Raw genomic sequence first — 45,287 nt, forward strand, 5'->3', positions numbered from 1 at the left:
CGGGCGTTGATTTGTGCGTTGATCTTGGCCGAGCGGGTGATGATGTCGAAGCGTTCGACGTTGCTGGCGTTCAAGCCCTGGCCGTCGATGGTCACGGCGCCGCCATCCACTTCATAGCGCTGCAATTGACCGCTTGCGTCGAGCACCGGTTTGCCGGTGGTGAGGGTGACGTTGGGGGTGTTGATAAAGCCGCAACCGCTGCACGTCACGCCGTACGGGTTGGCCACGATGACCTTGGCCGACTGCCCCGCCACTTCGGTGTAGCCGCGCAACTGGCTGGGGCTGCCGCCGTTGACTTCGTTGAGGATGACGTTCGCCGCGCCGCCCTTGAGGTTGGGGTTGCCGACAATGATCCCGCCCAGTTGGGTGTTGACCATCGCGCCGTTGCCATTGTTGAGAATCACGCCGTTGGGGCCGACGTTGTAGTCCTTGAACTGGTTATGGGACAAGCCCGCGCCATTGGGGGTGGCGATGTTCACCACCGGCACGCCATTGCCCGCCGCGCCCACGGTGGTGCCCGGCGCACTGACCACAATGCCCTCGGCCTGGGCCAGCAGCGGCTGCCAGAACAATGCGTTGGCAAGGATCAACGCCAGCCCGCGCTTGGGCAGGCCGAAGAACGCGTCCCGGCGCTTCAGGGCGGCAGAAGGTTGGCGGGCCAGGAAGGCGAATTGGCGAACATCCATTGTCAGGCTCTCATGCAGCGGGGCGTTGAATTACAGGAAAAAATCCATGCGGAAGTAGATCGGCGCTTCGCGCTCGGTGACTACACCGGGTCTTTCTAACGAATGAGCAAAGGTCACGCTGGTGCTGACGTGTTTGCCACGGGCGAACAGCTCCAGGGAGTTGCTGGACACCCGGCCATGAACGTTGTCGTTATAGCGGTCGTTGCGGATCACGCCCTGGTCGTAGCCGACGCTGGCGCCGTATTCGAAGAAGGCCGGGCGCATCCAGTCGAGGGTCACCGGGCGTGCCCAGCGCACTTCGTTGCGCCAGTAGCCGCCGCTGTCGCCGGTCAGCAATTGGTCCTTGAAACCGCGCACCGAGGCCGAGCCGCCGAGGCTCATACGCTGCGGCGAAAACAGCGGGTCTTCACTGCGCTGCCCGGTGGCCAGGCTGCTGAAGCTGAACGACTCGCCCCACAGGCTGAACGGTTGCAGGTAGCTGACCGTGGCGGTGTATTTGCGGTAGCGCGAGTTCGGTTGGCGACGGCCCGCAGGGTCACGCTCGTCTTGGGCCTGGGCGTCGAGCAGGCCGATGCCGCTTTGCATGCCCAGGTCCAGGTTGACGAAGGCACTGCCGATGCGCCGCCCGTGGTTGACGCCCAGTTGCAGTTCGCTGAGGCGGTTGCTGCTGGGCGCGGTGCGCACGTCGAGGATGTAGTTGTTGGTGCGCAGGTGCGCCAGGCCGACGTTGACCGAGGTCTTGCTGACGTCATCGCGGTGGATCACACGCTCGGCGCGCAGTTGGTGGTTCTGGTTGTCGCCGTCCTGCTTGTATTTGAAGCCGTCGGCGATGCCGTAGGTGCGGTAGTCGCTCTCGCTGTAGGTGTAGCTGAAGTTCCACCAGCCCCATGGCACGTTGTAGTAGAGCATGGTGTTTTTCGAGGTTTTCTGGTGGTCGCTGATGGCGTCGTGGCCGCCGCGCAGCATCAGTTGGTCGCCCAGGCCGAGTGGGCTGTCCCACTCCAGGCCGGCGCCCCATTGCTGTTCGCCGGTGCTTTTCTGCCCGTCGTTGTTGCGCGACAGGCTGGCGCGCCAGGGCTTTTGCGCGGTGTTCTTGACCACCACGTCGCTACCGCCGATCTGCTTGCCGGGGGTGAGCTCCATCTGTGCTTGTTTGGACGGCAGGCGGTTGAGCTGGTCCACCAATTGCTCGATTTCACGCAGGTTCAGCGCTTCACCGACCTTGCCGGGAAAGGCCATGGCCAGTTCGCGGTCGGTCACTGTGCTGCCTTCGGCGCTGCGCAAGGCTTCGAGTTTGCCTTCCACCACCAGCACTTGCAGGTGGCCGGTGGAAAGGTCCTGTTGCGGCAGGTAGGCACGGCTGGTAACGCGGCCTTTGCCGAGGTAGTAGTCGGTGATGGTTTTGAGCAAATCGTTAAGCTGCGACACGCCCAGGCATTGGCCGATGTAGGGCTTGAGCAGGCGCTCGCGCTCGGGCGCCGGCAGGCTGTCAGCACCTTTGAGTTCGATGGTTTTGATCGGGAAGCACCGAGTGTCGGCAGGGCTTGCCGGGGCTTGGGGCTTTTCCGCTTTGCCGGGCAGGTCCTGGAGTTCCTGCAGACGCCGCTGTTGCTCTTCGAGCAGGCGATTCTGCCGGTCGCGGATCAAGTCCTGATCGCCAGGCGTGGGGGCGGCGGATGCACTGTTCAGGCTCAGGCAGGTGAGCAGGAACGTGCAGAGAAGAAACCGAGTCCGTGGCAATAACGAAGACATGTTCGATCCATCGAAAATCAAGGGCCGCGAAACTAACATCGAACTTCCAGCTAGCCTAGAAACGGGCGAAGTTGGGCCGTTCGCTGAAATAGTCTTCAAGCTATTGATTAATAAATATAAATTTTCATCAAAAGGGCCAAGCCTTTTCACCGGAAGTGATTATTCCGACAAGTGGCAGCGATTTTGATGGCAATTCGACGAAGGGTTTTTTGATTGCCATTATTTAGCCATCAAGTTTCGTCGAGTTAGGTTAGTACCGAGGAAAGGAGAAAAGTTCGCGGGGGTTTTGTGAATTGGATCCCATTTATCGGAATTCCAAGGAGAGGGTTGGACCACTGCAATCTAAACGGTGGGAAATAACCAATGTGGGAGGGGGCTTGCTCCCGATAGCGGTGTGTCAGTCATATATCTGGTGACTGACACTCTGCTATCGGGAGCAAGCCCCCTCCCACATTGTGTACTCGCAGCATTGAGGATGTCAGCCAATGCCCTTGTCTTTGTCGGCCTCGGGCACCAGGGTCAGACCGGGGCGCTCGACGTCGCGGGAGACATGGGACTTCACGTCTTCCACTCCGCCCTCCTCGTCGTTGTGGATCACCAGCACGCCGGGTTTGCGAAACTGCTCCAGGTGGCCATCGCCCAGGTTGAAGCTTTCACTCAGGTGCTTGTCGCTCAGGGCATTGGCCTCTGCGCGGCGCTGGGCAAACTGGCGGCCGCGGCGCTGTTGATAGCGCGCCCAGCCGATCAGGATCAACGCGTTGAACAAGGCGATCCACAGGTAGATCTGCAAGGTGTTGAGCGCGGCAAAGATCGGCGCCTCGATGCGTGGGCCGCCATGGGTCTCGAGCATGGCGCCGATGCCACGTGCCAGCAGCCAGACCAGCCCGCCCCAGGCCAGCAGGGTCAGCAACACATCGATGATCCACATCACAGGGCTCTGGCGAGTTCTGACCAGTTTCATAGTCACGCCTCCTCTTGGGCAGGTTTGATACCACGGTCCGGGCTGACCCAGCGTGCGCGTTTTTGATGCTGGTTGAACAACACCTTGGGAAAGCTGACCAGGGTGGTAAACAGGCTCACCAGCCAGAACACCATCGGGTACCACACGGTCCAGAACAGGGTTTTCCACAGGTCTTTTTCGTAGCGCCGGTCAATCAGGATGCTGACCGCAAACTGCAGCAGGCACACCATCGCCAGCACCAGGCCGGTAAACGCGGGTGGCACCAACGAGTCCACGGTAATCGCCGCCGGCAGCGTGACGAATTTACCCACGGCCCAGAAGATCACCGACAGCAGGAAGGTGAAGGCCCAACCGGTGGACAGGCAGTATTCGAACAGCAGCGGCCACAGGTAGCGATGGCGCCATTGCCAGATGCCGCGAATATTCTTGAACAGCACTTCGGCGCCGCCCTGGGCCCAGCGCAGGCGCTGTTTCCACAGGCCGCCGACGGTCTCGGGCATGAGAATCCAGCACAGGGCACGCGGCTCGTAGAAGATCGACCAATGATCCAGTTGCAGCTTCCAACTGACATCGATGTCTTCGGTGATCATGTCGGTGCTCCAGTAGTCGATGCGGTCCAGCGCCTTCTTGCGAAACGCCACCACTACACCCGAGACCGTGAAGATCCGTCCGAACACCCGCTGGGTGCGCTTGATCAAGCCGATGATCGAGGAGAACTCGCCGACCTGCACGCGGCCGATCAGGGTCGAACGCGTACGAATGCGCGGGTTGCCGGTGACGGCGCCCAGGCGCGGGTTGTCGAGCATCGGTGCCACCATGTAGGCCGCCGCGTTCTTGTCGAGCAACGCATCGCCGTCGATGCACACCAGGTATTCGCTGCGGGCGGCCACGGCGCCCATGCGCAGGGCTACGGCCTTGCCCTGGTTCTGCGCCAGGTGCAGCACGCGCAGGCGTGGGTGTTGCAGTGCCAGGGCATCGAGTACCGCAGCGGTGTTGTCGCTGGAGCCGTCGTTGACCGCGATCACTTCGAGGTTCGAGTACACCTGACCAAGTGCCGCGGCAATCGTGTCGGCGACGTTATCGCCTTCGTTGTAGCAAGGGATGATGATCGAAATCAGCGGCTCGCCGGCCAGGATCGGCGCCGGGGTGTCTTCCTCCCAGGGCCAATGGCGCTCCCAGTGCAGCCAGAAGTACAAGCCGCCGGCGATCCACAGCGCCGACATGAACAGCGGGTAGAAGAACACGAAGTCCATCAGAAACTGCCCGGTGATCAGGAAGATCAGGCCCAGAGGCAAGCCCAATACCAGCGCCAACACGAATAGAGCCAGGATTCTGTCGAACATGATCAAGGATTCCATTGGTTGGAGAGGGCCGGACGTATCGTCTTCAAGTCCGGGGAGTTTTCCAGGAAGTTGTCCGGGTAGTAGCCGAAACTGGTGACGCCCTGGCGTTTAAGTACACCCATCCACTCTGCCAATTGCTCAGCGCTGATATCCGGCGCGGCCTGGGTGCGCCAGTCTTTGGCTTGCAGTTCGAAGACGGTCTTTTCCAGTGCGCCGGGGCGTGCCTTGACCGTGGCCACCAGCTTTTCCAGCCAGGCATTGGAGTCTTTCAGCGACTGGCCTTCCATCAGCGGCATGGCCATGGGCGCCGTCCAGTCGTAGGTCTTGAGGAAATCATCGAGGTTCTGCGCAAACCAGGCTTCGCTGCCGGGGTTGAGCATCGGCTCGGCGAAGATATTGCGAGCGGTGAGGATCTGCGGGCCGCGAATGGCGCGCACCTTCACGGTCAGCTCGTTGGTGAAATCGGTCAGGTAGCGGCTCTTGAAGCGAGTCCAACGCTGCATCACTGCAGGGTCGGCACGCAGCGCAGCGATATTGTCCGGCAAGCCCTGGGCAGCATAGGCCTTGAGTGCGGCGGGGCTGGCGTCTTCAAAGTCGCTTAGCAGCGCATCGTCGTGATACAGCACGCCGTCGATGGCACTGTTGCTGGTACGCGCCAGGTCTTCGTAGATCTCGCCGATGAGCTGCCGTACTTTGGGATCAAAGGGCGACAGGCGCTTGTATTGATCCGGATCGGTAGCAACCTTGCCGGTCTGCGGGTCCCAGCGGGTCACGCGTGGCAGCTTGGCGTCGAGGGCAAAACTGAGCACCGGCATCCACGCAAACACGCTGGCGTGGGCACGGGTATGCAACTGCCAGGAAACGCGGTTGAACAGGTCGGCGCGCATCGGCAGGTGGCGGTTGGGGAAGTACACCGAATGCACCAGGCCATCACCCTTCGGGTCGGCGTAGGCTTGCAGAAACACCGTGACGGCGCCCATGTCCACCACGCGCTGCACCAGCACATCGAGGTTGTGCGCCTGTTGAACCGGGTCGGGGTCATAGACGTGATCCAGGTCCACATGCACGACGCGCAACGGAGCCTTGGCCTGAACCGAAACCATGCTGCTGGCGAAGTGTTCCCCATCCGGGTCGGAGGCCACCAAAAAGCGCGGGCTGTTCATCAGCTTGTTGGAATCATCCAAACCGTCATCCAGCGTAAGCGCCATCTCATAGCCGTGTTCACCGACCACGGCCAGGGTGGTGCCATCGGCCGCGCCATACGGCCACACCCATACCCGTGGAGCCTTGCCAGTGACGGTACGGATTTTATTGGAGATGGCTGCTACGTCAGTACGCATCCGCGCCTGGAACTGCGCTTCGGTTTCATAGCGACCGGTCGCCGGATCATAGCGGCGCGTGGTGGCCGCCGGTTCGAGGTTGCCCTGGGGATTGGCGAGTATGCCTTTGTGATTGGCGTCGGTATGGGCGGCGATTTCCACCAGGCCCGATCGGGACACTTCGCGAATCTGCTGCCAGGTCAGGAAGTCGCCCCGTGGGCGCGGTGTACCGGCGAAGTCCACCGGCTGGTTCAGCGGCGTGTCGATCCAACTGCCCACCGGCGCCAGCACGGCCGGCCAATTGTAGGCCCGCAGGATCGGCATCACGCGGGTGTAGAAGCTGGAATAGCCGTCATCGAAGCTGAGCATCACGGCCTTGGGCGGCAGTGTCGGCCCGCCCCGGCGCGCAGCAAGGACTTGATCCACGCTGACCGCCTGGTAACCGTTCTCCCGCAGCCAGGCCAATTGCTCGATCAAGCGCTCGGTACGCACCGCCACCACGGCCTGGTCAGGGTCATTGTCCGAGACGTCGTGGTAGGCAATGCCCAGGAAATGGTTCTTCGGCCACGGTGCTTCGCTGGCCAGTGTCGGGCGCTCGGCAGGTGGAACGAATGGCGCGGGTTGCTGGGCGCATGCGGCGGCCAGCATTACACCCAGGACCAGAAAAAAACGACTGAGGAGGGTCATGGTCAGGCTCTTCTAGAAACGGTAAGTGAGGTCCAGGAGCAGGCGCAAATCGCGTTCGCGCTCGCCGTCGTAAGGTCGGCTGACCAGGCTCAGGTTGGCGCCGGCTTCCAGCACGTCATTCCAGCGAAAGCGTTGGCCGTACCCGATCAAGCCGACGCCGCCGGTGGAGTAATCCTTTTGGCTATAGGTACCCGCACCGAGCTGGAACTGCTGACTCCACTGGGTTTCGTAGCGGTGATAGAGCACATGGTTGACGTTGACGGTAGGCAACACGCTGAAGTCGGACTTGGGGTTGAAGTAGATCGTGTCTTCCTTGCTGTTGCGGCTGGCACCGACTTCCAGGCCCAGCTCTACTTGCACTTTGGGCGAGCTGTAGATGCCTTCGCGGCCGGTGAGCAAGGCTTCGACGCGGTCGTTGCCATCGCTGAAATGCGACGGGCTGACGGCCAGTTTCCACTCCCGGCTTTCGTTGGCGCGCCAGCGGATAAAACCGCTGCCGCCGTTGGCCGTGACACCTTCATTCAACGCCCGCAACGGTGTGGTGTTAAGCAGGTAGCCAAGGCTGCCGCCGTATTGCCAGTGGTCGTTGATGTCGCGAGCGATCGACACGCTCGCGCCTTGTTTGGCGCCATCGCCATAGGAGTGGTTGGACACTTCGGCTTCGATGGTCATATCGCGGGTGCGCCGCTCCACGCCCACACGCTGCCAACGGTGATGGCCGGTACCTTCGGCGAAATCGGCAGTGCCATAACCGACACCGGCGAACAGGCGCCAGTCCTCGTCGATGGGTGGGGTGTAGATCACGCTTTCTATGCCCCAGTCACGGCTACCCGACACCGCGCCGGCCTCTTGGTTGTTGCCGCCACCGAAGCTTTTGCCGGTGTAGGCTTCCACCCGCACTTCGGCCATGTCGTGCACGTCGCGCAAGCGTTTGAGGCGCTGTACCTGGCGGTTGTCCGGGGCGCGGGCAACGACGTCATCGGTAAGCAGGTCCAGTTGCCGCCATTCCTGCAGGTCCAACGCGGTGAAGCCTTGGGACATTTCCACCCCGATGTCACGAGGGCTCTGGTTTTCGGTCTCCTTGAGGGAGTCTTCAGCGCGTCTGGGCCATTCACGGGCACGGTACATTTCTGCCTGTGCCAAACGTACACCGATGCTGCCGGGAGCTTTGCTCCCCAGGTCTTCCAGCGCTTGTTCGCTGGCATTCAGGTCGGCGCCATAGGTACCGGCCTGGGCCGCCAATTGCTGGGCGTCCATCCATTCGTCGTTAGGGTTGCCGATAGGCAAACCCTTGAGTTCAACCCGAGGTTTCTCGGTGCTGGCCAGCTGCGTGGCGACCGCACGCGCCTCATCCACCTGATCGTTTTCCAACAAGGCGTAGAACAGGGCGGTGCTGTCTTTGACATGATCACCGACGTCGGCATCCGCTGCAGTCAGCGCCTGGCGATACAGCGGCGCGGCTTTTTCCGGCAGGCGCTGGTCGAGGTAGGATGCGGCGACCCAGCGCACGGCGTAGGTCGGCAACTGCACGCCTTGGGCGGTGAGCACTTCGTATTCGCGAATCACCTCAGCGGTGCGTGCACGGGCCTTGAGTGCACCAAGCCGGTCGATACGCCAGCGCACGACGTCGTCGTGGGCAGTGGCGTCCGGAGCCCAGCGGCTGATCAGCTTGTCGTAATCCTGCAGGGCGCGATCGGCGATGACGTAGCGTTCTTTTTCGGTACGCGTAGCGAACTCGGCCATGCGCACGCGCTCGGCGGCAAGGTCGCCTTCCAGGCGGCGCTGGGTGACCGCGTCCACCAGGCCCGGGCGCTTGGCCGACAGGCGCAGGGCGGCTTCGGGCAAGCGAGCCTTTTGCAGGGCGACGATGTATTCACGGGCCACTTCCGGTTTGTCGCCGGCACGGATAAAGGCTTGGTCGAACTCGAACAAGGCGTCGTAATTCAAGCCGGCGCGTGTCAGCGCATAACCCAGGGCCATGCGGCGGTTCGGGTCATTGGGTTGCGCCGCCACCATCGTGCGCAAGCGTTGCACCGCTTCGTTGGCCTTGCCGCCATCGGCCTGGGTCAGGGCCTGGCCCAGTTGCAAGTCGACGTTATTCGGTTCACGCAGCAGAGCCTGGCGATAGACCGCTTCGGCCTGAGCCCATTGTTTTTGATTGCGATAGGTGCGCGCCACCGTGGCAAGTGCCTGGGTGGTGAGGTTGCGGTGCTTGCCTTGTGCTTCGTACACCTTGAGCACTTCGTCGTCTTGCCCGGCCCAACCGGCAATCACCAGGTGGTCACTGACCTGGCCTGGGGTTTGGCGTTCGGCAGACAGTTGGCGCAGTTGCGTCAACGCCGGCGTGAAGTGACCGTTGCGGGCCTGGATGATCAGGGCATCGTAGGCGGGATCGGCAAATGCGAGGCCAGGAACCAGCAATTGGCTGCACAGGGCGGCCCCGATAAGCAGACGCAACCGGCCTGAAGCACTGTAGGGGAGGTTTCGCAGCATATCGTGAGCTTCCTTACACACGGAAAGCCCTAACGATAGATGGTCCTGAGCGAAACGCATCAGGGTGTCGGCGTCTCGGGACCCGACCTAGCTTTCCTGTAAGAACTATCTCTTAGCAAAGTAGGGGGAAGTACAATTCAGAACAATTGTTCAGAATTGTGCGATCGCGATTTTTTGCCCTCACACAAAACGAATGTGGGAGCCGGGTTTGTGTGGGAGCCGGGCTTGCCCGCGATGCAGGCACCGCGGTCGTTCAGCCAGACCGGGGCGATGCTATCGCAGGCAAGCCAGCTCCCACACAAGCCTGCTCCCACATTTTTTTACTGCATTTTCAGCGCTTACTGGGCGCCGCTCACCGCACCGACTTTCGACATCACAAAGCCAATGAACTGCTCAACGGTCATCTTCTGGCCGTTGAAGGTCACTTCGTTGTTGGCGTAGTGCAGCTTGGAAACTACATCGGTGCCCACCAGGGTTGCCAGTTGCGTGCCGACTGCCATGCCGCTGACCATCTCGGCCGCCATCTGCGATTGCTGCTCGATGGCTTTGGGGTCAGTCACACCACCGACCTGGGCTTGCAGGGCCGCTACGTCGCTGATCATTGGCTTGGACAGGGTCAGGTTGGCATCCAGCAGCGCAATCATCTGCTTGCCCAGTTCAACCGGCGGCAGCTCCATGGACGTTGGCTTGGCTAGGTCCACAACCAGGTTGAACTTGCTTTCGCCGTGGGTGGTTTTAAGCGACAGGTTTTCCACCGCCAGTTGCGGCTTGGCAGCCAGTACCTGGTTGACGTTGGCTTCGGCCAGGGCCTGCTCGGCTTCGGTCAATTGCAGTTCCGGCACGGGTTGGCCAGCGGCGGCCGCGGCTTGCACCGGCTGCATCTTGTCCTGGTAGAGCTTGGTCAGCACCAGCATCGCCGGGATATCGACATTCTTCATGCTCACGGCCATGGCGGCCGAGCCGACCGGTTTGCCCTGATAACCGATCTCGTCGATCTTGTAATCGACGCGGCCGGCCAGGTTGTTGTCCTTGGCTTGGGTAGAGTCTTTCTGCTCGAAGCCCTTGAGGGTCAGCACGGCTTTCTGCGGGCCGAAGGTGACCTTGGTATCGGTCAGTTCCACGGTGTTCTGGCCGGTGTAGAAGCCAAAGGTGGATTTCTCCAGGTTGCTGGCAACAGTCAGGCCAGCCAGTTCCGCTTCGAACGGTGCGCCATTGGCATCGATCGCCGCGACCTTGAGGCTGTTCATGAAGCCATCAGCCTTGACCTTCTGGCCTTCGGCGCTGCTGTCGAATTCCAGGTTGGCGCCAGAGAAGCTCACCGAGGAGGTGTCGTCCTTGAACTCAAGCGGCAGCAATTCGATGTTGCCGCTGACCGAACGGCTGTAGCCGATGTTCGCCACGCCTTTGAGCGGCGACACGTCTTTGCTGGCGGCGAACCATTTTTCAGTGGTGGGGTTCTTTTCCAGTTCGTAGTGACTGGTGGCCATGACCGGCAACCACTTGAGGGTCACCAGGCGCGAGAACGGCAGCGGGCCGTGCTCGATATGGTCGACGAACAGCAACTCAGGGTTCGGGTTGTCTTCACCGAACACGCTGCCCTGGCCCTTGAGGCGATAGTGCGCCGTGCTGCTGAACACGCCACGGTCCAGAGACACCAGTTCCAGAGCCACGCTGCCGTCGACGCCGGCCATGGAGGTCTGCAACTCTTTGTTGGCGTTCTGGATGGCGGTTTGCAGGACCGGCTCCAGTTGTTTACCGGTGTACCAGGCGCCGCCCGCACTGACGGCGCCGATGGCGACAACAAAACCCAAGAAAACAACTGCTGGCTTATTCATGAAGTGACCTGATCAAATCCTGTGAGAAGTGGGCTGTCTTCCTTGAACCCCGAAGGGGTTGGCTCAAGCCCGCCGAAAACGGGGGAAGATTAGCACTGGCGAGCGCAAACGGCCCAGCCTTTCAGAGGGATCAGTTCCGTAGGAGTTCAGGAGTACTCCAGCTCGATTTCGTCCAACTGGTGATCAAAACTCTTCAAGCGGGCGGTCCAGGTGTACACCAACACCTCAAACTCGCGGTGGATCACGGCATTGCCGGGGGTGTCGGCCTTGGGGTCGCAAAAATCCAACTGGTAGCGCTCGCGGGCCATTTGCGTGGCGACATCGGACAATTCCCGCGCGTTATCGAGCCAGTGCCTACCGTCTGCGACCTGTCGATCCAGCAGCACGCATTGTTTTTTCAGGACTTCGAGGCTTTTTTCCAGCGGCGTGCCGGTGAGGTCGCCCATGACCTCCTGGAAGGTGCGCCCGGGCTGCCAGTAGCTGCCCCAGAAATAGCGGTCGAATACGGTTTCGACGCGGCGCAGGGCAACCTTGGTGTCCCAGATCGCGACGCGGGTCTTGCCTTGCTCGAGGAGCTTTTTCTTCACTCGCTGGTTTTGATAAGACGCCCAGGCCACCACGCCGATGGACAAGGTGCCGATCACCAGGCAGGCGCTGTCCAGGAACACCATGGCCTTGTCGAGTTGATGGGCGAGCATGACACCGTAGAAATACGCGGCCGATAACAATACCAGTGCGAAGAGCACGCACCAGAAAGCGGGAGCATAAGGGTTTTTCATTATTGGAATCCCCATGAGCAAACGCGAGCTTTGTCGGGTGAGACGTCACGGCGCCTCACCTGACAAAGCATAGCAATCACCTCACGGTTTGCCGGGTTTTACCCCTTGCGTTCGTCCGCTTTCCCAGCCGCCGCCCAGGGCCAGGAACAGATCGATCTGGCTCATGGCAACCTGGGTGTTGGCCGTCGCCAATTGCGCGCGCATATCGGTGTAGGTGCGCGTGGCTTGCAGGTCGGCCAGGAACGATTCGCGGCCGGCCTGGAAGAAGCGATGGGTCTGGCCTGCGGCTTCTCGCGCCGACTGTTCGGCTTCGGCCAGGGCGTCGCGGCGCTGCAACACCGCAGTGTATTGCGCCAGGCCGGTCTGGGTTTCGCGGATGGCATTGAGCACCACGCCGTCGAAGTGCGCCAAAGCGCCCTGGGTCGCAGCTTCGGCTTCATGGATACGCGCACGGGCGCCGTTGGTCGGCACGGTCCAGCTGATCATCGGGCCAAAGCCCCAGCGGTTGGTGGCCGGTGTGCCGAGGTTTTCCAGCAGGCCCACGGTGCCTACCGTGGCGCCGATGCTGATATCCGGATACAGCGCGCCGGTGGCCACGCCGATTCGTGCGGTCGCGGCAGCCAACTGGCGCTCAGCCTGGCGCACATCAGGGCGACGTTTGAGCAGCGTGGCACCGTCGCCCACCGGCAGCAACTGGGCGATGTGTGGCAGCTCGGCGCAGGTGCCAGTGCCGGCCGGCAGTTGGTCTACGGGCTTGGCCAGCAGCATCGACAGGCGGAACAGTGCGGCCTGGCGCGAGGCTTCATAGCGCGGAATGTCGGCGCGCAGGGATTTGTATTGGGTTTGCGAGCGGGTCACCTGGGTTTCGTCGCCGCGCCCGGCATCCCGCAGGCGCTGAGTCAGCTTGGTGCTCTGCGCTTGCAGATCGAGGGATTCGTTGGCAATCGCCAGCTCTTCGTTGGCCGCGCACACCTGGGTGTAGGAACGCACCACATCGGCCACCAGGGTGATGCGAGCGATATCGGCTGCCGCCTGGGTTGCATCGGCGCTGGCCTTGGCGCTTTCGATGCCGCGCTGCAAGGTGCCGAACAGGTCGAACTGATAGGACGTGGTGATACCGACGCTGCCGATATTGCCGACCGGGACTTTGTCCGGCAGCAAAAATGCCTCGCCAGATTCCTGCAAGCGCTGGGCCTCGGCCTTGGCGCCGGCACTCCAGCCTCCGGCGGATTCAGCCTGCTGCACTTGGTAACGCGAACGCTGCAAGTTGGCGGCGGCCACGCGCAGATCGGTGTTGGAGGCCATGGCCTGCTGCACCAGCTGGTCCAGGCGCGGGTCTTTATACAGCTTCCACCAATCGGCCGGCACCGGCGCCGAGACCACGTTGCTGCCCTCGCCCATGATCGGCCCTTGCAGGTCGCCACGGTTGACTGCGGCCTGCTCCGGCAGTTTGTAATCCGGGCCCACTACTTGGCAGGCCGACAGCAACAACCCCAGGGAAGCGGTTGCCAGAAGCCGCTTCATGGTTTGTCCCCGTCTTTAACCTTGTCGTCGATGATCGACACCGTCGCCGTGCGCCCGGCGATCATGCGAAAGTCCGCCGGCACATCGTCAAAGGCAATGCGCACGGGGATCCGCTGGGCCAGGCGCACCCAGCTGAACGCCGGGTTGACGTTGGGCAGCAGGTTGGAGCCGCTGCTGCGGTCGCGGTCTTCGATACCGGCGACGATGCTCTGCACATGCCCGTGCAGTCGAGCGTTGTCGCCGATCACGCGGATGTCCACGCCCATACCGACGTGGATGCCGTCGAGCTTGGTTTCTTCGAAGTAGCCGTCGATATGGAAGGAATTGCTGTCCACCACCGACAGCACCGGGCGCCCGGCAGTGACGAACTCCTGGGTGCGCGGTGCGCGGTCGTTGACGTAGCCGTCCACGGGGCTGCGGATCACCGAGCGGTCGAGGTTGAGTTGGGCAGAGTCCACCGTCACCTGGGCTTCGGCCAGGGCCGATTGGGCGCGGGCCACGCGGGACTGGCTTTCTTCCAACTGCTCGCTGGGCACCAGGTTGCCGAGGCCACGGTTACGCTTGTACTCGCGCTGGGCCTGGGCCAGGGTTTCCTGGCGGTCGGCCACGGCGGCCTGGGCTTGGCGCAGGGCCAGCTTGAAGCGGTCCTGGTCGACGGCAAAGAGCACCTGGCCTTTGGTCACCAACTGGTTGTCACGCACGTCCACCCGCTGGATCAGCCCGGAGACGTCCGGGGCGATCTGCACGATGTCGGCGCGGATGTGGCCGTCACGGGTCCAGGGGGCAAACATGTAGTACATGACCATGCGCCACACAACGACGACCGCGAAACTCACGATCAACAACGTCAGGACGACACGGCCGATAGTCAAAAAAGGTTTTTTCATGTCATCAAATATCGACTGAGTGAGTCCACCGCGCCCAGCAACAGCGCGTACAGCCCCACATTGAACAATGCCCGGTGCCAGACCAGGCGATAGAAGTGCATGCGCGTCAACAGCCCGTGCACCACCAGAAACAACACATAGGTAATGCCCATCAGCACCAGCAGCGTAGGCAGGAACACCCCGCTGATATCCAGATCACCGATCATAAAGGCGCTCCATCGGGTAGCGGCGCTTCCATTTCCGTGCCGCCAATGAATTCCACACCGGGCAACAACGCCAGGCGCAGGCCGGCCAAGGCGTGCAGCAGGTGCAGGCGGGTGTCGTCTTCGTCTTGCAGGCCCTGGCCGTTGAGGGCGCGGCGCGTACGGTCCAGGGTCATCAGCAGACCGCTGGGTGCGGGCAAGCGTTCACCGGCCTTGAGGCACGCTTTGAAGTAACCGCCCACCCCTTCCACCACCTGGTTGAGCAACACCCGTGGCACACCGAGGATGCGCGGCGAGTAGGCCAGCAGGTCGAGCAGGTTCAGCGCTACGCGCAGGTCGCGCAGGGCGCTGCCGGTGTCTTGGCCGGTAAGGGCCAGGCGCGGCAGGTGTTGCATCAGGCGGTCGAGCATTTGTGCGGCCATGTGCCGGTGTTCGTTCAGGGTTGCGGGCTCGGTCAGGCCAACGATGTCACGCCAGCTGAAACGGGTCAGGCGCTTGGCCGCCAGTTCGGCGCCGAAGGGCCGGGCGATCAAGGTCCACACAAATGCGAACAGCAGGCCCACGGGCCCAGCCAGGTTGACGTTGGCGAAGTTGAGAAAATCCGCGTCATAGGCGCCCTGGATGCTGATGAACGACGAGGTGTTGACCAGCGTCAGCAACATGCCCAGGTAGAATCGTGGCTGTACCGTGAGGGTGCCGATACAGATAAACGGCACGGCAAAAGCCAGCACCAGCATGGGGAAATCGTGCAGATTGGGCAGCACCAGAAACAGATACAGGCTGGCGAACAGCACCGACATGGCGGTCCAGAAAAAGAACCGGTAGATCTGCGGCGCCGGGTCGTCCATCGAAGCGAAGAAGCTGCAGGCGACGGCGGCCAGGATCACGGCGCTGCCGCCATCGGTCCAGCCCAGCAGGATCCACAGCACCGAGGCGACGATGATCGCGGTAACGGTGGAAAACGCCGAGTAGAACATCAGCCCACGGTCGAGAAATGGCGTGAGCCGGCCCAGGCGCCAGTGGCGGTAGACGGCGCGCCAGGTGTCCTGGCTTTCGCACTGAATGGCGGCTTGCAGGCTGCGACAGTCTTGCCACAGGTCGACCCATTCGCCCAGGCGGTACAGGGCGTTGGAGAACAGCAACGTGTGGCGGTCATCCAGCGCTTCGCCTTGGGGTTGGGCGGCATCGATCTGGTCACGCAGCACACGCCAGCGTTCCAGGGGCGCTTGTTCAGTGGTGCTTTGCAGCCAGGCGTTGGCTTCCTCCAGCAACGGTTTGAGCCGGTCGAGAAACTCCGGTGCGCGATGCTCGATGGCGTACACCGCGTCATCCAGCGCGTCGATTACCGGCAGCAGATGAATCATGCGCCCGCGCAGTTCTTTGGTGTTGCGCACCGTTTGCGGCCGCGCGCCTTCGTGGGGCAACTGGCCGATCATCAACTCAAGGGTGTTGAAGGTGGCAACCATGCCGCCGCGCAGGTTGCTGACCGCTTCAGGGTCAATCTGGCGGGTGAGGAAGCGTTGGCTATAGACCTGAGCATCGCTGAACCACTTGGCCACCGAGCCATCGAACACCGGCATCAGGCGCCGTGGCCAGAACATTGCGCCCACCACCGCTGCGACCGCGATGCCAAGGAAGATTTCTTCGGTACGCGCTTCAGCCACGTCCCACACCGCCAGGGGGTTATCCACCACTGGCAGGGCGATCAGCGGCAAGGTATAGCCGGCCAGCATCAGGGCGTAATTATTGGCCGTGCGCAGGTGCATGGAGAGGAACAGCAAGGTGCCCGTCCATAACGCAATCACTACCACCAACAGGTAAGGCGACTGCACGAACATCGGCACAAACAGCACCGCCGCCGCTGCCCCCATAAAGGTGCCAATGGCGCGGTACAAAGCCTTGGAACTGGTGGGCCCGACAAACGGGCTGGAGACGATATACACGGTAGCCATCGCCCAGTACGGACGCGGCATTTGCATCAGCATGGCGATGTACAGCGCAATCATCGACGCGGCGAACGTGCGGACCCCGTAGAACCAGTCGCGGGCGGGCGGGAAGCCGGTAAAAAATCCGTTCAAGGCGCCACAGCCTCGGCCGCTTCGAAGGCGCGCAGCACGCGCAGTGCGGCTTCCAGGTCGGTGGGCGCGATATCCACAAGGACTTCCTTGCGCAGGCGAACCAGTTGGGCTTCTACCGCCTGCACCAGTTCACGGCCGCGCTCGGTGAGGCTCAGGGCCTTGGCGCGGCGGTCGTGGATGTCTTCGGTGCGGCATACGTAGCCGTCGCCGCACAGCCGATCGAGCAGGCGCACCAATGACGGGCTTTCCATACCGGAGGCCTGGGCTACTTTGACCTGGTGCACACCGTCACCCAAGCGACCGATCATCAACAACGGCACGGCGCAGGCTTCGGAGATGCCATAGCTGACCAGCGTGGTCTGGCAGATTTTGCGCCAGTTACGGGCGCCCACCACCATGCTGCTGCTCAGGTTCATCTGAAGTTGTTCGAGGGATTGGGACACTGGATAGTTCGCATACAGTTAGTTTGCTAACTATTAATATGGTGGAGGGAGGAAGAGCCGTCAAGTTTTGAAACAATTTCTCGATGGATGGAGCGATTCAGCGGCCACACCGCCGGGCGAATGTGGGAGGGGGCTTGCTCCCGATGGCGAGGGGTCAGCCACTGATGCATTTACTGACACGCCCTCATCGGGAGCAAGCCCCCTCCCACATTTGGATCAGCGTCGGATGCCCGGGCTATTTTTCAGCCTGACCATCGAGGCGACGCTGGATCTCGCCCAGCATGTCCAGGCCATCGCGCAGTGAAACCAATGCGGCAGTGACCAAGTGATGGAGGTTTGGGTTGTCGCTTGTTGAGACGAGGGTCTCCAAAAGCTCAGTGCCGATACGTATGCGGCTTCGCGCCGTTTCGTGGAGCAGGTGCGATGGGGCAAAGGTGTTGAAAGCCAGGACGGGAACGCCGGTGGGGTTGGTTTGAAGCGGCTTGTATTGGTCCATCGATAAACCTCACAGATAAGGATTTGAACCACCTTCTCCCGTCGCCAAACGAATAAGGGTGGCAGCTGTACGCAGGTTGGCGAACCGGTTATCTGTGAAACCCGGCAGATCCGAAGATCTCCCGCGCACAGCCGCCATAGAACCCAATGCCTTCATCCAAGGAAAAACGCACGGGGTAGGAACGCTGTAACGCGTCACAGAATTTCGGATCGCCAAATCCGATCGCCGATGTGCGGCGACGGGGCGAGCTATAGGGGGGATGGTTGAGGCTGTGCAACCAACATATTGATCTCTACCGTCAGTCATCTCAGCTTTTTCCAAACGCCATTCGGTAATGACGATGTATATACTTTGTGCATACCATTGCGGAGGAATCGCTGATGTCCAAATTAGCCGTTTTTACAATGAAGCTTGAACCAGAGCTTCGCGACCAGTTCATGGCTGAATGCGAAGCCTCCCATCGTCCTGCATCGCAAATCGTACGCGAAATGATGCGTGAATTCGTTCAGGCCCAGCAGCACTCGCGAGAGTACGATGAGTTTTTGCAACGCAAAGTTGATGCTTCTCGTGCATCCATTCGCGCAGGCCGAGAGGTTTCCAATGAAGATTTGGAAGCTGAATTCGCAGCCAGGCGCGCTCAAGTAGATAGTCAGGGATGAGGGTCGCGTGGACGCCCGAGGCAGGGCAGGATCGTAGAGATATCTGGGATTTTCTGTTTGAGAAAAATCCACAAGCCGCAGCCGACATGGACCGGCGCTTCAGCATGGCAGCACTTGGATTAGCACATAACCCCGAAATTGGCCCAATAGGCCGGATTGCGGGAACACGCGAAATCATTCCGCACCCGAGCTACCGCCTTGTTTATCAAGTTGAGCCCGAAGTAGTGAGGATTGTGGCTCTGGTGCATACAGCTCGCCACTGGCCACCAGAAAGTTAAATCCCACATTGATGCCTCAGATCGGCGAGGGCTGATTGCCACATTCCTCAATCACCCGCCCCACCTCCTCCTCAATAAACCCAAACACCTCCTCCGCCACGCTGTACTGAAACTGTTTGCGCCGATGCTTGGAAAGCTTGCCCTCGTTATCCAGGCACATCATCACCAGCTTCGACAAATCACTGCCACGCACGTCGTAGCGTTGATTCACGGCCTTGATCACGCGGTCGTAGCGGTCGAGGAATTCGGTTTCTTCGCGCAGTTCGACTTCCAGTGCGCGGCGGGCCATTTGCAGGGTGAATTCGACGCAGCGGGTGGCGCCCCAGTAGCGGTAGATCGAGGGGTGGCCGATGAAGTCGAACGCCATGTGTTCGGCGTCCAGCCAGGTGACATTCCAGAATTCCCGCGTCGGCTGCGAGAAGGTCTTGAGCGCCTCCAGATAGGCTTGTTCCTCGTGCTTCATGGCGACGGAGACTGGTAGCAACAAGCCATTTCCCAGTGCGCCGTAATGACAAAGCGTCTGGTGGATCAGGAAGCGAGACAGGCGGCCATTACCGTCCATGAACGGGTGCAGGAACACGAAGCCGAAAGCAGTGACGGCAGCCGCGACCAAGGGATCAACGTCTCGCACGGGTTGGTTGGCGAAGGCCATCAGTTCTTCCATCAGCTCCTGGCACAGCGCGGGAGCTGGCGGGACGTAGCTCACACCGGCGGCGCCGCGCAGGCCGTTGTGCAGATGATTTTGTTCGTGGCGAAACGCGACGGCTTTGTCGAAGGGGTTGGAGACGGTGCTGTTTTGCAACTCGACCAAGTAGTCCTCGGTGAGCAAGCGGCCTTCGTGGGCCTGGCGCAGTAGTTGGACGAAACGGCGGGATTTTTCTTCGCTGGGTTGTTCTTTTTCGATGGCAAATGAATCGCGGGTTTCGTGCAGGTACGCCCATTGAATGGCGCGGTCCATCATTTCGGGTGGGAGGGTGGCCATGAAGGATTTCGCACGGCCCAGGACATCGAGGCTCATCAAGGCATCAATTTCCTGCGTACGCTCAACAGTCGCACAGTAGGCCAAAGAACCCAAACCGTTGAAGTCGATCCGCCAGCGGGAATTACGCGTAGAAGGCCCGGTTACGTAGCGTTGCGGATCAAACAGAGGGGAAACGCGGCTGTTGATTGGCTTGCTGTAGTCCAACCGTTGGAGGGTCAGGCCCTCCCATAAATAACAGGCTTTGCGGATGAATACGCCGTTGGGTGCTTTATCCAGCTCTTGCAGCAGTTGGTCCGCGCTGACCGCTTCAAGTGCCTGGGCAAGGATGCCGAGGTTGATGCCTTCGTGTTTGAGGGCAAAGAGAATATGGTCGAGCACTGAATCGGCAGCAGGCGCCACTCCATGGGGAACGGCCAGGCAATCGCCAATCATCGAAATCCGCGTGACAGGCTTGACCATTGCGGTACGGGCAGGCGCAATGGCTTTCAGCCCGAGGGTCTGATGGAGATGGGCATAACCGACCAAAGACATCGCGTAACCTCAGAAAAAGTTCACTGACGCGATTAAAGCCCAGATTTTTTCAACCCTCACCAGATTTTTTCAAGTTTTAGCGTAACGGCTAAGTTTTTTACACCCCTCGCCCACCGCGCAACATCAGGTTCAGTTCATCCACCACCTCCGCCCAATCCGCATCTTCGAGAATCTCCTCACGCAAAAATGCTTTTTGGCTGGCCGTCCAGAAAAACGCATCCGCCAGTTTCAATTCGGGCTTGAGCGGCGAATGAGCGGCCACAAACTGATCGATGCTGACCGGGTCATCTTCCAACCCAAGCTGTTTGAACAATGACGGCAAGCTATGCACTGGCGATTCCATGATGAACTCCTGAGGGTGAAGGGTTAACCGAGTCTAGCGGCAACCCTCGGGCTGCGGTGCGGGCACGTTGCACAACACGAACAATCGCGCCCGCGCGCCACCGCCGTCCTGGCGACTGAGTTCGTGCCAGCCTTGCGGCAGCGGGGCAAAGTCGTCGGGGGCTTCGTTGCTGCTGATCAGCCATACGCGCCGGGTGGTGGCCGGCAACGCCGATAGACGGTCGAGATAGATTCGCCCGCCATCCTGATCCACCAGCGTGCCGAAGCCATAGGCATTCGGTCGTGTCGAGGTGCCGTCGGGTTTGGGCGGTGTGTAGAGCTGAAGTTGCGCGTCGGTCTGGTCGTAATACACGTAGCTCAGATACCACATCATATCGCTGAGGACGATGCGGTCGTCTTCCTGGTAATTGCGATTGACGAACTCCACCGGCACGTTGAATTGGTCGTGCTCATCCACCTCGAAGTTGTTCTTCAGGCCCAGCAGTTCCATGCCCACAAACAGCACCCACAGCGCTGCGCCCAGCCATGACAAGCGTGACGGCAAGCGGTCGATGGCAAGCGCCAGGACGATCGGCAAACCCAGGGCATACACCGTGAGGTAGCGCTCGATAAAGACCGGCGAGATAAACGACACGCCATACACCAACAGCAACGGCAACAAGAAAAACAACGCCGGCAAACGAGCTCCCGGGTGGCGCCAGGCCGTCATCCACACCACCGCAATCAGCAGCAGCGGAAATATCCAGAACAGCGGCGTCCACAAATCATCGCCGGCATCCTGCAACACGAACTGCCAGATCATCGAGGGCACAGACAGCAGGTTGACCGGCTCTTCCCAGCCGATGTCGCCGCCCACCTTGAGCTGGTCGACATGCTGCACCAGGTCCAACAGGTTCGGCAGCCAAGGCAGGTACAACAACACGATCACCACGTTGGCCGCCCACCATGCAGGCCGCGTTATCAAACGTTGGCCTGGCGCCTGCATCCCCAGATAAGCCCAATGCACCAGCACGCACAGCGCGGTGAAGTAATGCGTGTAGAAACCGGCACTCATCAACAGCACATACGCGGCCAAATAGCGCGTGCGTTCGGGCTGACGCATCCAGTACACCAGCGCCAGCGTGGCGCCCAGCAGCCACACGCCCAGCAGCGAATACATGCGCACTTCCTGGCTGTAGCGCACCGCCGTCGGCAACAGCGCCAGCAGGATGCCCGCCAGCACCGCCGCGCGCCGAGTAGACAGTTGCCGCGTCAGCCAGATGCCCAAGCCAACCACGGCTACGCCTGGCAGCGCGCTCATGCTGCGAATGGACCCGATGCTGTCGCCGAACACTTCGATCCAGCCGCGCAGCAGGAAGAAATACAGCGGCGGATGCACATCATGGGCCGCGTTAAACCACAGGTCGGCCACGGCGTATTCACTGAGCAACAGGCTCGACCCTTCATCGCCCCAGATCGCCGCCGAGGTGAGGTGGTAAAACCGCAGGGCCATGGCCAGCGCCAGGATCGGTACCCACCAGAGACGGCTGAGTCGACCAGCACCTTGCCAGGTCAGGCGCTGCAAGGCTGGCAGCGCTCCGGCTTTTTCGTTTTGCTCAACCACAGACCGACGCACTTCAATACCCCTGGCATTAGCTCGCTTGCCTGAGCGCAAACACCGCCACTCTAGGACAAAAGCCCAGGCTTCGCCGCTGGAATCGGACAAATCGGTATTTTGCGTAGGACCTCACCGAAGCACCGCTCAGAACAGGCTATTATTGGGGCCCTCCAAGGACTCAGGATCAAGGACACGTCATGCGCATCGGTTTTTTGTCACCTCTGGCACTGGCTCTGCTGGCCGGTATTTCCCTACAGGCTCAGGCCAGCTCCGACGATTCATGCTACCCCGACTGGCGTGTCTCGCGTGACAGCCTCGAACCTTGCAGCAACCAGCCCTTTCTCAGCCCGGGCAACGACAGCCGGGTCAACCTGCGCCTGTTGCTGGCCGACAAAAAAGCCGCGCCGCTGACGCCCAATGCCTTGGGCGAAGACGATTTGGCCCAGGGTTTCGGCCCGGTGCCGTTTCCGGTGTATCGCCTGGTGCCGGTGCCGGCCGCGAATGATGAGCCCGATAACAAAGCGGACGATTCACGCACGGCCGAACTCGACACCCTGCTCCAACCGCTGGGCATCAAGCGCGAGGAATACAAGACTGCCGGTGAAGCGTTCCTGAATGGCGAAGGCAGCCGCTGCCGCAGCAACAGCGATGACAGCGCCACGGCGTTTATCAGTCAGGTGATCAAAGCCGATATGCCGGCAGCCGAGCGCGACGTGCTGGTGAAAGCGCGGTTGCAGTTGCTGACCACCTGTGACTTCACAGGCCAGGTGGTGGACGCGCAGTTGACGCCCTCGGCCAATGCCCAGCTGTTTCGCACCTACCTGCAGGCCGCCGCCGATTTCTACGGCGGTCGCTTCGTTTACGCCGAGCGCGGTTTCGCCGCCGCCGCGACCAGCGATCTGCCTTGGCTGAAAGAGACCGCGCTGTACATGACCGCACGTACCTCGTTGAACCGGGCCCAGGCCGAGGCCTTCGATGAGTACGGTATGCCGCAACGCGAGCATGTGGATAAGTCTGCCTTGAGCGACGCCGAAGAAGGCTTTCTCGGTTACCTGAAACATTATCCACAAGGCGATTACGTTGCGTCCGCCCGTGGCCTGTTGCGCCGCGTGCATTGGCTGGCGAACGACGACGCCAAGCTCGCCGAAGACTTCACCTGGCAATTCACCGAGGCCACTGACGCCCAGCGTAACGTTAGCGTCGACGAGTTGGTCGAAGAAGCCGACCTCAAGTTGCTCATGGTCGGCAACAACTCGGCGAACAGCCCGATGCTGCAAGTGGTCAGCGACCTGATGGCGATGCGCGCCCATACGCCGCCGCTGTTGAGCCGCGAAGACCTCGACAAGCAAAAGAGCACATTCGCCAACGAACCGGCATTGTTCGACTACCTGCAAGCGGCGTATGCCCTGTACGTTGAGCATCAACCTGATGCTGCCCTCAAGCATTTGCCTGCGGATATGCCGTCGAACCTCGACTACTTTGCCTTCAGCCAGCAGACCTTGCGCGCCTTGGCACTGGAGGCCAAGCAAGATTGGAAGGGCGCCGAGAGCCTGTGGCTGCAAATGCTACCGCTGGCCAAGCAACCGCTGCAACGCGACCAACTGGAGTTGGCCCTGGCGATGAACTATGAGCGCAGCGGCCAACTGGCCAAGGTGTTCGCAACCGATTCGCCGATCAGCGCCAAGCAAGTGCGCTACATCCTGCTGCGCAACGTCGCCGGGGCCGACCTGCTGCGCCAGCAGATCGCCAACGCCAGCGACCCGACCGAACGCCAGAGCGCGCAATTCGTGCTGCTCTACAAAGACCTGCTGCACCGCCAGTTCGCGACCTTTGCCGATGACCTCAAGCAGGCCTCGCTCTCTGATGACAAGCTCGGCACCAGCCTGGGCTACACCTACACCAGCGGCCAGACCTTGAAGCTGTTCCAGTGGAATGGTGACAAGGCCGAATCCGGCTACGCCTGCCCAAGCATCGCGCAAACCGCCGCGACCTTGCAGGAAGAGGCCAAAAACCCCCACGCCTTGAACTGCTTCGGTGAGTTCATCCTGCGCAACGGCCTGGACGGCATGCCACTGGAACAACCCCGCGCCGCCGGCAGCCTGGGCAGCACCGAATCGCAGTTCAAGGGTGAAACCTTCTCGCGGCTGGACGGCTACAAACAGGTGATCGCCAACGCCAAAGCACCGAAAACCGACAAGGCGTACGCGTTGTTCCGCGCCATCAACTGCTACGCGCCGGCCGGTTACAACAGCTGCGGGGGTGAAGACGTTGCGCCAGCGGTGCGCAAAGCCTGGTTCCGCCAACTCAAGACCGGTTTTGCCGATACCCAGTGGGGCAAGTCGCTGCAGTACTACTGGTGAAGTCGCTGTGGCTGGGCTTGTTGTTGCTGGCAAGCCCGGCTTTCGGCGCCGTCGACGCTCGCGACTATGACGCTTTCTGGCTGTGGAGTGGTGTCACGCCTCAGCCTGTGATCAAGCAGGCAAAAACCCTGTACATCCTGCAAGGCCAAATCAACTCCACCCGCCGCGCGCCCCAGCGCGGCGTGCAATTGATCGCCCAAGGCATCAGCGTGCCACGCATTAGCCAAGGCGAAATCTGGGTGGTCTATCGCGCCCACACCTTGCACTGGCCGGAACAGGTCTACACCCAACTGCTCGGCCAGGTGCAACGCTGGCGCGACGCGGGTAACCCTGTGATCGGCATCCAGATCGACTTCGACGCCCGCACCCAGTACCTGCACGAATACGCCGATTTTCTGCGCGACCTGCGCCGGCGTCTGCCTGCCGACCTGCGGTTAAGCATCACCGGCCTGATGGACTGGAGCAGCAACGCCGACCCGGCCGCCATCGCCCAGCTCAAAGGCGTGGTGGATGAAGTGGTGGTGCAGACGTATCAAGGGCGGCACAGCATCCCGGATTACGCGGCGTACCTGCCACGGATGAACCGAATGGGAGTTCCGTTCAAGATCGGTTTGATTCAAGGCGGCGAGTGGGAGGCGCCAGGGTATTTGCAAGGGAATGAGTGGTTTCGGGGGTATGTGGTGTTTTTGCAGAACCCTTGAATCTTCCAAACATGGAAAAAAACCGTCTATCAAACCGGTTTTTTTTGCGTGTGGCCTTAGCAAGTTGAATGATATAAGTTGCCCTTACTGCTTTAAGGGGTGATATATCATGCATGAAAAAGGCAAGCCATACCCCCACAAAGGGTATATCTCAGAGAGAAGCGCTGAACTGATGAGAGGTATCGGGAACGGTATCGAAATAGCCCGTATTCGTCGCCGTTTGAAAATCTCGACCATATGCAGCCGGGCGGGCATTACACGACAGACGTATCAGCGGCTGAGACAGGGAGAAGCAGGCGTATCCCTCGGCGTGCTGATGAATGTGCTTAGCGCGATGGACCTGGAAGAAGGTATGGCGAGCATTGCGTCACCAGAACTTGACCAGGTTGGGATTACCATGAGCCTCGCCCGTGAGCCCGACCGAATTCGCACAGAAGGGGAACCTGATGTCTTGGAAGCCGATTGGTAACGCATTCGTTTTTTCAGCTCACTCAGTCGGTGATCCGGTCCCTGTTGGTGAGGTGGCCATGCACGCAAGCGGATTCGTTTTTCGCTACGCCAACAGCTGGCTTGCGCGCCCCAACGCATTTGCGATTGACCCGCTTAGCCTGCCACTGACCCCTAACCAGTATTCCTCGACACGCATGTTTGGTGTGCTCGACGACGCAACGCCCGACAATTGGGGTCGGCGTGTTCTACTGGCGACCCACAAACAGCATCCACAAAACGAAGTTGAATGGCTCCTTGCTTCGCGGGGTGCGGGAGTGGGCTGCCTGCTGTTCAGTGCGTCAAGAAACCTGTTGCCGACTCTGCACCAACCTCCGCGATTTGAAGACCTTGAGAAAATCATGGTGGGCCTCGATCAAGTCGAAAAAGGTAATGTCGACCTGCCTGCGGAAATCGCACGACTATTCGAATTCGGCAGTTCCATGGGCGGCGCCAGGCCGAAGGTCACCGTGACTCACGAAGGTAAGGAATGGATTGCTAAATTCGGCCGTAGCGACGATGTTTTCGATCAACCACGTGCTGAATTCGCCAGCCTTCAAATGGCGGATGCGGCAGGTCTACCCGCAGCCGGGCACAAGTTGGTAGAGGTCGCCGGCAAACCGGTTTTGATGGTCGAACGTTTTGACCGGCATGAGGGGGCTGGGCGCGAGCACTATGTCAGCTGCAATTCGTTGGTCAGCACTGAGAAGCCGCGAATGCGAGTTGACGCGGTTGAGAGTGCCGTTTCCTATTCCAGAATCGCAGATGTTTTGAAGAAGATCAGCGACGATGCCACGTTTGATATGCGTGAGCTTTACAAGCGTATGGCCTTCAATGTGCTGATCGGCAATAGCGACGACCACCTGAAACAAACCGGGCTTCTGCTGACCAGCGCCTCGGGCTATTCCCTTGCGCCAGTATTTGACGTGTTGCCCCACCCCACGCAACTAGGCTTGCAGGCGTTGATCATCGGGAATGAGGGCAGGGTATCGTCTGTCAGCAATTTGCTGAGTACGCCTGAACGCTTTGGGTTGGGGGCGGATGAAGCAAGGTCCATCGTCACGGATATGTATGCCGTCGTGCGAGAAGCCTCCGGCTTTTTCGAAGCGGCAGGCTGTAGCGGTGCCGATGTGCGCATGCTTTCCAATGTGTGTACCCGGTTTGCAGCAGACCTCGCTTAGGATCAAGGATCTCGGGCTGCAACAAAGCGCACCCTCATTACTGAGCGACTGGCAACGGATACACCGACTCCCACCCTCCTCCCAGCGCCTTGTACAACCCGACCATGGCCAATGACACGCCGGTGGAGCTTTCAACCCACTGCTCTTGAGTTGCCAGCAATGCGCTTTGCACGGTGAGTACATTGACGAAATCCGCCACACCTTCGACGTACTGGTGTTGCGCGGTGGTCAGCGCGATCTGGTTCTGGCGCACCGCTTCGGCCAGGCTGTCGCGACGCAATTGGCTGGCGTTGTAGCGGGTCAGTTGGTCGTCGATTTCATGCCAGGCGCGCAGCACGGTTTGCTGGTAGGCAAGGGCCGCTTCCTGTTGCTGGGCTTCGCGCAAATCCACCATGCCTTGCAGGCGCCCACCGTTGAACAGTGGCAGGCTTAATTGCGGGCCGAGGGCAAATGCGCGGGAGCCCCAGGAGCCGAAGTCCGACAGTTGCATGGCTTGGGAGCCGAGGCTGCCGGACAGGGTGATGCGCGGGTAAAAGTCGCCCTTGGCCACGCCGATGCTGGCAGTGGCGGCGTGCAAGCGCGCTTCTGCCTGGCGGATGTCGGGACGGCGTTCGGCCAGCTCCGAGGGCAGGCCAATGGCGACCTGACGCTGGGTTTGCGGCACGGCGGCGTCCTTGGACAGCTGCGCGTGCAAGGCCTGGGGCGGTTCGCCCATCAGCAGGCTCAGGGCGTTGATCAGTTGGTCCTGGCGTTGCTGCAAATCCGGCAGACGCGCTTCGATGGCCGCGACCTGGGCGGCGGCTTCGGCCACGTCGAGGTCGGTCGCTACGCCATCAGCCAGACGCAGTTGCGAGAGCTTGAGGCTGTGGCGGGCGACGTCGAGGTTTTGCTCGGTGACGGCGCGGGTATTTTGTACGCCGCGCAGTTGGATATAGTCCTGGGCGGTCTCGGCCAACACCGACAACAGCACGGCACGACGGTCGTTTTCGGCGACTTCCAGCGTGGCGTCGGCTGCTTCGGTTTCACGCTTGACCCGGCCCCAGAAATCCAGCTCCCAAGAGGCCGAGAAGCCCATGTCCCATTGGTTGAAGGCCGAACGGCCGTTCTCGCCGGAAGGGTCGTTCAAGCCTTTGCCACTGTTACGTTTGCGCTGGTAGCCGCCACCCGCATCGACATTGGGGTAACGCTCGGCGGTGGTCACCTGGCGTACGGCGCGGCTCTGTTGCAGGCGGCTGCTGGCCAGTTTCAAGTCGAGGTTATCGCTGAGGGCCCGGCGTGTCAGGGCGGAAAGCTGCGCGTCGTGGAACACGTCCCACCAGCGCTCCTGCAAGGGATCGCTAACGGCACGGCTGGCAGCTTGTCGGCCCTGGGGTTCGCTCCACTGATTGATCTGCGGGCTCTCGGGCCGCTGGAAGTCGGGACCGACCGTGCAGGCACTCAGGCTGATCAGGCTTAAGGTGAGCCAGGCGACGTGTTTCATTGCTGGGCCACCTCACGCTGTTGCGCGACCGGCCGCGTATCGACGCTGGCTTCCACCGACATGCCGACGCGCAGGCGCTCGGTCAATGGCTGGTTCGGCTCAAGCACGATCTTCACCGGAATACGCTGCACCACCTTGGTGAAGTTGCCGGTGGCGTTGTCCGGTTTGACCGAGGCAAAGGTCACCCCCGTGGCCGGCGCCAGGCTTTCCAGATGGCCTTTGAGCAGTTCGCCGTCAAGGCTGTCGACGCTGACCTGCACCGCTTGCCCCGCGTGCATATGCGACAGTTGCGTCTCCTGGAAGTTGGCTACCACATAGGCCTCGGCCAGCGGCACGACCGCGAGGATCTTGCTGCCCGGGGTCACATAGGCGCCGACCCGCACCGCTCGCTCGCCGACCATGCCATCGACCGGCGCGACAATGCGCGTGTAGGACAACTGATAACTGGCCATTTCCAACGCCGCCTGGGCGCGCTTGAGCCCACCTTCGGCGGCGTCACGCTGGGCGGTGAGGATTTCCACCTGCTTGCGTTCGGCGGCCAGCACTGCGGTGGATTTGGCCAGGCGTGCGGTGGCCTGGTCGATACGGGTCTTGGCTTGTTGGGCGTTCTGCACGGTACCTGCGCCGACGCCAGCGAGGTGGTTGTAGCGGTTCAGTTCGTGTTCGGCGAAGGCGACTTCGGCGCGATCCGCCGCGACAGTGGCCTGGGCCTGGGCGATCACCGAGCTCTGGCGCTCCAGGGTCGCGCTGGCGTTTTTCAACTGGGCCTGGGCGACCAAGGTGTCGGCATCGGCGGCCTGGGCGGCGGCGCGAAAGTCGCGGTCGTCGATCAACGCCAACAGTTGGCCGGCCTTGACGCGCTGGTTGTCTTCTACCAGCACTTCCTTGATGAAGCCCGCCACCCGCGGCGCCACCAGGGTGAAGTCGGCGGCGACGAAGGCGTCGTTGGTGGTCTGGTGCTTGCTGCCCAGTACGCCCGGCGCAACCAGATAAACCAGTACGCCAACGGCAAATACAGCAATAACGGAGACGGCAATTTTGTCTTTGCGTTTCATGGAAAGTCCTTGTGGTCAGGCCGGAGCGCGAGGCGGATAGATCCGCGTGGGCATCCAGAAAATCAGCAGGATCAACGCCACCGCGACACCGGCCATGACGACGTAAAGATCCGAAGAGGTCAGCACCACGGTCTGCTCGTGCAAGCGGTGGGCGAGGCCCGGAGCCTCAGTGTCGGCCAGGGGCGAATTGCCCAGGCGGTCCACCAACATGGTTGAATGGAAATGCCCGCGCTGGGTGGTCAATGTATCCAGCACCGCAGTGGCGATCACAGCGGCCAGGCCCTTGACGGTATTGAACCAGGCCGAAGCGAACGGCCCTTCGATGGGTTGAATACTGCCGGTGGACAACATCAGCAGTGGCAACACGGCCATCGGCTGGCCGAAAATCTGCAACAGGTACCAGCCATAAAAATCGTCGCGGATCCACGCCGAAGTCAGGTGCGAACTGCCGATGCAGCACAGCACCAACATGCCAAGGCCAATCCCCAGCACCCAGCGGCAATCGACCCAGCGCAGGTTGCACAGCGCCGCCACCAACGGCAACGCGATCAATTGCGGCAACGCCATCAGCAGCATCACCGGCGCAGTTTGCAACGGCCGGTACCCCTGGACCTGGGCAAGGAAACTGGAGGGGATGATGATCACCGAGGTCAGCACCATCAGCACGCCTGCCAGCACGATCAGGGCGAAGGCCAGGTTGCGCAGGCCGAGCATCTGCAATTTGAAGAAGGGTATTGGCTGCGACCATTCGTTGAGCATGAACAACACCAGCAAGAGCGTGCCACCACACAACAGGAAGGTGATCAGGCCCGACTCGAACCAATCCAGGCGATTGCCCTGCAACAGCCCGATCACCAACATGCAGATCGCCGGAAAGCCCAGCAGCAGGCCGCGCCAGTTGAACTGTTTGAAACGCTCCAGGCGCAGCGGGTCCTGCGGTATGCCATAGGCCACGGCGACCATCGCCAGCAGGCACGGCGCGACGATTTGCCAGAACGCCCACTGCCAGCCGACGTATTCGGTCCACAACGCCGCCAGCGGAGTACCCAGGCTCGGGCCGAAGGTGGCGGTCAGGGCGTAGCCGGCCAGGCCATACAGCTTGACGTTGGCCGGCAGAAAACGCAGTGCCACGGTCATCAGCATCGGGGGCAGCGCGCCACCGGCCAGGCCTTGCACGGTACGCAGCAGCAGCAGGCTTTCGTAGTTGGGTGCGAACGGGCAGAGAATACCCAACACGGTGAACAAGCCGATGGCGCACAGCGTGAAACGGCGCAGGGAAAACGTCACCGAACACCACGGCGCAAAGGCCATGGCCGCCACGGAAGTGGCCGTGTAGGCGGCGACCAGCCAGGTGCCTTCATCAAAGCCGATGTACAGCGCACCGCGGATATCGGCGAGCGCCACCTTGGTGACCATCTCGTTGAGACCGGACACCAGCACCGCCAACAACACGCCGACCAGGCCGATGATGATGCGCGGGCCGAACACGGGCGGGGCCGGGGCAACAGGTTTGGCTGCGGCCTGAAAAGCGGGGGCAGCGAGGGATGTCATGAACAGGTAACTCGGAATGAGAAATACCTGAGCAGTTTAATCAGGCTATAGCATGACAAAAAGTTACTTATCGGAAGTTTATAAGTGCGCCAGGCGCAATCCATAGGTGGGAGGGGGCTTGCTCCCGATGGCGGTATGACAGCCACCTGATGTGAAGCTGATACACCTCTATCGGGAGCAAGCCCCCTCCCACATTTGATTGTGCATGGCTTGAGGTTTTTAGTTGGGTTGGGCTTCCAGCCAGGTGGCGTGGCAACTCTCGCGCATGGTTTCACGCAGCCATTTGTGCGCGGGGTCTTTGTCGAAGCGCGGGTGCCAGGATTGGGCCAATACCAGGGTCGGCAAGGAGATCGGCAGCGGGAATGCACGCAATGGCAAGTTCAGGCGTTTGGCGCTCAGGAGCGCTTCCTTGGGCACCGGCATGATCAGGTCGGATTCCGGCAACATGAACATGGCACCGTGGAAGCCCGGCGCGATCATCGCCACGCGGCGCTCCAGGCCCTGCTCGTTCAGCGCGGTGTCGATCGGCCCGCGGGCGATGCCGCGGCGCGAGATGCTGATATGGGAATAGCTGGCAAAGCGTGCGGCGGTGATCTCTTCGTCGAACAGTGGGTGATCTTGTCGCGCCAGGCCGACGAAGGTGGTGGAGAACAGGTTCTGCACCTTCACTTCAGGGCTGACCGGCATGGTGTTGCTCACACGCAGATCCAGGCGCCCTTCGCGCAGAGCTTCGTCGTCGGTGTCGCCTTCAGGCACAAAGCGCAGCTCGCACAGCGGGGCCACACGCTCCATGGTATCGAACAAGCGACCGCCATATACGCCAATAAAAAAGTCATTGGCGCGTACGCTGAAACGGCGGCGCAAGGTACTCAAATCGACTTGATCCGCCGAGCGAAACAGCAACGCCGCCTGCTCCACCACGTTGCGTACCTGGCCTTGCAGCTCAAGCGCCTTGGGCGTCGGCACCAGGCCGCGACCGGCACGTACTAGGATCGGGTCACCGACAGCTTCACGGATACGCGTGAGGGTACGGCTCATGGCCGCCGGGCTGAGGTTCATCCGCCGTGCGGCGCCGACCACACTGCCCTCATCGAGCAACGCGTCGAGGGCGACCAGCAGGTTCATGTCTGGTAATTGCATGCCAAGCACTCGTGATCTGTGGGGAGTGAGCTGGGCGCAATTCTAGCAGCAATCAGATCCAATACTGCTGGGCCAATGATTACTGGCCCGAATCAAAAGAGTAAGGGGACGGCCAAGTGGTGGGCTTCGGGTTGTTGGGAACACACTCTAAAATCGGAAAGTGCTCCGGCACCTCAACGCGTTTTAACACATACGCTTTCTTCTCCAAGGAGAACTCCTGAAGCTTGGGAGCCAGCAGCACGCGGCGCTGTTCAGGCCCCAGGAAAATTGCGCTGTACTGCCGGTCGTCAACACCTGCGCAACGAAACGTATCATTGAAGTCTGTCGTGTGAGCCGTACGGTACAAAATCTCGGCACGGCGCTCCGGCGACAAGTTGCTACTGATAAACAGCGCACCAATACCGCAGGTAATCAGTGCCGTTATTGCTGGAACCACCACACCCCATTTTTCCTCGGCAGAGCTGGCACTTTCGAAATAACTTCCCATACAGATCAACACTACAATAAATGCGGTGATCAGCACGACGGCGATGCAAGGCCAAAACATCAGCTTGGCCATGTGAAGGGTTGTGCCAGCGATCATTGTCAAAGGAAAAGCAGATGCATCGACATGGAAAATTGCATTAACGTCGGCCACCGCCCGCAGTCGTCCTACGTAACCTAAGGTCGCGAGCAAAAAGCCCCAGAAGATCACAGTGACCTTGAAGTCCTTGAAAAGCCGTTCGAGGATTTTTTCAATAAACGCCAGGACCACATAAAAACCAGTTGCGACCGAACAAGCCAATAGTAAAAACGCCGTATCGGCTGACACGTAGTTTTCCTTGATCAAGCCGGAAAAACCCAAAAGCATAAGTAGCGAAACGACGGAGATAATCGTCAATGTATTCTTGTTTGAAGTGTGCATAGCGTTGTTCCAACCAGAAAGTCTTCTGGTTATCCCCATCGGCCAGAGTATTGGAAGCTTTAGAGGCCGGTGGCTAATCAGAAAGGCGCATCGCCCTGGATGGTGGTGCGGTACAACTTGCGGCGCAGGTGGCTTGGGCAACCGGCGGCCAGGTGGATCAGCGAGCGGTTGTCCCAGAACACCAGGTCGTGGGGCTGCCACTGGTGGCGGTAGATGTTTTCCGGCAGCACGCTGTGGGCATAGAGCTGGGCCAGCAACTCACGACTTTCGTCATCGGGCAGGCCGACGATACGGGTGGTGAAGCCTTCGCTGACGAACAGCGCCTTGCGGCCGTTTTCCGGGTGGGTGCGCACGATGGGGTGCACCACTTCGGCGACCTGGGCGAGTTGTTCGGGGGTGAGGGTCGGGCGCCAGTTGCCTTCGAATTTGGTTTCGCTGTAGCGCGCCGTGTAGGAGTGCGCAGCGCTGCGGCCTACAACGGCTTTGCGCAGGTGCTCGGGCAGTTGCTCCCAGGCTTTGTGCATATCGGCGAACAGGGTGTCACCGCCTTCGGCAGGCAGTTCCTGGGCGTGCAGCATCGAGCCGAGGCTGGGCAGTTCCTTATACGACAGGTCCGAGTGCCAGAACTTGCCCGCGTCCCCCAGGCCGATGGATTGGCCGTTCTCGATGATGTTGGAGACGATCAGGATTTCCGGGTGATTGGCCAGCAGGAATTGTTTGAGCACGTGGATCTGCAGCACACCGAAACGGCGGCTGAAAGCGATTTGTTGTTCGGGGGTGATGCGTTGGTCGCGGAACACCACGACGTGGTGGTCCAGATGTGCGCGATGGATACGGGCGAAGTCCTGGTCATTGACCGGGCGGGATAAGTCCAGGCCAATGATCTCGGCGCCGACGCTGCCGGGAAAGGGGCGGATGTCGAAGGTTTGGGTGGTGATGGGGGCAGCAGCGGTGGCGGACATTGATTTCACTCCCGGCGGACAGGGGAGTGAATTTATAGATATAAGAATAGAAGTTTAAATACTGTTAGGGCATATCGATATGGCGTTTGGTTTGAGGTGCTCGGGGATGCTGATGGCCTCATCGGGGGCAAGCCCCCTCCCACATTTTGATTTGCGAACACATTCAAATGTGGGAGCTGGCTTGCCTGCGATGAGGTCGGTACAGGCGCTGAAGATCAACGCTCGTGCAACGCCTCGGCCCGCGCCTTGATGATCGGCTTGAGCAGGTAGCTGAGGATGCTTTTCTTGCCGGTGATGATGTCCACCGAGGCAACCATGCCGGGGATGATCAGCAACGGCTTCTCATCGGTGCCCAAGTGGCTGCGGTCGGTACGCAGGGTGATCATGTAGTAAGTGGTTTTCTTGTCTTCATCGGTGATGGTGTCGGCACCGATGCGTTCGAGCTTGGCCTTCAGCCCGCCGTAGACGGTGTAGTCATAGGCAGTGAACTTGACCACCGCTTCTTGCCCCGGGTGCAGGAAAGCGATGTCTTGCGGACGGATTTTGGCTTCCACCAGCAGGGTGTCGTTCAGCGGTACGATTTCGACCATGTCGCTGCCCGGCTGGATCACGCCGCCGACCGTGTTGACCAATAGTTGCTTGACGATCCCGCGCACCGGCGAGGTGACCAGGGTACGGCTGACCCGGTCGTCCAACGCGCGGCCCGTGGACTCGGCCTTGTTCAGTTCAGTGCGAGCCTCGTTGAGCTGGGTCAGGGCTTCACTGCGGAACTTGCCACGGGTTTCGTCGATCTTGCGCTGCACTTCCTTGATCGCCGATTCGGCGCGGGGGATTGCCAGGGTGGTGGCATCCAGTTGGCCGCGGGTTTCCATTTCGGCGCGCTTGAGGCGCAGCACTTCCACCGGCGATACCGCGCCTTGCGCCACCAGTGGCTCGGACATGTTGATTTCCTGGCGCTGCAGGGACAACTGGCTGCGGTACTGGCCCTGTTTGGAGGTGAACTCGCGCAGTTCCTGCTGGCGCTGTACCAGTTGCTCCTGCAGGCCGCCGACTTCGTCTTTCAGCTGCTGGCGTCGGCTCTCATACAAGGAGCGCTCGTTGGCAGCCTGGCTCGGCGCGGCCTTGAGTACGTCGTCGGGGATGTTCAGCGGGCGATCATCCACCTGCGCACTCAGGCGCTCGACGCGCAGTTGCATGGCCAGGCGCAAGGCTTCGGTTTCCCCGGCGTTGGAAACGAACCGGGTGTCGTCGAGGCGAATCAACGGCGCACCGGCCTCTACGATCTGGCCTTCCTTGACGTACAGCTCGGCGACGATACCGCCTTCCAGGTTCTGGATTTTCTGCAATTTGGACGACGGAATCGCCTTGCCGTCGCCACGGGTCACTTCGTCGATCTCGGAGAAACCCGCCCAAACCACCAGGAACACGAAAAACCCGATGATCGCCCAGATGGTCAGGCGAATGACTCGCGGGGCATCTTCGATCAGCGCTTTGTTGACCTCGGGCAGGGGCTGGCCCTGCAGCGAGTCGGTGCCTTTGAAATAGCGGCCGACCGCACTCTTGATGGACTTAAGCAACACTGATCTGCCCCTTTTTCAACGCTTCCATGACCACGGCTTTCGGGCCGTCCGCGAGAATCTGCCCACGGTCGACCACCAGCAGGCGGTCCACCAGCGAGAGCAGTGAGGCTCGGTGCGTGACCAGCACCACGGTCTTGTTTTGCACCACGGCTTGCAGGCGTTGTTTCAAGCGTTCTTCACCGGTGTTGTCCATGGCGCTGGTGGGTTCGTCCAGCAGCAGGATGGGCGGGTTGAGCAACAACGCGCGGGCCAGGGCGACGTTCTGACGCTGGCCGCCGGAGAGGTTCTGACCACGCTCGCCCACTTGCAGCTCGTAGCCCTGAGGGTGCAGACGGGCGAATTCGTGTACACCGGCCAGCTCGGCGGCTTGCAGCACCATTTCGTCTTCGACGTAGCGCGCACCGCTGACCAGGTTGTCGCGCAGGGTGCCGGCGAGCAACTGGATGTCCTGGGCGACGTAGCCAATGTTGTGGCGCAGCTCGCTGACGTCGATCTGGCGCACGTCCACGCCGTCCACCAGCAGGGCGCCGGAGTCGGGCTGGTACAGGCCAACGATCAGTTTGGCCAGGGAGCTTTTGCCCGAGCCGCTACGACCGATGATGCCGATTTTTTCCCCTGGCTTGATCACCAGGTTGATGTTCTTCAGCGCCAGGTTCTGCTGGTTGGGGTAGGTGAAGTTCAGGCCCCGGCATTCGATGGCGCCTTGCAGGGTGCGGCGGCTCATGGGGCGCTCTTCGAAATTGCGCTCTTGAGGCAGCTCCATCATCTGGTCCACCGAGGTCATGGTGACCTTGGCCTGCTGATAGCGCGTGAGCAGGCCCGACAGCGAAGCCAGCGGGCTCAAGGCGCGGCCACTGAGCATGTAGCAGGCAATCAGGCCGCCCATACTCAGGTTGCCGTCGATGATCTGGTACACGCCGAATACGATCATGATCACGCCGGCCAATTGCTGGATCAGCAGGGTCATGTTCATCGACAGGCCCGACAGCAACTTCACCCGCAGTTCAAGCCGGCTCAGGGTGCCGATGGTCTGCTCCCAGCCATACTGGCGCTCGCTCTCGGCATTGTTGACCTTGACCGCATCGAGCCCGGCGAGGGTTTCGATCAGGCTCGACTGGCGTTCAGCGGCCAGGGCCATGGTGCGTTCCATGGTGGCTACCAAGGGCTTTTGCAGGGCATAGCCGATGCCCAGGGCAAGCGGAAACGCCAGCACCGGGATCCACACCAGGTGCCCGCCGAGGATGGCGATCACCATAAAGATCAGCAGCGTGAACGGCAGGTCGATCAGGCTGGTGAGGGTCAGCGACGCGAGAAAATCGCGCAGGCTTTGAAACTCATGGATGTTCTGGGCGAAGCTGCCGACCCGCGCCGGGCGGTACTTCATGGACATGCCGACGATGCGTTCGAACAGCGTGGCCGAGATGATCAGGTCGGTTTTTTTACCGGCCAGGTCCAGGCACAGGCTGCGCAGGCTTTTGAGGATCAGGTCGAACAGGTATGCACCACAGATGCCCACGGCCAACACCCACAGGGTGGCGGTGGCCTGGTTCGGTACGACGCGGTCGTACACGTTCATCACGAACAGCGGCGCGGCCATGGCGATGATGTTGATCAGGAAGCTGGCGGCGATGGCGTCGGTGTAGAGCCAGCGCGAACGCATGAGGGTGTCACGGAACCACGAACGCGCCCGTGGAATCAGGCTGCCGTGGTTGACGTCGAATTTGTGTTGCGGCTGGGCGAAGAAGACCTTGCCGATGTAGTCGTCGGCCAATGCCTCGCGCTTGATCAGCACTTCACCGCCGTCGCTTTCGCTGAGCAGCACCCGCGCCTCATCATCGCCCTGCCAACCCACCAGCACGGTACTGCGCCCGTCCTTGAGCAACAGCAGGGCCGGCAATGCAATCGTCGGGATCTGTTCCAGCTTGCGTTGCAACAGTCGGCCCTGCAGCCCGGCCCGCGCAGCAGCACGCGGCAGCAGTTCAGCACTCAAGCGTTGCGAGGGCAGCGGCAGGCCAGTGGTGAGCATGGCCGCGCTGGCAGGCTTCTGGTGCAGTGCGCAGAGCGCCAGCAACCCGTCGAGCAACGGGTCGTCGTGCAAAGCGCGTGGATCATGACTGAGATGAACTCGACCGATTTCAGATTCCACGCGGTGCACTCTCGACTAACAGATGGGGCTATTGGGGTGGCTCAATTCATCCCAGGCAGTTGGACTTTAGGTTTCACGTCGTTCTGCACGACGGAGGCCATCGGTGCGACCACTCCCTGGCTCTTGAGCAATTCGCCCATGGTCGCCTTGATTCGGTACTGAGTAAATAACTGAATGTTCTTGATTTCTTCCAGGCGGCGGGAAGCGGTGAACAATTCATTCTCGCTGTCGAGCAAATCCAACAGGGTACGTTGGCCAAGGCTGAACTGCTGCTGGTAAGACGTGCGTACGCGGGTGCTGTGATCCACATACTGCTGGGCGACCGGCAATTGCGCGTTGGCGTTACTCAAGGCGTTCCAGGCCAAGCCTAGCTCTTCGTTGAGTTGGCGCAAGGCGTTGTTGCGAATATCCAGAGCCTGGTTGGCCTGGTAGGACTTCGATTGCAGGTCAGCCTTGTTGCTGCCACCGGCAAACAGGTTGAAGCGCATGCGCACCATGGCTTCCCAGCCGTTGCTGTGGTTGGGATCACCGGAGACGTTGTTGTCGGCGTTGGTGCCAAGCTCGGCGTCAAAGCGCGGGTAGAAGGTGGACTTGGCGGCTTCGTACTGCTTCTCGGCGGCGGAGATATCCGACTCGGCCGAGCGCAGGACCGGGCTGTTGTCGAGCATCTGGCGAAGGGCTTCATTCAGGTCTGCCGGCAGCATGGCCATGAACGGGGCCGGGCGCTCGAGTTGGTCCGGCATCTGGCCTACGGCGCTGAGGTAGTTGACCTGCGCGTCGGCCAGGTTGGTTTGCTCGGTGATCAAGTTGTTGCGGGCCTGGGCCAGACGCGCTTCGGCCTGGTCCTGGTCGGCACCGTTGCCGACGCCGCGCTCCGTGCGCAACTTGATCTGATCGTAGATGCGCTCGTGGTTGCGCAGGTTGTCTTCGGCCAGGCGCACAAACTCACGACGGGTCAGCACTTCCAGGTAAACCTGAGCAACGGTCAGCGCTGTGCGCTCGGAAGTACCCAGCAAGGAGTAGGCACGGGAATTAACGTTGGCTTGTTGACGCCCGACTTCGCTGGAGGTAGCGAAACCGTCAAAAATCATTTGCTGCAGACGCAGGCTGGATTCACCGCGGTTGAGCGTGTCCCAGTGGTTGCCGCTGGGGTTGTTGGCGCGGGTGGTGGCGTTGTCAGTCCCTTGACGACCGTAACCGGCGTTCAGGTCGACACGCGGCAGGTAACCACCTTGGGCGGCGCGCAATTGGTAATCGGCGGCGATACGGCTGTTTACACCCGCCTGGATTTCCGGGTGTACATCCAATGCCTGCTGCATGGCTTGGGGCAGTGTCTGGGCTTGTACGAAACTGGCGGCGAGAACGAACGGTATTGCCTTGAACAGGTGCAGACGCATTAAAAAATTCCCCAGGACTTCTTGTCTCAAATCACAGCGATGAGTACCGCTGCGTCGGATAATGGCTACCGTAATGACCGTACGTCGGAAAGTTCAAAAAGCGGAACTGCTTCACACATGTAGGACGGTTCGCCGCATAAATATCAATGTGACATTACAGAGGCGATTGTTTAGGATGGCGACCATAAGGTCAATACTTTGGCACAAACTAGATCGCTAAAAAATCTAGCCAAATATTTGACGTCAATACATATATAGACTACGCCCTCCCAATTGGCAGCGCTAATAGCGCGCTGCGAAATGGAATTTGTCGAAACGGATCGCCGGAGAAAATTTTAATGAGCAGTGTTGTTGCCATCGTCAAAAGCATTGTTGGTCAAGTTTTCGTTATTTCTCCGGAAGGAACACGTCGCGTCCTTGTAGAAGGTGACCGCCTGTTTGCAGGCGACCAGATCGACACAGGCATGTCGGGCGCAGTCAGCCTGGAACTGGCCGACGGCCGCATCCTGGACCTGGGCCGGGACACCCAGTGGAGCGCCGATATGCCGGACTCCAGCGCCGACTTGGCCGCCGCTGCCGAGCAAGCCGCACCATCGGTTGCCGAGCTGCAACAAGCCATCGCCGCCGGCGCCGACCCGACCACCGACCTGGAAGCCACCGCCGCAGGCGCCAACGCTGCCGGTAATGGTGCCGCCGGGGGTGGCCACAGCTTCGTGGTGCTGGACGCGACCGCCGGCCGTGTCGACCCGACCATCGGCTTCCCGACTGCACCTATCGGCCAAGGCACTTCGGCACTCAACGCCCTGAGCGGAGCGCCAGGCTCGGCGGACTCGGGCAACCAGGTGCTGCAGCCTTCGACCCTGACCCTGAGCGCGACGCCGACCATCACCGAAGCGGGCGGCGTGCTGACCTACACCGCCACCGTGACGCGGCCCTCCACCAGCGACCTGACCGTCACTTTGACCAATGGCGCGGTGATTACCATCCCGTCGGGCCAGTTGACCGGCACCGTCAATGTGCCTCTGGCCCCTAACGACAGCCCGTACATCGACCCGAGCCAGATCAGCGTCGGCGTTACCGGTACCACCGGCGGCGGCAACCTGGTATTGACCATCGACCCTAACCCGGCCGTAACGCAGATCACCGACACAATCGACACCACCACCGTCACGCTGACGGCGAGCAATACCGTGACCGAAGGCGGCCAGATCACCTACACCGCCACCCTGACCAACCCGGCGCAGACCCCGGTGAATGTCACCTTGAGCAATGGCTCGGTGATCACCATCAAGGCCGGTGAATCGACAGGTACCGTTGTGGTCGATACCCCGGCTAACGACGTCTATAACAATGGCTCGACCGTCAGCACCACCATTACCGGTGCAACCGGCGGCAACTTCGAAAACCTGGTACCGAGCACTACGCCAGCGGTCACCACCATTACCGATTCGGTCGACACCACCACCGTTACCCTCACAGCCAACAGCAACGTGACCGAAGGCGGCCAGATCACCTACACCGCCACCTTGACCAACCCGGCGCAGACCCCGGTGAATGTCACCTTGAGCAATGGCTCGGTGATCACCATCAAGGCTGGCGAGTCAACCGGCACCGTTGTGGTCGATACTCCGGCTAACGACGTCTACAACAACGGCTCTACCGTCAGCACCACCATTACCGGTGCAACCGGCGGCAACTTCGAAAACCTGGTACCGAGCACCACGCCTGCGGTCACCACCATTACCGATTCGGTCGACACCACCACCGTTACCCTCACAGCCAACAGCAACGTGACCGAAGGCGGCCAGATCACCTACACCGCCACCCTGACCAACCCGGCGCAGACCCCGGTGAATGTCACCTTGAGCAATGGCTCGGTGATCACCATCAAGGCGGGTGAGTCGACCGGCACCGTTGTGGTCGATACTGCGGCTAACGACGTCTATAACAACGGTTCGACCGTCAGCACCACCATTACCGGTGCAACCGGCGGCAACTTCGAAAACCTGGTACCGAGCACCACGCCTGCGGTCACCACCATTACTGATTCGATCGATGCCACCACCGTCACCCTGACCGCAAGCTCGACCGTGACCGAAGGTGGCCAGATCACCTACACCGCCACCTTGACCAACCCGGCGCAAACCCCGGTAAACGTTACCTTGAGCAATGGCTCGGTAATCACCATCAAGGCTGGCGAGTCTGTCGGCAGCGTGGTCGTGGACACCGCGCCCAATGATGTCTACGTCAACGGCAGCACGGTCAGCACCACCATTACCAGCGCGACTGGCGGCAACTTTGAAAGCCTGGTGCCGAGCACAACTGCGGCAGTCACCACGACCACCGATTCGATCGACACAACTACCGTTACGCTGACTGCGCCGACCGAGGCCAATGAGGGCGGGCAGATTACGTACACCGCTACGCTTTCCAACAAGGCGGGCACTGACGTTACGTTGAAGTTGGATAACGGCTCGTCGATCACCATCAAGGCTGGGGACACTGTCGGCACTGTGACCGTCCCGGCGCCGACTGATGACGTGTTCATCGACAAGAGCACGCAGACCGTTCAAATCACCGAGACCACGGGTGGCAACTTCGAGAAATTGGAAGTTGCGGGTAACGGCGCCACTACCACAATCAACGACACCATTGACAAGGTGGACGTAGTTCTGACCGCCACCACCACCGTCGGCGAAGGCGGCAACATCGTTTACACCGCCAGCCTTGTGGATAAGAACGGTGCGCCGGTGACTAACATCACTAATCCGTTGACTGTCACTCTGGATAACGGTCAGACCATCACCATTGGTGTGAATCAATCCAGCGGTACTGTTACTACCGTAGCGCCGGATGATGTCTACAAAGGCGATCAGACCGTTACCACCGCCATCAGCGGCGTTACGAGCGGCGAGCACTTTGAAAACCTGGTGCCGGGCACTACGGCGGTGAACACCACCGTTACCGATACCCCAGGTACCGATAACCCCACGACTGTTACATTGACTGCGCCGAGTGCCGTTAACGAAGGTGGCCAGATCACCTACACCGCTACCTTGAGCAACAAGGCCGGTACTGACGTCACGTTGAAGCTGGATAACGGTTCGTCGATCACTATCAAGGCCGGCGATACCGTCGGCACCGTGACCGTGCCTGCGCCGACCGATGATGTGTTTATCGATAAGAGCACCCAGACGGTCCAGATCACTGACGCTTCTGGCGGCAACTTCGAGAAGTTGGAAGTCGCGGGCAACGGCGCCACCACCACGATCAACGACACCATCGACAAGGTGGACGTAGTTCTGACCGCCACCACCACCGTCGGCGAAGGCGGCAACATCGTTTACACCGCCAGCCTTGTGGATAAGAACGGTGCGCCGGTGACTAACATCACTAATCCGTTGACTGTCACTCTGGATAACGGTCAGACCATCACCATTGGTGTGAATCAGTCGAGCGGCACCGTTACCACCGTAGCGCCGGATGATGTTTACAAAGGCGATCAAACCGTCACTACTGCTATCAGCGGCGTGACCGGCGGTGAGCACTTCGAAAATCTGGTTCCAGGGACCGATAAAGTCACCACGACCGTGACTGACACTCCGGGCACCGATAACACCACCACTGTCACGCTGACTGCACCGTCTGAAGCGAATGAAGGTGGTCAAATTACGTACACCGCTACGCTTTCGAATAAAGCGGGCACTGACGTCACCTTGAAGTTGGATAACGGCTCGTCGATCACTATCAAGGCCGGCGACACTGTCGGCACTGTGACCGTCCCTGCACCTACCGATGATGTGTTTATCGATAAGAGCACCCAGACGGTCCAGATCACTGACGCTTCTGGCGGCAACTTCGAGAAGTTGGAAGTCGCGGGCAACGGCGCCACCACCACGATCAACGACACCATCGATAAAGTCGATGTAGTACTGACCGCCACTACCACCGTCGGCGAAGGCGGCAATATCGTCTACACCGCCAGCCTTGTGGATAAAAACGGCGCGCCGGTGACTAACATCACCAATCCGTTGACCGTCACGCTGGATAACGGCGAGACCATCACCATCGGAGTGAATCAGTCCAGCGGCACTGTTTCGATCTTGGCACCGGATGATGTCTACAAAGGCGATCAGACCGTCACTACCGCGATCAAGGGTGTGACCGGTGGCGAGCACTTCGAGAACCTGGTCCCGGGCACTACGGCGGTGAACACCACCGTTACGGATACCCCTGGCACCGATAACACCACTACCGTGACGCTGACCGCGCCTAACGCCGTTAACGAAGGTGGTCAAATTACGTACACCGCTACGCTTTCCAATAAAGCGGGCACTGACGTCACCTTGAAGTTGGATAACGGCTCGTCGATCACTATCAAGGCCGGCGATACCGTCGGCACCGTGACCGTGCCTGCGCCGACCGATGATGTGTTTATCGATAAGAGCACCCAGACGGTCCAGATCACTGACGCTTCTGGCGGCAACTTCGAGAAGTTGGAAGTCGCGGGCAACGGCGCCACCACCACGATCAACGACACCATCGACAAGGTCGATGTGGTCCTGACCGCTACCACCACCGTCGGTGAAGGCGGCAATATCGTTTACACCGCCAGCCTTGTGGATAAAAACGGCGCACCGGTGACTAACATCACCAATCCGCTGACTGTCACTTTGGATAACGGCCAGAGCATCACTATTGGTGTGAACCAAAGCAGCGGTTCTATCTCGGTTTTGGCACCGGATGACGTGTATAAGGGCGACCAGATCGTCACTACCGCCATTACTGGTGTCACTGGCGGTGAGCACTTCGAGAACCTGGTGCCGGGCACTACGGCGGTGAACACCACTGTCACCGATACACCGGGTACCGACAACACCACGACTGTTACGCTGACCGCGCCTAGCGCCGTTAACGAAGGCGGCCAGATCACTTACACCGCTACGCTTTCCAATAAAGCGGGTACTGACGTCACTTTGAAGTTGGATAACGGCTCGTCGATCACCATCAAGGCTGGTGACACTGTCGGCACTGTGACCGTCCCTGCGCCTACCGATGACGTGTTCATCGACAAGAGCACGCAAACCGTTCAAATCACCGAGACCACGGGTGGCAATTTCGAGAAGTTGGAAGTTGCGGGCAATGGTGCGACCACCACGATCAATGACACCATCGATAAAGTCGATGTAGTACTGACCGCTACTACCACCGTCGGCGAAGGCGGCAACATCGTTTACACCGCCAGCCTTGTGGATAAAAACGGCGCACCGGTGACTAACATCACCAATCCGCTGACCGTCACTTTGGATAATGGCGAAACCATCACCATCGGCGTGAATCAGTCGAGCGGCACTGTTTCGATCTTGGCACCGGATGATGTCTACAAAGGCGATCAGACCGTCACTACCGCCATCCAAGGCGTGACCGGTGGCGAGCATTTCGAGAACCTGGTCCCGGGCACTACGGCGGTGAACACCACCGTTACGGATACCCCTGGCACCGATAACACCACTACCGTGACGCTGACCGCGCCTAACGCCGTTAACGAAGGTGGTCAAATTACGTACACCGCCACGCTTTCCAACAAAGCGGGCACTGACGTCACTTTGAAGTTGGATAACGGCTCGTCGATCACTATCAAGGCCGGCGATACCGTCGGCACTGTGACCGTGCCTGCACCTACCGATGATGTGTTCATCGACAAGAGCACCCAGACCGTTCAAATCACCGAGACCACGGGTGGCAACTTCGAGAAGTTGGAAGTTGCGGGCAACGGTGCGACTACCACGATCAATGACACCATCGATAAAGTCGATGTAGTTCTGACCGCCACTACCACCGTTGGCGAAGGCGGCAATATCGTCTACACCGCCAGCCTTGTGGATAAGAACGGCGCACCGGTGACCAACATCACCAACCCGCTGACCGTGACTCTGGATAACGGCCAAACCATCACCATTGGCGTGAATGAATCCAGCGCTAGCGTGTCGGTTCTTGCACCGGATGATGTGTACAAAGGCGACCAGACCGTCACTACCGCCATTCAAGGTGTGACTGGCGGCGAGCACTTCGAGAATTTGGTTCCAGGGACCGATAAAGTCACTACAACTGTGACTGACACACCGGGTACCGATAACACTACGACTGTCACGTTGACCGCGCCAAACGCAGTGAGCGAAGGTGGCCAGATCACCTACACCGCAACTTTGAGCAACAAGGCCGGCACCGACGTCACCTTGAAGTTGGATAACGGCTCGTCGATCACCATCAAAGCGGGCGACACGGTCGGCACCGTGACCGTCCCTGCACCTACCGATGACGTGTTCATCGACAAGAGCACGCAGACGGTCAAGATCACCGACGCTTCCGGCGGCAACTTCGAAAAACTGGAAGTTGCGGGCAACGGCGCAACCACCACGATCAACGACACCATCGACAAGGTCGATGTGGTCCTGACCGCTACCACCAC

At 60.4% G+C, this 45,287-nt stretch carries 33 protein-coding genes (1 of these 33 only partly in view); 7 read left to right on the forward strand and 26 right to left on the reverse strand.

The genetic code is table 11. The annotated features are described in order from the left end of the window. The 14 genes from TK42_RS08880 to TK42_RS08945 form a co-directional block, all read right to left on the reverse strand. Nucleotides 1-686 carry the 5' portion of a DUF637 domain-containing protein gene (locus TK42_RS08880; RefSeq protein ID WP_103734046.1) on the reverse strand. It extends 7,597 nt beyond the left edge of the window, so only the first 686 of its 8,283 coding nucleotides appear in the window; its start codon is at nucleotides 684-686; the stop codon falls past the left edge of the window. Nucleotides 687-716: 30 nt separating this feature from the next. Then, nucleotides 717-2,438: a ShlB/FhaC/HecB family hemolysin secretion/activation protein gene (locus tag TK42_RS08885; RefSeq protein WP_005783598.1), complete on the reverse strand. Its 1,722-nt coding sequence runs from the start codon at nucleotides 2,436-2,438 to the stop codon at nucleotides 717-719. 478 nt (nucleotides 2,439-2,916) lie between these two features. Continuing rightward, a complete protein-coding gene (gene pgaD, locus TK42_RS08890) occupies nucleotides 2,917-3,399 on the reverse strand; it encodes a poly-beta-1,6-N-acetyl-D-glucosamine biosynthesis protein PgaD (RefSeq protein ID WP_103734047.1) in 483 nt (160 codons plus the stop codon). Nucleotides 3,400-3,401: 2 nt separating this feature from the next. Then, nucleotides 3,402-4,742, reverse strand: coding sequence for a poly-beta-1,6-N-acetyl-D-glucosamine synthase (gene pgaC / locus TK42_RS08895; protein WP_103734048.1), 1,341 nt, complete (start codon nucleotides 4,740-4,742; stop codon nucleotides 3,402-3,404). 2 nt (nucleotides 4,743-4,744) lie between these two features. Further along, a complete protein-coding gene (pgaB, locus tag TK42_RS08900) occupies nucleotides 4,745-6,748 on the reverse strand; it encodes a poly-beta-1,6-N-acetyl-D-glucosamine N-deacetylase PgaB (protein ID WP_032878493.1) in 2,004 nt (667 codons plus the stop codon). A 12-nt stretch (nucleotides 6,749-6,760) separates the two neighbouring features. Then, nucleotides 6,761-9,241 (reverse strand): poly-beta-1,6 N-acetyl-D-glucosamine export porin PgaA, encoded by a 2,481-nt coding sequence (gene pgaA, locus TK42_RS08905; RefSeq protein ID WP_032878494.1) that lies wholly within the window; start codon nucleotides 9,239-9,241, stop codon nucleotides 6,761-6,763. A 338-nt stretch (nucleotides 9,242-9,579) separates the two neighbouring features. Beyond that, nucleotides 9,580-11,076: a YdgA family protein gene (locus TK42_RS08910; protein ID WP_032878495.1), complete on the reverse strand. Its 1,497-nt coding sequence runs from the start codon at nucleotides 11,074-11,076 to the stop codon at nucleotides 9,580-9,582. A 146-nt stretch (nucleotides 11,077-11,222) separates the two neighbouring features. Continuing rightward, nucleotides 11,223-11,855, reverse strand: coding sequence for a hypothetical protein (locus TK42_RS08915; protein ID WP_032878496.1), 633 nt, complete (start codon nucleotides 11,853-11,855; stop codon nucleotides 11,223-11,225). Between the two features lie 81 nt (nucleotides 11,856-11,936). Then, nucleotides 11,937-13,379, reverse strand: coding sequence for an efflux transporter outer membrane subunit (locus TK42_RS08920; protein ID WP_103734049.1), 1,443 nt, complete (start codon nucleotides 13,377-13,379; stop codon nucleotides 11,937-11,939). Beyond that, a complete protein-coding gene (locus tag TK42_RS08925) occupies nucleotides 13,376-14,266 on the reverse strand; it encodes an efflux RND transporter periplasmic adaptor subunit (protein WP_032878498.1) in 891 nt (296 codons plus the stop codon). The genes TK42_RS08920 and TK42_RS08925 overlap by 4 nt, the downstream gene beginning before the upstream one ends. After that, nucleotides 14,263-14,472, reverse strand: a complete 210-nt coding sequence (locus tag TK42_RS08930) for a DUF1656 domain-containing protein (protein WP_003187469.1) — start codon at nucleotides 14,470-14,472, stop codon at nucleotides 14,263-14,265. The genes TK42_RS08925 and TK42_RS08930 overlap by 4 nt, the downstream gene beginning before the upstream one ends. Next, nucleotides 14,469-16,547: an FUSC family protein gene (locus TK42_RS08935; RefSeq protein ID WP_005783581.1), complete on the reverse strand. Its 2,079-nt coding sequence runs from the start codon at nucleotides 16,545-16,547 to the stop codon at nucleotides 14,469-14,471. The genes TK42_RS08930 and TK42_RS08935 overlap by 4 nt, the downstream gene beginning before the upstream one ends. Then, entirely contained in the window at nucleotides 16,544-16,963 is a 420-nt protein-coding gene (locus TK42_RS08940) for a MarR family winged helix-turn-helix transcriptional regulator (protein ID WP_005783580.1), read from the reverse strand. The genes TK42_RS08935 and TK42_RS08940 overlap by 4 nt, the downstream gene beginning before the upstream one ends. Before the next feature lie 262 nt (nucleotides 16,964-17,225). Beyond that, entirely contained in the window at nucleotides 17,226-17,486 is a 261-nt protein-coding gene (locus TK42_RS08945; RefSeq protein WP_103734050.1) for a short-chain dehydrogenase, read from the reverse strand. A gap of 380 nt (nucleotides 17,487-17,866) precedes the next feature. On the opposite strand from TK42_RS08945, the gene TK42_RS08950 reads away from it, so the two are divergent. Then, nucleotides 17,867-18,145 (forward strand): antitoxin, encoded by a 279-nt coding sequence (locus TK42_RS08950; protein ID WP_032878500.1) that lies wholly within the window; start codon nucleotides 17,867-17,869, stop codon nucleotides 18,143-18,145. After that, nucleotides 18,142-18,423 (forward strand): type II toxin-antitoxin system RelE/ParE family toxin, encoded by a 282-nt coding sequence (locus tag TK42_RS08955; protein ID WP_103734051.1) that lies wholly within the window; start codon nucleotides 18,142-18,144, stop codon nucleotides 18,421-18,423. The genes TK42_RS08950 and TK42_RS08955 overlap by 4 nt, the downstream gene beginning before the upstream one ends. A gap of 16 nt (nucleotides 18,424-18,439) precedes the next feature. On the opposite strand, the gene TK42_RS08960 is transcribed toward TK42_RS08955, so the two are convergent. From TK42_RS08960 to TK42_RS08970, 3 genes are all read right to left on the reverse strand, one after another. After that, nucleotides 18,440-19,936: a Fic family protein gene (locus tag TK42_RS08960; protein ID WP_103734052.1), complete on the reverse strand. Its 1,497-nt coding sequence runs from the start codon at nucleotides 19,934-19,936 to the stop codon at nucleotides 18,440-18,442. 97 nt (nucleotides 19,937-20,033) lie between these two features. Then, nucleotides 20,034-20,279 carry a DUF2789 domain-containing protein gene (locus tag TK42_RS08965; RefSeq protein ID WP_103734053.1) on the reverse strand — a complete coding sequence of 82 codons (246 nt, stop codon included), beginning with the start codon at nucleotides 20,277-20,279 and terminating at the stop codon, nucleotides 20,034-20,036. 33 nt (nucleotides 20,280-20,312) lie between these two features. Next, complete coding sequence (locus TK42_RS08970) at nucleotides 20,313-21,893, reverse strand: glycosyltransferase family 39 protein (RefSeq protein ID WP_103734054.1); 1,581 nt, start codon at nucleotides 21,891-21,893, stop codon at nucleotides 20,313-20,315. A gap of 179 nt (nucleotides 21,894-22,072) precedes the next feature. Here TK42_RS08970 and TK42_RS08975 point away from each other — a divergent pair, with 179 nt between their 5' ends. The 4 genes from TK42_RS08975 (at nucleotide 22,073) to TK42_RS08990 (ending at nucleotide 26,603) form a co-directional block, all read left to right on the forward strand. Then, nucleotides 22,073-24,235: an outer membrane assembly lipoprotein YfiO gene (locus tag TK42_RS08975; protein WP_103734055.1), complete on the forward strand. Its 2,163-nt coding sequence runs from the start codon at nucleotides 22,073-22,075 to the stop codon at nucleotides 24,233-24,235. Further along, nucleotides 24,232-24,936, forward strand: a complete 705-nt coding sequence (locus TK42_RS08980) for a DUF3142 domain-containing protein (RefSeq protein ID WP_103734056.1) — start codon at nucleotides 24,232-24,234, stop codon at nucleotides 24,934-24,936. Before TK42_RS08975 ends, TK42_RS08980 begins: the two co-directional genes overlap by 4 nt. A 109-nt stretch (nucleotides 24,937-25,045) precedes the next feature. Further along, entirely contained in the window at nucleotides 25,046-25,405 is a 360-nt protein-coding gene (locus TK42_RS08985) for a helix-turn-helix transcriptional regulator (RefSeq protein ID WP_103734057.1), read from the forward strand. Beyond that, complete coding sequence (locus tag TK42_RS08990) at nucleotides 25,347-26,603, forward strand: type II toxin-antitoxin system HipA family toxin (protein WP_256584570.1); 1,257 nt, start codon at nucleotides 25,347-25,349, stop codon at nucleotides 26,601-26,603. Before TK42_RS08985 ends, TK42_RS08990 begins: the two co-directional genes overlap by 59 nt. Before the next feature lie 37 nt (nucleotides 26,604-26,640). Here TK42_RS08990 and TK42_RS08995 read toward each other — a convergent pair whose 3' ends face one another. From TK42_RS08995 to TK42_RS09035, 9 genes are all read right to left on the reverse strand, one after another. Beyond that, a complete protein-coding gene (locus TK42_RS08995) occupies nucleotides 26,641-28,083 on the reverse strand; it encodes an efflux transporter outer membrane subunit (RefSeq protein WP_032878510.1) in 1,443 nt (480 codons plus the stop codon). Beyond that, a complete protein-coding gene (locus TK42_RS09000) occupies nucleotides 28,080-29,138 on the reverse strand; it encodes an HlyD family secretion protein (protein ID WP_032878511.1) in 1,059 nt (352 codons plus the stop codon). The genes TK42_RS08995 and TK42_RS09000 overlap by 4 nt, the downstream gene beginning before the upstream one ends. Before the next feature lie 15 nt (nucleotides 29,139-29,153). After that, nucleotides 29,154-30,689 (reverse strand): MFS transporter, encoded by a 1,536-nt coding sequence (locus tag TK42_RS09005; RefSeq protein ID WP_032878512.1) that lies wholly within the window; start codon nucleotides 30,687-30,689, stop codon nucleotides 29,154-29,156. A gap of 219 nt (nucleotides 30,690-30,908) precedes the next feature. Next, nucleotides 30,909-31,829: a LysR family transcriptional regulator gene (locus tag TK42_RS09010; protein ID WP_078819966.1), complete on the reverse strand. Its 921-nt coding sequence runs from the start codon at nucleotides 31,827-31,829 to the stop codon at nucleotides 30,909-30,911. A gap of 79 nt (nucleotides 31,830-31,908) precedes the next feature. Beyond that, nucleotides 31,909-32,733: a hypothetical protein gene (locus tag TK42_RS09015; RefSeq protein WP_032878514.1), complete on the reverse strand. Its 825-nt coding sequence runs from the start codon at nucleotides 32,731-32,733 to the stop codon at nucleotides 31,909-31,911. Nucleotides 32,734-32,810: 77 nt separating this feature from the next. Next, nucleotides 32,811-33,695: a TauD/TfdA family dioxygenase gene (locus TK42_RS09020; RefSeq protein WP_103734058.1), complete on the reverse strand. Its 885-nt coding sequence runs from the start codon at nucleotides 33,693-33,695 to the stop codon at nucleotides 32,811-32,813. Between the two features lie 215 nt (nucleotides 33,696-33,910). Continuing rightward, entirely contained in the window at nucleotides 33,911-35,275 is a 1,365-nt protein-coding gene (locus TK42_RS09025) for an HlyD family type I secretion periplasmic adaptor subunit (protein ID WP_005783540.1), read from the reverse strand. Then, the gene (locus TK42_RS09030) at nucleotides 35,265-37,421 is read right to left on the reverse strand and encodes a type I secretion system permease/ATPase (RefSeq protein ID WP_005783538.1); all 2,157 of its coding nucleotides are present in this window, start codon (nucleotides 37,419-37,421) and stop codon (nucleotides 35,265-35,267) included. Before TK42_RS09030 ends, TK42_RS09025 begins: the two co-directional genes overlap by 11 nt. A gap of 41 nt (nucleotides 37,422-37,462) precedes the next feature. Continuing rightward, nucleotides 37,463-38,818 (reverse strand): TolC family outer membrane protein, encoded by a 1,356-nt coding sequence (locus tag TK42_RS09035; RefSeq protein WP_103734059.1) that lies wholly within the window; start codon nucleotides 38,816-38,818, stop codon nucleotides 37,463-37,465. A 338-nt stretch (nucleotides 38,819-39,156) separates the two neighbouring features. Between TK42_RS09035 and TK42_RS09040 the strand changes: the two genes are divergently transcribed. After that, nucleotides 39,157-45,287, forward strand: a 6,131-nt coding sequence (locus TK42_RS09040; RefSeq protein WP_146097870.1) for a retention module-containing protein, incomplete at its 3' end; no start/stop codon positions are given.

Origin of the sequence: Pseudomonas sp. GZJR-8 (genome assembly GCF_002916705.1) — a bacterium.
Taxonomy (GTDB): Bacteria; Pseudomonadota; Gammaproteobacteria; order Pseudomonadales; family Pseudomonadaceae; genus Aquipseudomonas; species Aquipseudomonas synxantha_A.

Excerpts from the sequence above, each read along its gene's own strand:
- TK42_RS08885 (WP_005783598.1), bottom strand. The coding sequence starts at position 2,438 with ATGTCTTCGTTATTGCCACGGACTCGGTTTCTTCTCTGCACGTTCCTG.
- pgaD (WP_103734047.1), bottom strand. The coding sequence starts at position 3,399 with ATGAAACTGGTCAGAACTCGCCAGAGCCCTGTGATGTGGATCATCGAT.
- pgaC (WP_103734048.1), bottom strand. The coding sequence starts at position 4,742 with ATGTTCGACAGAATCCTGGCTCTATTCGTGTTGGCGCTGGTATTGGGC.
- pgaB (WP_032878493.1), bottom strand. The coding sequence starts at position 6,748 with ATGACCCTCCTCAGTCGTTTTTTTCTGGTCCTGGGTGTAATGCTGGCC.
- pgaA (WP_032878494.1), bottom strand. The coding sequence starts at position 9,241 with ATGCTGCGAAACCTCCCCTACAGTGCTTCAGGCCGGTTGCGTCTGCTT.
- TK42_RS08910 (WP_032878495.1), bottom strand. The coding sequence starts at position 11,076 with ATGAATAAGCCAGCAGTTGTTTTCTTGGGTTTTGTTGTCGCCATCGGC.
- TK42_RS08915 (WP_032878496.1), bottom strand. The coding sequence starts at position 11,855 with ATGAAAAACCCTTATGCTCCCGCTTTCTGGTGCGTGCTCTTCGCACTG.
- TK42_RS08920 (WP_103734049.1), bottom strand. The coding sequence starts at position 13,379 with ATGAAGCGGCTTCTGGCAACCGCTTCCCTGGGGTTGTTGCTGTCGGCC.
- TK42_RS08925 (WP_032878498.1), bottom strand. The coding sequence starts at position 14,266 with ATGAAAAAACCTTTTTTGACTATCGGCCGTGTCGTCCTGACGTTGTTG.
- TK42_RS08930 (WP_003187469.1), bottom strand. The coding sequence starts at position 14,472 with ATGATCGGTGATCTGGATATCAGCGGGGTGTTCCTGCCTACGCTGCTG.
- TK42_RS08940 (WP_005783580.1), bottom strand. The coding sequence starts at position 16,963 with ATGAACCTGAGCAGCAGCATGGTGGTGGGCGCCCGTAACTGGCGCAAA.
- TK42_RS08945 (WP_103734050.1), bottom strand. The coding sequence starts at position 17,486 with ATGGACCAATACAAGCCGCTTCAAACCAACCCCACCGGCGTTCCCGTC.
- TK42_RS08950 (WP_032878500.1), top strand. The coding sequence starts at position 17,867 with ATGTCCAAATTAGCCGTTTTTACAATGAAGCTTGAACCAGAGCTTCGC.
- TK42_RS08955 (WP_103734051.1), top strand. The coding sequence starts at position 18,142 with ATGAGGGTCGCGTGGACGCCCGAGGCAGGGCAGGATCGTAGAGATATC.
- TK42_RS08960 (WP_103734052.1), bottom strand. The coding sequence starts at position 19,936 with ATGTCTTTGGTCGGTTATGCCCATCTCCATCAGACCCTCGGGCTGAAA.
- TK42_RS08965 (WP_103734053.1), bottom strand. The coding sequence starts at position 20,279 with ATGGAATCGCCAGTGCATAGCTTGCCGTCATTGTTCAAACAGCTTGGG.
- TK42_RS08975 (WP_103734055.1), top strand. The coding sequence starts at position 22,073 with ATGCGCATCGGTTTTTTGTCACCTCTGGCACTGGCTCTGCTGGCCGGT.
- TK42_RS08985 (WP_103734057.1), top strand. The coding sequence starts at position 25,046 with ATGCATGAAAAAGGCAAGCCATACCCCCACAAAGGGTATATCTCAGAG.
- TK42_RS08995 (WP_032878510.1), bottom strand. The coding sequence starts at position 28,083 with ATGAAACACGTCGCCTGGCTCACCTTAAGCCTGATCAGCCTGAGTGCC.
- TK42_RS09000 (WP_032878511.1), bottom strand. The coding sequence starts at position 29,138 with ATGAAACGCAAAGACAAAATTGCCGTCTCCGTTATTGCTGTATTTGCC.
- TK42_RS09005 (WP_032878512.1), bottom strand. The coding sequence starts at position 30,689 with ATGACATCCCTCGCTGCCCCCGCTTTTCAGGCCGCAGCCAAACCTGTT.
- TK42_RS09010 (WP_078819966.1), bottom strand. The coding sequence starts at position 31,829 with ATGCAATTACCAGACATGAACCTGCTGGTCGCCCTCGACGCGTTGCTC.
- TK42_RS09015 (WP_032878514.1), bottom strand. The coding sequence starts at position 32,733 with ATGCACACTTCAAACAAGAATACATTGACGATTATCTCCGTCGTTTCG.
- TK42_RS09020 (WP_103734058.1), bottom strand. The coding sequence starts at position 33,695 with ATGTCCGCCACCGCTGCTGCCCCCATCACCACCCAAACCTTCGACATC.
- TK42_RS09035 (WP_103734059.1), bottom strand. The coding sequence starts at position 38,818 with ATGCGTCTGCACCTGTTCAAGGCAATACCGTTCGTTCTCGCCGCCAGT.